General features: G+C 59.9%; 47 protein-coding genes and 1 pseudogene (2 of these 48 cut by a window edge). 28 read left to right on the top strand and 20 right to left on the bottom strand.

The genetic code is table 11. The features are described from left to right. Positions 1–138, bottom strand: partial view of a lysozyme inhibitor LprI family protein gene (locus tag PSH90_RS17965; protein WP_056791550.1) — the 5' end (the start) only. The gene continues 267 nt to the left of window position 1, outside the view; only the first 138 of its 405 coding nucleotides appear in the window; the start codon lies at positions 136–138; its stop codon lies beyond the left edge, outside the window. 40 nt (positions 139–178) lie between these two features. Further along, positions 179–1093, bottom strand: coding sequence for an ADP-ribosylglycohydrolase family protein (locus PSH90_RS17960; RefSeq protein WP_056791548.1), 915 nt, complete (start codon positions 1091–1093; stop codon positions 179–181). Between the two features lie 176 nt (positions 1094–1269). On the opposite strand from PSH90_RS17960, the gene PSH90_RS17955 reads away from it, so the two are divergent. After that, positions 1270–1758: an SRPBCC family protein gene (locus PSH90_RS17955; protein WP_016775506.1), complete on the top strand. Its 489-nt coding sequence runs from the start codon at positions 1270–1272 to the stop codon at positions 1756–1758. 314 nt (positions 1759–2072) lie between these two features. On the opposite strand, the gene acnA is transcribed toward PSH90_RS17955, so the two are convergent. Next, entirely contained in the window at positions 2073–4814 is a 2742-nt protein-coding gene (gene acnA / locus PSH90_RS17950) for an aconitate hydratase AcnA (RefSeq protein WP_305381197.1), read from the bottom strand. Positions 4815–5036: 222 nt separating this feature from the next. On the opposite strand from acnA, the gene rlmM reads away from it, so the two are divergent. Both rlmM and tusA read left to right on the top strand, forming a co-directional pair. Further along, entirely contained in the window at positions 5037–6110 is a 1074-nt protein-coding gene (gene rlmM / locus PSH90_RS17945; protein ID WP_041477361.1) for a 23S rRNA (cytidine(2498)-2'-O)-methyltransferase RlmM, read from the top strand. A 162-nt stretch (positions 6111–6272) separates the two neighbouring features. Next, positions 6273–6521 carry a sulfurtransferase TusA gene (tusA, locus tag PSH90_RS17940; RefSeq protein ID WP_016775503.1) on the top strand — a complete coding sequence of 83 codons (249 nt, stop codon included), beginning with the start codon at positions 6273–6275 and terminating at the stop codon, positions 6519–6521. A 48-nt stretch (positions 6522–6569) separates the two neighbouring features. Here tusA and PSH90_RS17935 read toward each other — a convergent pair whose 3' ends face one another. Then, positions 6570–7979, bottom strand: a complete 1410-nt coding sequence (locus PSH90_RS17935) for an MATE family efflux transporter (RefSeq protein WP_056791566.1) — start codon at positions 7977–7979, stop codon at positions 6570–6572. A gap of 160 nt (positions 7980–8139) precedes the next feature. Between PSH90_RS17935 and pdxB the strand changes: the two genes are divergently transcribed. Further along, a complete protein-coding gene (pdxB, locus tag PSH90_RS17930) occupies positions 8140–9282 on the top strand; it encodes a 4-phosphoerythronate dehydrogenase PdxB (RefSeq protein WP_305381196.1) in 1143 nt (380 codons plus the stop codon). Positions 9283–9449: 167 nt separating this feature from the next. On the opposite strand, the gene PSH90_RS17925 is transcribed toward pdxB, so the two are convergent. Beyond that, positions 9450–9629, bottom strand: a complete 180-nt coding sequence (locus PSH90_RS17925; RefSeq protein ID WP_024013646.1) for a PA1571 family protein — start codon at positions 9627–9629, stop codon at positions 9450–9452. 258 nt (positions 9630–9887) lie between these two features. On the opposite strand from PSH90_RS17925, the gene PSH90_RS17920 reads away from it, so the two are divergent. Beyond that, positions 9888–11669 (top strand): ABC transporter transmembrane domain-containing protein, encoded by a 1782-nt coding sequence (locus PSH90_RS17920; protein ID WP_269085004.1) that lies wholly within the window; start codon positions 9888–9890, stop codon positions 11667–11669. 82 nt (positions 11670–11751) lie between these two features. On the opposite strand, the gene PSH90_RS17915 is transcribed toward PSH90_RS17920, so the two are convergent. Further along, on the bottom strand, positions 11752–13680 hold the full coding sequence (locus PSH90_RS17915; protein ID WP_071173063.1) for a transglycosylase SLT domain-containing protein: 1929 nt from the start codon (positions 13678–13680) through the stop codon (positions 11752–11754). A 214-nt stretch (positions 13681–13894) separates the two neighbouring features. On the opposite strand from PSH90_RS17915, the gene PSH90_RS17910 reads away from it, so the two are divergent. Further along, on the top strand, positions 13895–15817 hold the full coding sequence (locus PSH90_RS17910; protein WP_039760799.1) for an ATP-binding cassette domain-containing protein: 1923 nt from the start codon (positions 13895–13897) through the stop codon (positions 15815–15817). Between the two features lie 192 nt (positions 15818–16009). On the opposite strand, the gene PSH90_RS17905 is transcribed toward PSH90_RS17910, so the two are convergent. After that, on the bottom strand, positions 16010–16447 hold the full coding sequence (locus PSH90_RS17905) for a universal stress protein (protein WP_016775498.1): 438 nt from the start codon (positions 16445–16447) through the stop codon (positions 16010–16012). A gap of 103 nt (positions 16448–16550) precedes the next feature. Between PSH90_RS17905 and PSH90_RS17900 the strand changes: the two genes are divergently transcribed. The 7 genes from PSH90_RS17900 (at position 16551) to PSH90_RS17870 (ending at position 24954) form a co-directional block, all read left to right on the top strand. Next, positions 16551–16988: a hypothetical protein gene (locus PSH90_RS17900; protein WP_305381195.1), complete on the top strand. Its 438-nt coding sequence runs from the start codon at positions 16551–16553 to the stop codon at positions 16986–16988. A gap of 526 nt (positions 16989–17514) precedes the next feature. Beyond that, complete coding sequence (gene fadB / locus PSH90_RS17895; RefSeq protein WP_024013640.1) at positions 17515–19662, top strand: fatty acid oxidation complex subunit alpha FadB; 2148 nt, start codon at positions 17515–17517, stop codon at positions 19660–19662. A 29-nt stretch (positions 19663–19691) separates the two neighbouring features. Further along, positions 19692–20867, top strand: coding sequence for an acetyl-CoA C-acyltransferase FadA (gene fadA / locus PSH90_RS17890; RefSeq protein ID WP_016775495.1), 1176 nt, complete (start codon positions 19692–19694; stop codon positions 20865–20867). A 93-nt stretch (positions 20868–20960) separates the two neighbouring features. Further along, positions 20961–21197 (top strand): DUF1653 domain-containing protein, encoded by a 237-nt coding sequence (locus PSH90_RS17885; protein WP_041477350.1) that lies wholly within the window; start codon positions 20961–20963, stop codon positions 21195–21197. Positions 21198–21311: 114 nt separating this feature from the next. After that, positions 21312–23945, top strand: a complete 2634-nt coding sequence (gene topA / locus PSH90_RS17880) for a type I DNA topoisomerase (protein ID WP_041477349.1) — start codon at positions 21312–21314, stop codon at positions 23943–23945. Positions 23946–24089: 144 nt separating this feature from the next. Then, positions 24090–24614, top strand: coding sequence for a DUF6586 family protein (locus PSH90_RS17875; RefSeq protein ID WP_305381193.1), 525 nt, complete (start codon positions 24090–24092; stop codon positions 24612–24614). A gap of 106 nt (positions 24615–24720) precedes the next feature. Continuing rightward, a complete protein-coding gene (locus tag PSH90_RS17870) occupies positions 24721–24954 on the top strand; it encodes a hypothetical protein (protein ID WP_003226592.1) in 234 nt (77 codons plus the stop codon). Between the two features lie 97 nt (positions 24955–25051). Here PSH90_RS17870 and sulA read toward each other — a convergent pair whose 3' ends face one another. Together sulA and lexA are read right to left on the bottom strand one after the other, a co-directional pair. Continuing rightward, positions 25052–25525, bottom strand: coding sequence for an SOS-induced cell division inhibitor SulA (sulA, locus tag PSH90_RS17865; protein ID WP_041477346.1), 474 nt, complete (start codon positions 25523–25525; stop codon positions 25052–25054). 10 nt (positions 25526–25535) lie between these two features. Next, the gene (gene lexA / locus PSH90_RS17860; RefSeq protein ID WP_016775490.1) at positions 25536–26144 is read right to left on the bottom strand and encodes a transcriptional repressor LexA; all 609 of its coding nucleotides are present in this window, start codon (positions 26142–26144) and stop codon (positions 25536–25538) included. Between the two features lie 229 nt (positions 26145–26373). Between lexA and PSH90_RS17855 the strand changes: the two genes are divergently transcribed. From PSH90_RS17855 to PSH90_RS17840, 4 genes are all read left to right on the top strand, one after another. Further along, on the top strand, positions 26374–27081 hold the full coding sequence (locus PSH90_RS17855; protein WP_056791523.1) for a TetR/AcrR family transcriptional regulator: 708 nt from the start codon (positions 26374–26376) through the stop codon (positions 27079–27081). 158 nt (positions 27082–27239) lie between these two features. Continuing rightward, on the top strand, positions 27240–28250 hold the full coding sequence (nagZ, locus tag PSH90_RS17850) for a beta-N-acetylhexosaminidase (protein ID WP_252878614.1): 1011 nt from the start codon (positions 27240–27242) through the stop codon (positions 28248–28250). A 13-nt stretch (positions 28251–28263) separates the two neighbouring features. Further along, the gene (locus tag PSH90_RS17845; protein ID WP_252886569.1) at positions 28264–29001 is read left to right on the top strand and encodes an S-methyl-5'-thioinosine phosphorylase; all 738 of its coding nucleotides are present in this window, start codon (positions 28264–28266) and stop codon (positions 28999–29001) included. A 9-nt stretch (positions 29002–29010) separates the two neighbouring features. Continuing rightward, positions 29011–32304 (top strand): DEAD/DEAH box helicase, encoded by a 3294-nt coding sequence (locus PSH90_RS17840; RefSeq protein ID WP_305381192.1) that lies wholly within the window; start codon positions 29011–29013, stop codon positions 32302–32304. A 148-nt stretch (positions 32305–32452) separates the two neighbouring features. Here PSH90_RS17840 and PSH90_RS17835 read toward each other — a convergent pair whose 3' ends face one another. Genes PSH90_RS17835 through mfd form a run of 3 tightly spaced genes read right to left on the bottom strand, consistent with a single transcriptional unit; the run spans position 32453 to position 39181 of the window. Next, the gene (locus tag PSH90_RS17835) at positions 32453–35143 is read right to left on the bottom strand and encodes a DEAD/DEAH box helicase (RefSeq protein WP_305381191.1); all 2691 of its coding nucleotides are present in this window, start codon (positions 35141–35143) and stop codon (positions 32453–32455) included. An 11-nt stretch (positions 35144–35154) separates the two neighbouring features. Next, positions 35155–35721, bottom strand: coding sequence for a CsiV family protein (locus tag PSH90_RS17830; protein WP_071173055.1), 567 nt, complete (start codon positions 35719–35721; stop codon positions 35155–35157). Between the two features lie 10 nt (positions 35722–35731). Then, the gene (gene mfd / locus PSH90_RS17825; protein WP_024013632.1) at positions 35732–39181 is read right to left on the bottom strand and encodes a transcription-repair coupling factor; all 3450 of its coding nucleotides are present in this window, start codon (positions 39179–39181) and stop codon (positions 35732–35734) included. A gap of 354 nt (positions 39182–39535) precedes the next feature. Between mfd and PSH90_RS17820 the strand changes: the two genes are divergently transcribed. Then, positions 39536–40999 (top strand): glyceraldehyde-3-phosphate dehydrogenase, encoded by a 1464-nt coding sequence (locus tag PSH90_RS17820; protein WP_016775482.1) that lies wholly within the window; start codon positions 39536–39538, stop codon positions 40997–40999. Between the two features lie 181 nt (positions 41000–41180). Here PSH90_RS17820 and PSH90_RS17815 read toward each other — a convergent pair whose 3' ends face one another. Then, entirely contained in the window at positions 41181–42482 is a 1302-nt protein-coding gene (locus PSH90_RS17815; protein ID WP_305381190.1) for an MFS transporter, read from the bottom strand. A 75-nt stretch (positions 42483–42557) separates the two neighbouring features. On the opposite strand from PSH90_RS17815, the gene PSH90_RS17810 reads away from it, so the two are divergent. Both PSH90_RS17810 and sthA read left to right on the top strand, forming a co-directional pair. Next, entirely contained in the window at positions 42558–43604 is a 1047-nt protein-coding gene (locus PSH90_RS17810; RefSeq protein WP_252884596.1) for an FAD:protein FMN transferase, read from the top strand. A 201-nt stretch (positions 43605–43805) separates the two neighbouring features. After that, the gene (sthA, locus tag PSH90_RS17805) at positions 43806–45200 is read left to right on the top strand and encodes a Si-specific NAD(P)(+) transhydrogenase (RefSeq protein ID WP_039760770.1); all 1395 of its coding nucleotides are present in this window, start codon (positions 43806–43808) and stop codon (positions 45198–45200) included. Positions 45201–45242: 42 nt separating this feature from the next. Here the strand turns inward: sthA and PSH90_RS17800 are convergent, their stop codons facing one another. Further along, positions 45243–45965 (bottom strand): glycerophosphodiester phosphodiesterase family protein, encoded by a 723-nt coding sequence (locus PSH90_RS17800; protein WP_041477331.1) that lies wholly within the window; start codon positions 45963–45965, stop codon positions 45243–45245. 14 nt (positions 45966–45979) lie between these two features. Then, a complete protein-coding gene (locus tag PSH90_RS17795; RefSeq protein ID WP_016775478.1) occupies positions 45980–46561 on the bottom strand; it encodes a PilZ domain-containing protein in 582 nt (193 codons plus the stop codon). Between the two features lie 94 nt (positions 46562–46655). Here PSH90_RS17795 and PSH90_RS17790 point away from each other — a divergent pair, with 94 nt between their 5' ends. From PSH90_RS17790 to PSH90_RS17780, 3 genes are all read left to right on the top strand, one after another. Next, positions 46656–47906 (top strand): lipoprotein-releasing ABC transporter permease subunit, encoded by a 1251-nt coding sequence (locus PSH90_RS17790; protein WP_024013629.1) that lies wholly within the window; start codon positions 46656–46658, stop codon positions 47904–47906. Beyond that, positions 47899–48597 carry a lipoprotein-releasing ABC transporter ATP-binding protein LolD gene (lolD, locus tag PSH90_RS17785; protein ID WP_024013628.1) on the top strand — a complete coding sequence of 233 codons (699 nt, stop codon included), beginning with the start codon at positions 47899–47901 and terminating at the stop codon, positions 48595–48597. The genes PSH90_RS17790 and lolD overlap by 8 nt, the downstream gene beginning before the upstream one ends. Positions 48598–48660: 63 nt before the next feature. Next, complete coding sequence (locus tag PSH90_RS17780) at positions 48661–49905, top strand: lipoprotein-releasing ABC transporter permease subunit (protein ID WP_024013627.1); 1245 nt, start codon at positions 48661–48663, stop codon at positions 49903–49905. A gap of 119 nt (positions 49906–50024) precedes the next feature. Here the strand turns inward: PSH90_RS17780 and PSH90_RS17775 are convergent, their stop codons facing one another. Further along, positions 50025–51371 (bottom strand): heavy metal sensor histidine kinase, encoded by a 1347-nt coding sequence (locus PSH90_RS17775; RefSeq protein WP_305381189.1) that lies wholly within the window; start codon positions 51369–51371, stop codon positions 50025–50027. After that, a complete protein-coding gene (locus PSH90_RS17770) occupies positions 51371–52051 on the bottom strand; it encodes a heavy metal response regulator transcription factor (protein ID WP_130903103.1) in 681 nt (226 codons plus the stop codon). Before PSH90_RS17770 ends, PSH90_RS17775 begins: the two co-directional genes overlap by 1 nt. Before the next feature lie 166 nt (positions 52052–52217). On the opposite strand from PSH90_RS17770, the gene PSH90_RS17765 reads away from it, so the two are divergent. Together PSH90_RS17765 and queF are read left to right on the top strand one after the other, a co-directional pair. Further along, entirely contained in the window at positions 52218–52751 is a 534-nt protein-coding gene (locus PSH90_RS17765) for a cupredoxin family protein (protein WP_305381188.1), read from the top strand. Between the two features lie 61 nt (positions 52752–52812). Beyond that, positions 52813–53643: an NADPH-dependent 7-cyano-7-deazaguanine reductase QueF gene (queF, locus tag PSH90_RS17760; protein ID WP_150741252.1), complete on the top strand. Its 831-nt coding sequence runs from the start codon at positions 52813–52815 to the stop codon at positions 53641–53643. 26 nt (positions 53644–53669) lie between these two features. On the opposite strand, the pseudogene PSH90_RS27575 reads toward queF, so the two are convergent. The 3 genes and pseudogenes from PSH90_RS27575 to PSH90_RS17750 form a co-directional block, all read right to left on the bottom strand. After that, a pseudogene (locus PSH90_RS27575) lies at positions 53670–53774 on the bottom strand (metal ABC transporter ATP-binding protein); the annotation flags it as partial. A 56-nt stretch (positions 53775–53830) separates the two neighbouring features. Further along, positions 53831–54094 carry a DUF4404 family protein gene (locus tag PSH90_RS17755; RefSeq protein ID WP_150741251.1) on the bottom strand — a complete coding sequence of 88 codons (264 nt, stop codon included), beginning with the start codon at positions 54092–54094 and terminating at the stop codon, positions 53831–53833. 108 nt (positions 54095–54202) lie between these two features. Continuing rightward, positions 54203–54823: an HAD family phosphatase gene (locus tag PSH90_RS17750; RefSeq protein ID WP_150741250.1), complete on the bottom strand. Its 621-nt coding sequence runs from the start codon at positions 54821–54823 to the stop codon at positions 54203–54205. A gap of 199 nt (positions 54824–55022) precedes the next feature. Between PSH90_RS17750 and PSH90_RS17745 the strand changes: the two genes are divergently transcribed. The 3 genes from PSH90_RS17745 to rssC all read left to right on the top strand — a co-directional run. Further along, a complete protein-coding gene (locus PSH90_RS17745; protein WP_305381187.1) occupies positions 55023–55712 on the top strand; it encodes a VacJ family lipoprotein in 690 nt (229 codons plus the stop codon). Between the two features lie 345 nt (positions 55713–56057). Further along, the gene (rssB, locus tag PSH90_RS17740) at positions 56058–57239 is read left to right on the top strand and encodes a two-component system response regulator RssB (protein ID WP_252878607.1); all 1182 of its coding nucleotides are present in this window, start codon (positions 56058–56060) and stop codon (positions 57237–57239) included. Further along, a protein-coding gene (gene rssC / locus PSH90_RS17735) for an anti-sigma factor antagonist RssC (RefSeq protein WP_003226553.1) crosses the window boundary here: on the top strand, positions 57239–57671 show its 5' portion. 50 nt of this gene lie beyond the right edge of the window; only the first 433 of its 483 coding nucleotides appear in the window; its start codon is at positions 57239–57241; the stop codon falls past the right edge of the window. Before rssB ends, rssC begins: the two co-directional genes overlap by 1 nt.

The raw sequence follows: 57671 nt of genomic DNA, 5'->3' as shown, positions 1-57671 counted from the left end.
CTTGTCTGCCGCTTTGAAGGCTTGCCCCGCGCATTGATTCATCGTCGCCTGATCGCTGGCGTTGGCGCAATCAACGGCGGCATGGGCGAAAGGGGCAAACAAAAAGGGCGCAGAGGCCAGAAGCAGACGCACTGACATAAGGTTCTCGCTGTATCGAGTGGAAAGAGTGTATCGAGTGTTATGTACGTAGCCGGGAGGCCTCAAGCAAGCGATCCGCAGTGGCCGTAATTTCCTCGCCGTCATGCAGCCGCTCCAGCCAGTGCTCGGGAATTGCCCGAGCGCCGTAGTAAGTACCGGCCAACTGACCCACGATAGCAGCTGTGGTATCCGCATCATCGCCGAGATTGGCTGCTTTCAGTATCGCGTCAGCGTACGTTTGCGTGTGATGGAAGCACCACAAAGCGGCTTCCAATGATTGCACGCTATAGCCGCTGCCCTTGATTTCGTTTTCTTTTTTGCCGAGATACTCACCCCGCGCGATCGCAACCACCTTGGGTTGCGAATACTCTGCAAGTAGCGATTGGCGCAGTTGCGTTTTGTCGGCTCCCTCAAGCGCTCGTGCGATCAGATCAGCCAGCAATTGGCAGCACTCGATTGCCTCCGGCGCCGCATGGGTTGTGCGCGAACTGTCGGCAGCGTGGATCTGGATCTGTCTAGCGTCGGGAAAATAAAACAGTACGACAGGAGCCAATCGCATCAGCGACCCGTTGCCAGCAGTCAATGGATCAGTCGACCCCGCGAAAGGCTTCCCGGTTCGCTGAAACTGTTCCAGCGCCTGGCTAACGGTCATGCCGATGTCGAAACATTCCCCGGTGGAGCTCAGGTATCCCCATTTCCACCAATTGAGATAGCGGCCCATCTGATCAGCCGCGTCGAAACCGTTTTTGCGCAGCAGGCTCTCGGCCAGGCAGAGTGCCATTGAGGTGTCATCGGTCCATTGCCCTGGCTTGAGCTGGAACGGGCCACCGCCGACCATGTCGCTCAGCGGCTGGAATGATCCTCGCGGCTGGAACTCAACTGTTGTGCCGACCGCATCGCCGCAAGCCAGGCCGAGGAGGGCGCCGCGATACCGATCGGCAAGAGAGGGCTGCATGATTCGTCCTTGTTTCTGCGGATTCGCTGGAAAGATAACAGGTCAGGCGGCGCCGATCACAGAGCGCAAACTACCGCAGGATGTGTCCGCTCGAATCGATGCCTGCAGCGCCTGGATACAACTTCGCATTGGACATGTGGTCATACAGGCCTAGTGTTCAGAACAGGAGGTGACGTATGAAACCAGTACCTAACAGTTTCGAACGCAAGATCACGCTCAAGGCGTCGCGTTCCCATGTCTGGCGCGCATTGGTCGATGCAGAGGCGTTCGGTCAGTGGTTTGGCGTGGCACTTGAGGGCCGGCGCTTCATTGCCGGTGAGTGGACGCAGGGCCAGGTCACGTACCCCGGTTATGAACACGTATTGTGGAATGTGCTGATCGAGCGGGTCGAGCCGCAGCAGTTGTTTTCTTTCCGCTGGCACCCGTATGCGGTCAACCCGAAGATCGACTACTCGCAAGAGCCGACCACGCTGGTCAAGTTCGAATTGCAGGACTTCGAGGACGGCACTCTACTCAAGGTCTCGGAGTCCGGCTTCGCGCACATCCCTGATATCCGTCAGAAAGAGGCGTATTACATGGACAGTCGCGGCTGGGAGGAGCAGTTGAGCAGGCTTGAACAGTTTCTCGCCGAAAGCGCCAGGGCTCGTGAAAGCGGCGGTGCCTGACAGGTCTAAGGGTTTTCGGCAGTGTTTGTATGGCGAATGTCTTACACGCATTGGTAGCTTTTACGACTATTGCTGATTGGATCCACTGGGTAATCTACACACATCAACTGAGACACAGGGAGTGTTTCAGGATCATGGACGATCGACCATCGCAAGGATCGCTGCCGACAGGGAGTCGATAATGGTCTTGGGAAAAACCCGCTTCGGCGGGTTTTTTTTCGCCTGAATGTAGGAGCCGCCGAAGGCTGCGATCTTTTGATCCTGCTTTTAAAAGCCAGGTCAAAAAGATCACAGCCTGCGCGAATGTCATCCCGTCACGAAGCAATCAACTGCCGCAACACATAATGCAGGATCCCCCCGGATTTGAAGTACTCGACCTCATTCAGCGTATCAATGCGGCACAAGACTTCGATTCTCTCCTGACGCCCATCCTCCCGAGTGATAACCAGCGGCAGGTTCATCCGCGGCCTCAGCTCGACGCCGGTCAATCCCAGAATCTCGAACGTCTCTTTGCCGGTCAGATTGAGACTCTTGCGATTCTGATCAAGCTTGAACTGCAACGGCAGCACACCCATGCCGACCAGATTAGAGCGGTGAATACGTTCGAAGCTCTCCGCAATCACCGCTTTGACGCCCAGCAGATTGGTGCCTTTCGCCGCCCAGTCACGGCTCGACCCGGTGCCGTACTCCTGACCGGCAATCACCACCAACGGCGTACCCGACGCCTGATATTTCATCGCTGCGTCATAGATCGCCATTTTTTCCCCGGTGGGAATGTAAAGTGTGTTGCCACCTTCCTCGCCACCCAGCATCTCGTTGCGAATACGGATGTTGGCAAACGTACCGCGCATCATCACTTCATGATTGCCGCGACGGGAACCGTAGGAGTTGAAGTCGCGCGGCTCCACGCCTTTTTCCTGCAGGTATCGCCCGGCCGGGCTGTCGATCTTGATGTTGCCGGCGGGGGAGATGTGGTCGGTGGTCACTGAATCGCCGAGCAAGGCCAAGACCCGCGCGCCTTTGACGTCTTTGACTTCCGGCAGAGGGCCGGAAATGTCGTCGAAGAAAGGTGGATGCTGAATGTAGGTCGAATTGTCCTGCCACACGTAAGTCGCCGCTTGCGGCACCTCGATGGCCTGCCATTGCTCATCACCGGCAAACACTTCGGCGTATTCCTTGTGGAACATCGCCGTGTTGACCTGATTCACCGCTTCGGCGATTTCCCGGCTGCTCGGCCAGATATCGCGCAGGTATACCGGATTGCCCTGCTGATCCTCACCCAGCGGTTCGCTGCTGATGTCGGTGCGCACGCTGCCAGCCAGTGCGTAGGCGACGACCAGCGGAGGCGAGGCCAGCCAGTTGGTTTTCACCAGCGGGTGTACGCGACCTTCGAAGTTGCGGTTGCCGGACAAGACCGACGCGACGGTCAGATCGGCTTTCTGAATGGCTTTCTCGATCGGCTCCGGCAGTGGCCCGGAGTTGCCAATGCAGGTGGTGCAACCGTAGCCAACTAACGAAAACCCGAGCTGATCAAGGTATTGAGTCAGCCCGGCAGCCTTGTAATAGTCGGTGACGACTTTCGAACCGGGGGCCAGTGAGCTTTTGACCCAAGGCTTGCGCGTCAGACCTTTCTCGACAGCTTTTTTCGCCAGCAGTCCAGCAGCCATCATCACGCTCGGGTTGGAGGTGTTGGTGCAGGAGGTAATCGCGGCGATGACCACTGCACCGTTTTTCAGGCGATAGGTCTTGCCCTCGTATTCGTAGTCCGCTTCGCCCACCAGATCGGCGTTGCCCACTGCTACGCCGCCGCCACCCTCGCTTTCCAGGCGTCCTTCTTCCTTGCTGGTGGGTTTGAATTGCAGGTCGATGAAATCACTGAAGGCCTGCGCGACGTTCGGCAGCGAGACGCGATCCTGCGGACGTTTCGGTCCGGCCAGGCTGGCCTCGACGCTGCCCATGTCCAAAGCCAGGCTGTCGGTGAACACCGGCTCCTGACCCGGCAGACGCCACAGGCCTTGAGCCTTGGTGTAGGCCTCGACCAGTTTCACCACTTCCGGCGGCCGGCCGGACAGGCGCAGGTATTCCAGCGTGACATCGTCGACCGGGAAGAAGCCGCACGTCGCACCGTATTCCGGGGCCATGTTGGCGATGGTTGCGCGGTCGGCCAGTGGCAGATCGGCGAGACCATCGCCATAGAACTCGACGAATTTGCCGACTACGCCTTTCTTGCGCAGCATCTGCGTTACGGTCAGCACCAGATCGGTGGCGGTGATGCCTTCCTTGAGTTTGCCGGTGAGTTTGAAGCCGATCACTTCCGGAATCAGCATCGATACCGGTTGCCCAAGCATCGCCGCTTCCGCTTCGATCCCGCCCACGCCCCAGCCGAGAACGCCGAGGCCGTTGATCATGGTGGTGTGGGAGTCGGTGCCGACCAGCGTATCGGGAAACGCGTAGGTGCGGCCATCCTCGTTTTTGGTCCAGACGGTGCGGCCGAGGTACTCAAGGTTGACCTGGTGGCAGATGCCGGTACCCGGCGGGACCACGCTGAAGTTATCGAACGCACTCTGGCCCCAGCGCAGAAAGGCATAGCGCTCGCCGTTGCGTTGCATTTCGATGTCGACGTTCTGTTCAAACGCACTGGCGCTGCCAAACTTGTCGACCATCACCGAGTGGTCGATCACCAGATCCACCGGCGACAACGGATTGATCCGCTGCGGATCGCCGCCGGCCTTGGCCATTGCCGCACGCATGGCGGCGAGATCGACCACGGCGGGGACGCCGGTAAAATCCTGCATCAATACACGGGCAGGGCGGTACTGGATTTCCCGATCAGAGCGGCGCTCCTTGAGCCAGGCGGCGATGGCTTTGAGGTCAGTGCCGGTGACGGTTTTTTCGTCTTCCCAGCGCAGCAGATTTTCCAGCAGTACCTTCAACGACATCGGCAGCTTGTCGAGGTCGCCCAGGCTTTTGGCGGCTTCCGGCAGGCTGAAATAATGGTAGGTCGTGGCATCGATTTGTAGGGTTTTCAGTGACTTCAGACTATCGAGGGACGGCATTACGATCACTCCTTTGAGTCCGCACGGCTACGGACTGAGGGGACGGGCAGAGCATTAAACCTAGCCCTGTTTTGAGTAGCTGGCTAATAACTGGACTCTATCGGCGCAACCATGGTTCCGACTTCAGCTATCATGCGCCGGTTTTCGTGACAGGCATTGCGGCAACGCAAGGCTTGAGCATCGCGCAACGGTCGAATGATCGACCGTTGCCCAGGAGTAAGAATGAACACCCTATTCATGCATTGCCGGCCCGGCTTCGAAGGCGAAGTCTGTTCGGAGATTTCCGATCTCGCCGCCCGTCTCAATGTCGCCGGTTACGCCAAAGCCAAAACCGCCACGGCCTGCGCCGAGTTTGTCTGCACTGAAGCCGACGGCGCCGAACGCCTGATGCGCGGTCAGCGTTTCGCCGAATTGATCTTCCCTCGGCAGTGGGCGCGGGGCTTTTTCATTGATCTGCCGGAAAACGATCGCATCAGCGTAATCCTCGCGCACATGGCCGATTTCCCGGTGTTTGGCAGTCTGTGGCTGGAAGTGGTCGATACCAATGACGGCAAGGAACTGTCGAACTTTTGCAAAAAGTTCGAAGGCCCCCTGCGCAAGGCGCTGACCGCCGCTGGCAAACTGGTGGAAGACGCCAGCAAGCCGCGTTTGTTGCTGACCTTCAAAAGCGGACGCGAAGTGTTCCTCGGCATGGCCGATGCCGGCAATTCGGCAATGTGGCCGATGGGCATTCCACGCCTGAAGTTTCCTCGCGAGGCGCCCAGCCGTTCGACCTTGAAGCTGGAGGAGGCGTGGCACCACTTCATTCCACGTGATCAGTGGGAAGATCGCCTGCACAGCGACATGACCGGCGTTGACCTCGGCGCCGCACCGGGCGGCTGGACCTGGCAACTGGTCAACCGGGGCATGCTGGTGACGGCGATCGACAACGGCCCGATGGCTGAAAGCCTGATGGAAACCGGATTGGTCCAGCATCTGATGGCGGACGGTTTTACCTTCAAGCCGAAGCAGCCGGTGGACTGGATGGTTTGCGACATCGTCGAGAAACCGGCGCGCAACGCGGCGATGCTGGAAGAGTGGATCGGCGAGGGGCATTGCCGCGAGGCGGTGGTCAACCTGAAGCTGCCGATGAAACAGCGTTATGCCGAAGTGAAACGTCTGCTCGAGCGCATTGCCGATGGTTTCAAGGCTCGTGGGATCAAGGTTGATATCGGCTGCAAGCAGCTGTATCACGACCGCGAGGAAGTGACTTGCCATCTGCGCCGGCACGACACCAGGAAAACCAAATCGCGCTGACACAACACTGAACCTGTGGGAGCGAGCCTGCTCGCGAAAGCGGTGGGGCAGCCAGCGATGTGTTCACTGACGGATTGCCCTCGCGAGCAGGCTCGCTCCCACATGGGTTGGACGATATCCCAAGCAATGCGCGACAATGCCGGCCAGTTTCTGGAGTGAACCATGAGTGAAATGATCGATACCCCGGTCGACGGCACCCTCGACGCCACCGGCCTCAATTGCCCGGAGCCGGTGATGATGCTGCACCAGCACATCCGCGATCTGGTGCCCGGCGGCTTGCTCAAGGTGATCGCCACCGATCCCTCGACCAAGCGCGATATCCCCAAGTTCTGCGTGTTTCTTGACCATGAGCTGGTCAGCCAGCACGAAGAGGCCGGCACCTATCTGTACTGGATTCGCAAGAAGTCCTGACTCAGGGCAAAAAAAGACCTGCAAATGCAGGTCTTTTTTTATGGGTGATCAACCCATCGAACGACTGATCCGAATGCGTTTGCGCGCACTGCGTGTCAGACGAATCGACAGCATCAACGCTGCGCAGCTCAAGCCGACAATCAAACCCTGCCACAAACCGCTCGGACCGCGTGGCTCGCCGAGCCAATCGGTCAGGCCCAGCGCATAACCGACCGGCAAACCAATCCCCCAGTAGGCGAAGAGAGTCAGGATCATCGTCACCCGAGTGTCCTGATAGCCACGCAGTGCGCCGGCGGCAGTCACCTGGATTGCATCGGAAAACTGGAACAGCGCCGAATAGACAATCAGCATCGCCGCAATGTGAATCACCGTTGGATCAGCGGTATAGATCGCCGCAATCGGCTCGCGCAGCGCCAGCATCAGGCTCGCCGACAGGCAGGCGTAGGCCAGCGCCGTGCCCATGCCGACTCCGGCGGCAAAGCGCGCTTCACGCGGTTCTTCGCGCCCAAGCGCCTGACCGACACGCACGGTGACCGCCATGCCCAGCGAATAGGGAATCATGAATACCAGCGAGCTGACGTTCAGCGCGATCTGATGCCCGGCCACCACCGTCGCGCCGAGGCTGCCGATCAGCAGGGCGATCACGGCAAAAATGCTCGACTCGGCAAACACCGCGATGCCGATCGGCAAACCAATCGACAGCAGACGTTTGATCACCGCCCACTGCGGCCAGTCGAAACGGCTGAACAATTCGCTTGAGCGATAGGCCGGTGCCCAGCGTTCGTACCCGGCCAGGCCCAGCGCCATTACCCACATCACGATCGCCGTGGCCCAGCCGCAGCCGACGCCGCCCATGGCCGGCACGCCAAAGTGACCGTAGATGAAGATGTAGTTCAGCGGGATGTTCAGCGCCAGACCACAGAGGCCCAGCACCATGGCCGGGCGGGTGCGGCCGATGCCGTCGCTGGTGCAGCGCAGCACGTGATAGAGGGCCACCGCCGGCAAGCCGCTGGCGATGCCGTGCAGATATTGCATGCACGGGCCGATCAGCTCGGGATCGACCTTCATCAGGTGCAGCACCGGCTCGGCAGCGATCAGCATCGAGGTGGCGATCAATCCGACTACCAATGCCAGCCACAACGCCTGACGCACAATCGGGCCAATTTCGCTGTGCTTGCCGGCGCCGAAACGCTGGGCGACTTTTGGTGTGGTGGCCAGCAGGGTGCCGGTCATCAATAGAAACACCGGAACCCAGATCGAGTTGCCCAGCGCCACTGCCGCCAGGTCCTTGGGGCCGACGCGCCCGGCCATCACCGCATCGACGAAGCCCATGGCCGTGGTCGCCAGTTGCGCGATGATGATCGGCAGGGCCAGGGCGAGCAGGTTTTTCAACTCCAGGCGAATCCGCGCAGGGCGGCTCAGCGAGACGGCGACAGGTTGGTCAGTTACAGGGTTCACAGGCAAAGCGTCCAGAAAGTATTGATGCGCAGAGCGGCGCATTCTACGCCGCTGACGCCTCGGTCAGGAAATATCCTCTGTTGCGTATTTGTAAGTGCAAACCCTGCTGGCTGATCGACGCGTCAGCACCTAAACTGCCGATCCGCCCAAGGAGCCCGCCATGCTGATTGTTGCCGACGAAAATATCCCGCTGCTCGATGCTTTTTTTGCCGGTTTCGGCGACATCCGCCGAGTGCCGGGCCGCTCCATTGACCGCGCGACGGTTGAGCAGGCCGATGTGTTGCTGGTGCGTTCGGTGACCAACGTCAATCGCGCGCTGCTTGAAGGCAGCAAAGTGCGCTTTGTCGGCACCTGCACCATCGGCACCGATCATCTGGATCTCGATTACTTCAACGAGGCCGGGATCTGCTGGTCGAGCGCGCCGGGTTGCAATGCTCGTGGTGTTGTCGACTACGTGCTGGGCAGTCTGATGACACTGGCCGAAATCGAAGGGGTTGATCTGACGCAGCGTACTTACGGCGTCGTCGGCGCCGGTGAAGTGGGGGGGCGCTTGATCAAGGTTCTCAAGGGCTTGGGCTGGAACGTCAAGGTTTGCGATCCGCCGCGTCAGGCTGCCGAGGGCGGCGATTATGTCAGCCTTGAGCAGATCATCGAGCAGTGCGACGTGATCAGTCTGCATACGCCATTGACCCGTAGCGGCAACAACGCGACCTGGCATCTGTTCGATCAACAGCGTCTGCAACAACTCAAGCAAGGTGCATGGTTGATCAACGCGGCGCGCGGCCCTGTAGTGGACAATGCAGCGCTGCGTGAGGTGCTGCTGGAGCGCGAGGACCTGCAAGCGGTGCTCGACGTCTGGGAAAAAGAGCCGGAAGTCGACCCTGCGTTGGCCGAACTCTGCGTATTGGCCACGCCACATATTGCCGGTTACAGCCTCGATGGCAAGCAACGCGGGACCGCGCAGATTTATCAGGCCTACTGCGCTTTCAGCGGCCAACCTGCAGCTATCCAGCTCAGCGATCTGCTGCCAGCAACCTGGTTGTCGGAAGTTTCCCTGCACGGTGACTGCGATCCGGCGTGGGCACTGGCGATGTTGTGCCGGGGCGTGTACGACCCGCGCCGCGATGATGCGGATTTCCGCCGCAGTCTCGTGGGAAATGTCGCTGAGCAGCGCGCGGCGTTTGACGCGTTGCGCAAGCAATATCCGGTGCGACGCGAGATCGAAGGGCTGAAGGTGCGAATTGAAGGAGATGCGCCTGTGCTGCGGCAGATTGTTGAGGCGCTGGGGGCGGTGGCTGTCTGAATCAGCGCTGGCCTTTTCGCGAGCAGGCTCGCTCCCACAGGGGATCTACAGTGCAGCAAAGTTAAAGGTGGGAGCGAGCTTGCTCGCGAAAGCCACACCACCAATCCCGAATTGCAGATATAAAAAACCCGGCCAATCAGGGCCGGGTCAGGAAGACGGTGGCTACATCACTCTTGTTCGGCAGGCTTGACCAATCGCTTCTCCAGTTCGCGGCACGCGTCCTGGATCATGTCTTCAGTGATCGGTACTTCGCGGCCCTGCTCATCGATAATCGAGCAACCCAGAGACTGGTCGGGTTTGGTGCGGATCACTTCAATCTTGTCTTCGCTGCTGTGTTGCAAGGACATGGCCTGTCTCCTCATCAGGTTGTGTGCCTAAGTTAAAACCGCCACGTGACCAGGCTGTGACAACTCCCTGCGGTCTGTCGGCGGGCGGCATCTCTACTCAAACAGAAATGACCGCTCGTCTCAACCGCAACCTTAGACCAATCGTTTCTAGCATCCGGACATCCCGGGCATATTTAACCTGACTCATTGTGATTTACAGAGTTCCACCCCATCTGAGTCTGTAGGCTGGCCCGATCCATCTGCGCAGACGTGAACTCCATGATCTCCATGTTTTCTTCCCGACACCGGCGTGCCCTGCGCCTGACCAGTCATTTTCTCCTGCCGTACCGCTGGCATGCCTTCGGCGCACTGCTCGCGCTGATCGTCACCGCCGGCATCACCTTGTCGATGGGGCAGGGCATCAAGTTGTTGGTAGACCAGGGTTTCATGACCCGTTCGCCGCATCTGCTCAATCAGTCGATCGGGATTTTCATGTTGCTGGTGCTCGGACTGGCGCTGGGCACCTTTGCCCGTTTCTATCTGGTGTCGTGGATAGGCGAGCGCGTGGTCGCCGACATTCGCCGCCAAGTGTTCAATCACTTGGTGTATCTGCATCCGGGCTTTTATGAGGATAACCGCAGCTCGGAAATCCAGTCGCGCCTGACCGCTGATACCACGCTGCTGCAATCGGTGATCGGCTCGTCGCTCTCGCTGTTCCTGCGCAATCTGCTGATGGTCATCGGTGGTGTGGTGTTGCTGTTCATCACCAATCCGAAGTTGACCAGCATTGTCGTGATTGCACTGCCGCTGGTGATCGCGCCGATCCTGATTTTCGGCCGCCGTGTGCGCAATCTGTCGCGCCAGAGCCAAGACCGTATCGCCGACATTGGCAGCTATGTGTCGGAAACCCTTGGTCAGATCAAAACCGTACAAGCCTACAACCACCAGGTTCAGGACGAGCAGCGTTTCGCTTCGACCGTCGAGCAGGCGTTCGAAACTGCGCGTAAACGGATCTTCCAGCGAGCGTGGTTGATCACTTTGGTGATCGTGCTGGTGCTTGGCGCGGTGGCGGTGATGTTGTGGGTCGGCGGCATGGATGTGATGGCGGGACGGATTTCGGCTGGGGAACTGGCGGCGTTCGTTTTCTACAGCCTGATTGTCGGCAGTGCGTTCGGCACGCTGAGCGAAGTGATCGGCGAACTGCAACGCGCTGCGGGTGCCGCTGAACGCATCGCAGAATTGCTGCGTTCGGAAAACATCATCCAGCCACCGTTGACCGGACTGGTCACTCTGCCAGCGCGAGTCAAAGGTGAACTTGAACTGCGCGACGTGCGTTTTTCCTACCCGTCGCGTCCGCAAAGCTACGCCGTCGATGGCTTGAATCTGACGGTGAGGGCAGGCGAAACCCTGGCATTGGTGGGGCCGTCCGGCGCGGGCAAGTCCACGGTTTACGACTTGTTGCTGCGCTTCTACGATCCACGCGAGGGGCAGATTTTCCTCGATGGCGTGCCGCTGACCAGCCTTGACCCGCTGGATCTGCGCCGCTGTTTCGCCCTGGTCTCGCAAACCCCCGCGTTGTTTTTCGGCAGCGTGGAGGACAACATTCGCTACGGCTGCCCGACGGCCACGCTTGAACAGGTCAAGGAAGCTGCGCGAATTGCCCACGCCCACGACTTCATCGAACAAATGCCGGACGGCTATCAAACTCATCTCGGCGATGGCGGCCTCGGGTTGTCCGGCGGTCAGCGCCAACGTCTGGCCATTGCCCGCGCCTTGCTAGTGGACGCGCCGATCCTGCTCCTTGACGAAGCCACCAGCGCCCTCGACGCACAGAGCGAACATCTGATCCAGCAGGCCCTGCCAACGCTGATGGAAAACCGCACCACGCTGGTGATCGCTCACAGGCTGGCCACGGTGAAGAACGCTGACCGGATTGCGGTGATGGATCAAGGCAAGCTAGTAGCGGTGGGGACACATCAGGAGTTGATCGCCAGCAATCCGCTGTACGCACGGCTGGCGGCGTTGCAGTTCAATGATGGTCGATCTGTCACAGCAGACTGAGCAATCGACCAAGTAACCGACCAAAAAAATGCCCGCATCTCACGATACGGGCATTTTTCATGATCCGGCGTCAGCCTGGTGATTACTGATCGTCAAAATACCGCTCATGCCAATCCACCAGCGGTTGCGGCGAGTTGAGCTTTTGCCCGTAGATCACCGAGTAGGACAACACGTTCTGCACGTATTGACGGGTTTCGTCGAACGGGATGCTTTCCACCCAGACGTCGAAACTCAGGTGATCAGCGCCGCGCAGCCACTGACGCACGCGGCCTGGCCCGGCGTTATAAGCGGCGGAGGCGAGCACGCGGTTGCCGTTGAACTGGCTGTGCACCTGGCTGAGGTAAGCGGCGCCGAGCTGAATGTTCTTGTCTGGATCGAGCACTTGCTGGGGCGAGGCCAATGGAATGCTGAACTTGCGCGCGGTTTCCTTGGCGGTGCCGGGCATCAATTGCATCAGACCGCTGGCGCCGACGCCGGAGCGCGCGTCGTCCATGAAGGCGCTTTCCTGCCGGGTTATGGCGAACACCCAGCTCGAATGCAGGCCGCGAACCTTGGCTTCACGCACGAGGGTATCGCGGTGCGCCATCGGGAAGCGGATGTCCAGGTCGTCCCAGTACTGCGCCTGACTGATGGTGCGAATCGCCGGGAAGTACCATTTCAGGTCGTAGGCCAGTTTGGCCTGGGCGACCATTTCATCGCGGTTGAAATGACGGCTGACGTGATACCACTCGCGACGCCCGTCGACGATCTGCCCGCGTGCATGAAACTCCAGCGCGCGCCGCACTCCGGGGGTGTTACGAACCTTGTTGATCAACGCCTGGCTGAGCACCAGCGGCTTGTTGTTCAGCGAGTAAGGCGACTGTGAACGGTCTGCGGCGAGGAAGCCGTAGAAGTCTCGTTCCCGCGCCAGATTCTTGTACAGGGTCAGCGCTTGCGGGTTTTGTGGCTCGGCCAGCTCCAGACTGCGCGCCTGCCAATAGCGCCAACGGTTGGTGGTGGCCAGGTCTTGCGGCAGACGTTTGGTCAATTCGTAGGCATCGTTCCAGCGTGCCAGACGCAGCAGCAGGCGCAGGCGCCATTCCGAGACGGTGTTGTCGCGCAGCTCCGGATCGTATTTGGTCATCACGTCCAGCGCGCGGCTGTCGAAGCGGCGCGCGAGGGTCAGGCCGATCTCGCGAGCGATCGCGACCTTCTCATCGCGAGAGAAATGCATGCTGCTGGCGTAACCGTCGAGCAAAGCCATGGCCTTGTCCGGATCCTGCCGAGCGAGGCGGCGCAAGCCGAGGCTGACGACGTCTGACATCGGCTCGTCGGCCGGGGTAAAGCGCGACGGCTGGTTGAGCAGTTCGGGTTTCTGCGCCACGTCGACCAGCAAGCGACCGCGCGGGGCGAGGGTGGTCAGGCCGTTGATCAGGCTGTTGGCCAGCGGATAGTTGCGCGCCTGCGCGGCAAGTTTGGTGCGCTCCCAGCGTTTCTGCTCGGTGAGCTGGCCATCGGCGGCCCAGATGCCGAACAATGCGTCACACGCAGCCGGTTGCGATTTGCCGGTCAGCCAGAGTTTTTCCGCACTGGCATACCCTTCGGCTTTCTTGTCGTGGCTGATCTGGTACTGCGCGTTGAGGCAGTCCAGTTCGGTGAAATTCAGCTTCGGATCGTAATACTTGACGAAGGTTGCCCAGTCGCCACGGTCGGCAAGCCAGCGCAACCAGCGCAGCTTCATCCAGTTGGCCTGCGGCAGGTCACCGTGTTCGGCGAGGAATTTCTCGATTTCCGCGTTGCTTGCCGTCTTCAGACGCGCGGTCAGTTCGTCGTAGGCCAGATACGGTTCCAGCGGATAATCGGCCAGCGCCTGGCTGTAACGGAAATACGGGCCGGTATCACCCTTGGCCAAGGCGCGCTTGGCTTCATCGTAATACTGGCGTTGGGTGGACAAGTCCACCGCCTGGACGGATTGAGCGGCAGCGGCGGTAAGAAACAAGCAGGACAAAACACTGAAAAGGCGACTGCGCATGAGACATCCGGGCAGAGAAATCATGACAAGTGCCGATCGGAATCCGCACTGAATTGACTGTAGCTTAGCCTTTTGCCAGCAAGCGGCGAAAGCTTTGCGAGCCTCGCTGCACAAGTTCGCAACAAATGTTGTGCAGAGTGCTTCGACAGACAAATTGCCGGCCTGCTGAAGCCTCAAGTCAGGTAGAATGCGCGCCCGGTTTTTGGAGAAGCTCATGACCCTGCTCAAATTCAGCGATGTGTCCCTTGCGTTCGGCGCTATGCCGTTGTTGGACAAGGTGTCCTGGCAGATCGCCCGTGGTGAGCGGGTGTGCATCATCGGCCGCAACGGCACTGGCAAGTCCAGCATGATGAAACTGGTCAAGGGCGACCAGAAGCCCGATGACGGCTCGGTGTGGCGTGCCCCCGGTCTGAAAATCGGCGAATTGCCGCAAGAATTGCCAGTTGCCGACGACCGGACGGTATTCGACGTGGTGGCTGAAGGCCTCGATGGTGTTGGCGCCTTGCTCGCCGAATATCATCACCTGAGCCAAAACATCGTCACCGACGCCGATCTGGACAAGCTGATGCACGTTCAGCACGACCTCGAAGCCCGTGATGGCTGGCGCCTTCAAACGCTGGTCGACAGCACCCTGAGCCGCCTGCAACTGCCGGCCGACAAGACCCTCGCCGAGTTGTCCGGCGGCTGGCGTCGTCGCGTGCTGCTGGCGCAGGCGCTGGTGTCCGAACCGGACCTGCTGCTGCTCGACGAACCAACCAACCACCTGGACATCGGTGCGATTGCCTGGCTCGAAGAAGCGTTGAAAGATTTCCAGGGCGCCGTGCTGTTCATCACGCACGACCGTTCCTTCCTGCAAAACCTCGCCACGCGCATCCTCGAACTGGATCGCGGTGGGCTGATTGACTGGAACGGCGACTACGCCAGTTTCCTCGTGCACAAAGAAGCTGCGCTGGCCGCTGAAGAAACTGCCAACGCGCTGTTCGACAAGCGTCTGGCTCAGGAAGAAGTGTGGATCCGTCAGGGCATCAAGGCCCGCCGCACTCGTAACGAAGGTCGCGTGCGCGCCCTGAAAGCCCTGCGCGTTGAGCGCAGTGAGCGTCGCGAGCGTACCGGCAAGGCCAACATCCAGCTGGAAACCGCGGACAAATCCGGCAAGCAGGTGATGGTGCTCGAGAACGTGAGCTTCGCGCATCCGGGCGGGCCGTTCCTGATCAAGGATTTCTCCATGGTCCTGCAGCGCGGCGACCGTATCGGTCTGCTCGGCGCCAACGGTACCGGCAAGACCACCCTGTTGAAACTGATGCTCAGCGGTCTGCAACCGACCAGCGGTAAAGTGGAAGAGGGCACGCGCATCGACGTGGCGTACTTCGACCAGTTGCGCCATCAGCTGGATCTGGAAAAAACCGTGATCGACAACGTCGCCGAAGGTCGCGACTTCATCGACATCGACGGGCAGAGCCGTCACGTGCTGAGCTATCTCGGCGACTTCCTGTTCAGCCCGCAGCGTGCACGCACGCCGGTCAAGGCGTTGTCGGGTGGTGAACGTGCGCGTCTGTTGCTGGCGAAGCTGTTCAGCAAACCGGCGAACCTGCTGGTGCTCGACGAACCGACCAACGACCTCGATGTGGAAACTCTCGAGCTGCTCGAAGAAGTGCTGCTGACTTTCAACGGCACCGTGCTGATGGTCAGCCACGACCGGGCATTCCTCGATAACGTGGTGACCAGCACCCTGGTCTTCGAAGGTGAAGGCAAGGTTCGTGAATACGTCGGCGGCTATCAGGACTGGATCCGTCAGGGCGGTTCGCCGCGTTTGCTGGGCGTGACTGAAAGCAAGTCGGGCAAGGCTGACCTGAACTCGGCGGTGGTTACCGCTGAGCCGGCTCCGGTGGCTGCGCCTGCGGCGGCTGCTCCGGTTGCCAAGAAGAAACTCAGCTACAAGCTGCAGCGCGAGCTGGAAGCCTTGCCGGGCGACATCGACGCCAAGGAGCAGCAGATCGCCGCGGTTGAAGCGGAAATGGCTGAAGCCGGTTTCTATCAGCGTCCGCCGGCGGAAACGGCCAAGGTGATTGCTTCGCTGGAGCAATTGCAGGCCGAGCTGGATGCGTTGGTGGAGCGTTGGGCCGAGCTGGATGCCTGATTGCTCCTGATGTGAAAAAGCCCGGCGCTCAGTGATGAGCGCCGGGCTTTTCATATGTAGCGCGATCTACAGGCTGGAGCAGGTCAACTGTGAGAGCGAGCCTGCTCGCGAAAGCGGTGTGTCAGGCGGCACTCATATTGAATGTGCCGACGTATTCGCGAGCAGGCCCGCTCCCACAAACTGCAAGACAGATCAGCGTTTGACCAGGTGCACCGCGAGTACATCGCATGGCGCACCGTGCAGCACGTCATTCGCGGTCGAGCCGAGCAGCAGTGCCAGGCCATGGCGGCCATGACTGCCGACCACAATCAGATCGCACGCTTGTTCCTTGGCGAAATGATGGATTTCCTGGCGTGGCTGGCCGTAGGTCAGATGGCAATTGGCGCCTTCGAGCTCGGGGTATTTCGATTTGAGTTTTTCAAGACGCTCCTTGGCCTGATCAAACTGCTGTTGTTGCAGTTGTGACAGGTCCATTGGCACGTCGCCACCGAAGGCCATGGCCATAGGTTCAACGATATGCACCAGCGACAACTTGGCAGCGTTGCTCACCGACAGCTCGCGGGCGCGGTGGATCACAGGGTCGCACTCTTCGGTCAGATCTACAGCGACCAGTATGTGGTGGTAGGGCATGAGGTGCTCCTCCTGAGGGTTCGATATTGGTAAGTATGGCTGGTTTCAAGCGCATTGGTTCGCAAGTGACACAATGGGCTCATCAAAAATCGGGAGTACAGATATGACGGTCTGGCTGGTGGTGTCAATCCTGCTGGTAGTTTTAAGTCCGCTGGCATGGTTGCGCCCGTCTCGCACGCAGAGCGGGCGCATGGCCCTGCGCATGGAGGCGCGACGCATCGGCCTGGCCATGCAGCTGGCGCCGCAGGAGTGGCCGCACTGGCTGCTGCCGGAGCCGCCGAATCCCTGCGCCCAGTACCACCGACCCCGGCGTGGCAGTCAACCGGCGTGCTGGATCTATTGGCAGAAAACCCCGGGCGTGTGGGTCAATCAATGGCAAGAAGTCTGCGATGACCGGATCCTGCTCGATTATTTCGAAAAATTGCCGGGCAATGTTTTCAAGATCGAAGCGGACAAGCAGATGATCGCCTTGTACTGGGGCGAGAAGGGCGAGGCGACGGTTCTGCAGGATATCGACGCGACCCTGAAAGCACTGGCGTGATGCGCGGACTTTTCTCACTGCAACGGTGGGGGACGTCCGGCAGACGCCCAATAAAAAGCCCGACATGATTCGTCGGGCGGGTTGGCCAGGCAGGCCGGTAATCTTTTTTGCGGCAGGCGCTTTGATCGCTTCGGCAAATTTCCTCGCAGTCCACCCAGCGTAGCCTTCTGAACAGGGCTCGGCGGAAATTAGGGCGACTTTTCTAACTATTGATTCTATGAATGGCTCAACATCGAGACGGGTGTTGCTGCTCATCATGGTGCAGAAATGACCGCAAAGTCGCATTTCAGCCCGAATTTAGGGCGATTGACAATTGTCTGAAATTCCGTGAAGGTGACGTACCCGAATCAAACGGGCGTATGAATTGAGCGTTTGTCTTACAGACTGCTCCTACAGAATCCCGACTATCGCGTTGGCGGGTGTGCCAGGCGGACAGGTGTCAGCATCGACGAACAAAGCGTCCTTCTGAGCCATAAGCCTGCGTCCGACGTGTACTGTTCAGCTTCCATATCGTGGAGATCAGTTGATGATTTACGAAGGTAAAGCCATCACGGTTAAAGCTCTTGAAAGTGGCATCGTCGAATTGAAATTCGACCTCAAGGGTGAGTCCGTCAACAAGTTCAACCGTCTAACCCTGAACGAACTGCGTCAGGCCGTAGACACCATCAAGGCAGATGCTTCGATCAAGGGCGTGATCGTCAGCAGCGGCAAGGACGTGTTCATCGTCGGCGCCGACATCACCGAATTTGTCGACAACTTCAAGCTGCCGGATGCCGAGCTGGTTGCAGGCAATCTCGAAGCCAACAAGATCTTCAGCGATTTCGAAGACCTCAACGTGCCGACCGTCGCGGCCATCAACGGCATCGCCCTCGGTGGCGGTCTGGAAATGTGCCTGGCGGCCGACTATCGCGTCATGTCCACCAAGGCCAAGATCGGTCTGCCGGAAGTCAAACTGGGCATCTACCCAGGCTTCGGCGGTACTGTGCGTCTGCCACGCCTGATCGGTGTCGACAACGCCATCGAGTGGATTGCCGCCGGCAAGGAAAACCGTCCTGAAGACGCCCTGAAAGTCAGCGCCGTCGACGCCGTGGTTGCTCCAGAGAAGCTGCAGGAAGCTGCCCTTGAACTGATCAAGCGCGCCATCTCCGGTGAGTTCGATTACAAAGCCAAGCGTCAGCCGAAACTTGAAAAACTCAAGTTGAACGCCATTGAGCAAATGATGGCTTTCGAAACCGCCAAAGGTTTCGTGGCTGGCCAGGCCGGCCCGAACTACCCGGCGCCGGTTGAAGCGATCAAGACCATCCAGAAAGCCGCGAACTTCGGTCGCGACAAAGCACTGGAAGTTGAAGCTGCAGGCTTCGTCAAACTGGCCAAGACCTCTGCTGCGCAGAGCCTGATCGGCCTGTTCCTGAACGATCAGGAACTGAAGAAAAAGGCCAAGGCCTACGACGAAATCGCCAAGGACGTGAAGCAGGCTGCCGTACTCGGCGCCGGCATCATGGGGGGCGGTATCGCCTATCAGTCGGCTTCCAAAGGCACGCCGATCCTGATGAAGGACATCAACGAGCACGGTATCGAGCAGGGTCTGGCCGAAGCCGCCAAGCTGCTGGTCGGCCGCGTTGACAAGGGTCGCATGACCGCTGCGAAGATGGCTGAAGTGCTCAACGGCATTCGTCCGACCCTGTCCTACGGCGACTTCGGTCACGTCGATCTGGTCGTCGAAGCTGTGGTCGAAAACCCGAAGGTCAAGCAAGCGGTACTGGCTGAAGTCGAAGACAAGGTCAAAGAGGACACCATCCTCGCGTCCAACACCTCGACCATTTCCATCAGCCTGCTGGCCAAGGCCCTCAAGCGTCCGGAAAACTTCGTCGGCATGCACTTCTTCAACCCGGTGCACATGATGCCGCTGGTGGAAGTGATCCGTGGCGAGAAGTCCAGCGAACTGGCGATCGCCACTACCGTTGCCTACGCGAAGAAAATGGGCAAGAACCCGATCGTCGTCAATGACTGCCCGGGCTTTTTGGTCAACCGCGTGCTGTTCCCGTACTTCGGCGGTTTCGCCAAGCTGGTCAGCGCCGGTGTCGACTTTGTGCGTATCGACAAGGTCATGGAAAAATTCGGCTGGCCGATGGGCCCTGCGTACCTGATGGACGTGGTCGGCATTGACACCGGTCACCACGGTCGCGACGTCATGGCTGAAGGTTTCCCGGATCGCATGAAGGATGACCGTCGTTCGGCCATCGACGTGCTGTACGAAGCCAAACGCCTGGGCCAGAAGAACGGCAAGGGCTTCTACGCCTACGAGGCCGACAAGAAAGGCAAGCAGAAGAAAGTCGCCGATCCGTCGGTACTCGAAGTGCTCAAGCCGATCGTTTACGAGCAGCGCGAAGTCACTGACGAAGACATCATCAACTGGATGATGATCCCGCTGTGCCTGGAAACCGTGCGCTGCCTGGAAGACGGCATCGTTGAAACCGCCGCCGAAGCCGACATGGGTCTGGTCTACGGTATCGGTTTCCCTCCATTCCGTGGCGGTGCGCTGCGCTACATCGATTCGATCGGTGTTGCCGAGTTCGTTGCCCTGGCTGACCAGTACGCTGATTTGGGCGCGCTGTACCACCCGACCGCGAAGCTGCGCGAAATGGCCAAAAACGGCCAGAGCTTCTTCGGTTAAGCGCCCCCAACTAGAGTGAGAGTGAACTTATGAGCTTGAATCCTAGAGACGTCGTGATTGTCGACTTCGGTCGTACTCCGATGGGCCGCTCCAAGGGCGGCATGCACCGCAACACCCGCGCTGAAGACATGTCGGCGCACCTGATCAGCAAACTGCTGGAACGCAACAGCAAGGTCGACCCGGCGGAAGTCGAGGACGTGATCTGGGGCTGCGTCAACCAGACCCTGGAGCAGGGCTGGAACATCGCGCGCATGGCGTCGCTGATGACCCAGATTCCGCACACTTCGGCCGGCCAGACCGTCAGCCGTCTGTGCGGTTCGTCGATGAGCGCGCTGCACACTGCTGCGCAAGCGATCATGACCGGCAACGGTGACGTGTTCGTGGTCGGCGGCGTCGAGCACATGGGCCACGTGAGCATGATGCACGGTGTCGATCCGAACCCGCACATGTCGCTGTATGCGGCAAAAGCCTCGGGCATGATGGGCCTGACCGCTGAAATGCTCGGCAAGATGCACGGCATCACCCGTGAGCAGCAGGATGCCTTTGGCGTGCGTTCCCACCAGTTGGCCCACAAGGCAACCGTGGAAGGCAAGTTCAAGGACGAAATCATCCCGATGCAGGGTTACGACGAGAACGGTTTCCTGAAACTGTACGACTACGACGAAACCATTCGTCCGGAAACCACCCTGGAAAGTCTGGCGGCGCTCAAGCCGGCATTCAATCCGAAGGGCGGCACCGTGACTGCCGGTACTTCGTCGCAGATCACTGACGGTGCTTCGTGCATGATCGTGATGTCGGCGCAGCGTGCGCAGGACCTCGGCATCCAGCCTATGGCGGTTATCCGTTCGATGGCAGTGGCGGGTGTGGACCCGGCGATCATGGGCTATGGTCCAGTGCCGGCAACACAAAAAGCCCTGAAGCGCGCAGGCCTTGGCATCAACGATATCGACTTCTTCGAGCTCAACGAAGCTTTCGCCGCACAGGCTCTGCCAGTGCTGAAAGATCTGAAAGTGCTCGACAAGATGAACGAGAAGGTTAACCTGCACGGCGGCGCGATCGCCCTGGGTCACCCGTTCGGTTGCTCCGGTGCACGTATTTCCGGCACCCTGTTGAACGTGATGAAGCAGAATAGCGGCACCTTCGGGGTGGCCACTATGTGCATTGGTCTCGGCCAAGGCATCTCCACCGTCTTCGAACGCGTTTAAGCGTCTCGTCGATGGAAGCCGGGGCCCAGTGCCCCGGTTTTTGTTTTTGGGTTTTTTATTTATTTTTGAAAAGATTTCAGTGAGGGCCGAAGCATGCCGATACAACCTGGGCTCTACCAACATTACAAAGGTCCGCAATACCGTGTATTCAGTGTTGCGCGGCATTCCGAAACCGAAGAAGAAGTGGTCTTTTACCAAGCCCTGTATGGCGATTACGGCTTTTGGGTGCGCCCGCTGAGCATGTTCGTCGAGTCGGTCGAGGTTGACGGCGAGCAGGTGCCGCGCTTTGCTTTGGTGCAGGCCGAACCGAGCGTCTTTGACAAGGCATGAGGCGACTGCGCAGACAACCCTGCGCTTGACCTCACCTTGTATCAACTATATATAGCGGTGCCGCGTCAGGCGCCAACCGCCTTTCACTTCTAGAATTCAGGAATTTTCTGATCCATGGGCAAATCGCTGGTCATTGTGGAATCCCCGGCTAAGGCCAAGACCATCAACAAGTATCTGGGTAACCAATACGTGGTGAAGTCGAGTATCGGCCATATCCGAGACCTGCCCACCAGCGGTTCGGCTAGCGCCAGCAAAGAGCCAGCCGCCAAGCGCGGCAAGGCTGCTGCGGGCGAAGGTCCGGTGCTCTCGCCGAAAGAGAAAGCGCGCAAGCAGCTGGTCTCGCGCATGGGCGTCGATCCCGAACACGGCTGGAAAGCCCAGTACGAGATCCTCCCGGGCAAAGAAAAGGTCATCGAAGAGCTGCGCCGGCTCGCCAAGGATGCTGACACCATCTATCTCGCAACCGACTTGGATCGCGAGGGGGAAGCCATTGCCTGGCACCTGCGCGAAGCCATCGGTGGTGACGACAGCCGTTACAAGCGCGTGGTGTTCAACGAAATCACCAAGAAGGCGATCCAGGAAGCCTTCTCCGAGCCGGGCGAGCTGGACATTGATCGTGTCAACGCCCAGCAGGCGCGTCGCTTCCTTGACCGCGTCGTCGGCTACATGGTCTCGCCGCTGCTGTGGGCCAAGATCGCCCGTGGTCTGTCCGCCGGTCGCGTGCAATCGGTTGCGGTGAAGCTGGTAGTCGAGCGTGAGCGTGAAATCCGTGCTTTCAATCCCGAAGAATACTGGGAAGTGCACGCTGATCTCGGCACCACCAAAGGCTCGACCGTGCGTTTCGAAGTGGCTCGCGAAAAAGGCGAAGCCTTCAAGCCGCTGAACGAAGCCCAGGCCATGGCTGCGCTGGAGAAGCTCAAGTCCTCCAGCTACAGCATCGTCAAGCGCGAAGACAAACCGACCAGCAGCAAGCCGTCGGCGCCGTTCATCACGTCGACCTTGCAGCAGGCCGCAAGCAACCGCCTCGGTTTCGGCGTGAAGAAAACCATGATGATGGCCCAGCGTCTTTACGAAGCCGGCTACATCACTTACATGCGTACCGACTCGACCAATCTCTCGGCCGACGCCGTGGCGATGGCGCGCACATACATTGAGGACGAATTCGGCAAGAAATACCTGCCGGAAACGCCGAACGTTTACAGCAGCAAGGAAGGCGCGCAAGAGGCTCACGAAGCGATTCGTCCGTCCGACGCCAATACCACGCCGAGCAAGCTGGCGGGTATGGAGCGCGATGCCGAGCGTCTGTACGAGCTGATCTGGCGCCAGTTCCTAGCCTGCCAGATGCTGCCGGCGCAATACCTGTCGACCACCGTCAGCGTCGGCGCTGGCGACTTCGAGCTGCGTGCCAAGGGCCGTATCCTCAAGTTCGACGGTTACACCCGGGTGATGCCGCAGATTGCCAAGCCTGGCGATGACGACGTGCTGCCTGACATGGCCCAGGGCGATGTGATGAAGCTGATCAAGCTTGACCCGTCGCAGCATTTCACCAAGCCACCGGCGCGTTATTCCGAAGCCAGTCTGGTCAAGGAGATGGAAAAACGCGGCATCGGTCGTCCTTCGACTTACGCTGCGATCATTTCGACCATTCAGGATCGCGGTTATGTGACCCTGCACAACCGTCGTTTCTACTCGGAAAAGATGGGCGACATCGTCACCGAGCGTCTGTCCGAGAGCTTCTCCAATCTCATGGACTACGGCTTCACCGCCGGCATGGAAGAGAACCTCGATGACGTGGCGCAGGGCGAGCGCGACTGGAAAAACGTGCTGGACGAGTTCTACGGCGACTTCAAGAAGAAACTTGAAGTAGCGGAAAACCCGGACAGCGGCATGCGCGCCAACCAGCCGGTCATGACTGACATTCCGTGCACCACCTGCGGTCGTCCGATGCAGATTCGTACCGCATCGACTGGCGTGTTCCTCGGCTGTTCGGGCTACAGCCTGCCGCCGAAAGAGCGCTGCAAGGCCACCGTCAACCTGGTGCCGGGCGATGAAATCGCAGCGGACGACGAGGGCGAATCGGAATCGCTGGTACTGCGTGGCAAGCATCGCTGCCCGATCTGCAGCACGGCGATGGACGCCTACCTGCTGGACGAGAAGCGCAAGTTGCATATCTGCGGCAACAACCCGGATTGCGCCGGTTACGAAATTGAAGAAGGCAGCTATCGCATCAAGGGCTATGAAGGTCCGAGCCTGGAATGCGACAAGTGCGGCAGCGAAATGCAGCTCAAGACCGGCCGTTTCGGCAAGTTCTTCGGTTGCACCAACCCTGAGTGCAAGAACACCCGCAAGTTGCTGAAGAGCGGTGACGCGGCACCGCCGAAGATGGACCCGGTGAAGATGCCTGAGCTGAAATGCGAAAAGGTCAACGACACCTACATCCTGCGCGACGGTGCGTCCGGTCTGTTCCTGGCCGCCAGTCAGTTCCCGAAAAACCGCGAGACCCGCGCTCCGTTGGTGATCGAGATTCTGCCGCATAAGGACGAGATTGATCCGAAGTACCACTTCCTGTGCGAGGCTCCGCAAAAGGATCCTGACGGTCTGCCAGCGGTCATCCGCTACAGCCGCAAGACCAAGGAGCAATACGTACAGACCGAAGTCGACGGCAAGCCGACAGGCTGGAAAGCGTATTACGACGGTGGCAAGTGGACTGTTGAAGACAAGCGCAGCGCAAAGGCCAAGGCTGAGTAAGCGCTAGTCTGAACAGCAAAAAGGCCGCATGAACCCTTCGGGTTTTCATGCGGCCTTTTTGTTTTTTGCTTGCGCTGGCATCGGCTGATCCATGACACTGCCGGGCCTGTGTGAAGCAATTATTTCGTTGTGGAGGCTGCCGTCATGGCCCACGAACTCTATACCCGCACCAACCAGAAGATCTATTTCGCCGGCCTGTCACTCGAAGCTCTGGCTCGTGCTGAAGAAGGGCGGGCGATGAATTCTCTGGCGCTGATCCAGGCCGGGCGTGAGTCGGCGTTGTTCCACCTCTACGGCGCACTGCTGGGCTTGTGTCATGAGATCGCCGGTTTTTATCGTCTGCCGCAGGCCAATTCGCCGAGGGCAGAGGAGTTGTTGAAGCGCGAAGTGCTGGAGTCGATCGCCATTCCGGAGTTGGCCGAAATGGTCGAGCTGGCCGGTAATCCGGAAACCTGGCTGGCGAAACTGCTGGCGGCGCACGCAGCACTGTTTCAGCCACCGAGGGCGCCACGCAAGCCGAAAGGCGACGTGACACAACCGCTGATTCAAGCGATTAATCTTGATGAAGAAGAGACGCCGGAAGAGCTCAATCGAGATGAGCTGGAGAGCTGGCGGCAGAACCTTAAAGGTCTGGCCCTGCGTTTCCGTGAAGGTTTGAATGAGTGCTGATTGGATTTGGCGCAGTGGCAATCTGAAACATGCTGCTGGTCAAGATCCCGAGCGAAGCTCGAATGATGTCTATATAATCGCTGCCTTTCGTGGAGAACAGACTTATATGCCAACGTCCTTTCTAGAAATTGTCGAGTTACCAGACGGCCGAATCGAACTGCGCAGGGCCGAGGACGAAGGTTCTCTGGTGACGCTGGATTTCTCCGAGGATGCCAAGGCGTTCCTGCAAGGCCAGCACGTTGAAATTGCCAAAGCGATGTTGAGCGTCGGCGTGCAGATGGCAGGTCGTATGGTTGAAGGCGAGTTTGATAAGGAAGAGGGGCCGCGGGTTCTTCATTGATCCACGCTTTGGCCTTTTCTCGGTCGCTTGCGCTTCAGATCGGCTTCTCTGTCCCTGGAGAAGCCCTGCGCTTCACACAGCGCGCATTACTCAACAATCAACCCAAACGAATGTTCAGGCTCTGAGCTTCGCCCGTGCGCGCGGCGCTGATCAGTTGTTGCCGTGAATTGGCATTCAACGGGTTTAGCCAGGTCACCACGGTGTGGCTGCGACCCAGTCGCAACGCTTCGCACGCCAGTTGCTGAGCACTCTGCGTGCCACGCGGTTGCAGCAGCAGGATGCGTTCGCGGTTCAGGCCGGCATCGCGCAGCCAGGTTTGCGTCAGGCTGGCGGGTGGGGCGATCAGCGTCAGCCAGCGCGCATCCTGATCCTCGCTCAATTCACGGAGGATCGGCGCTAGCAGGTTCAGGCAGTTCCCGGCCGCACCACGCAGTGATAGCTCACTGAAGGCGTCAGGTTTGGCATTCCAGTCACGCTCGACCACGTCTTTGAGGATCGGCGCAATCGGTTGCGCCAGAAACGCTTCAAATAAAGGCAGTTGTGTTTGCTGAGGTGTGTGTGGGAACTGCATGGAGCCTCCTTTAGCGGCGAATGACGCCGACACTCAAGCCTTCGATCACCAGTTCCTGATCTTTCAGGTCGACTTCGATAGGGGCAAACTCGGGGTTCTCGGCAATCAGCCAGACTTTGCTGCCTTCACGCTTGAAGCGTTTGACCGTCACTTCGTCGCCGATACGCGCAACCACAACCTGGCCGTTACGCGCTTCGCGGGTGGTATGCACCGCCAGCAGGTCACCATCGAAAATACCGATGTCCTTCATGCTCATGCCGTGCACCCGCAACAGGTAATCGGCGCGAGGATGGAAGAAGGTCGGGTTGATGTTGCAGGATTCTTCGATGTGCTGTTGAGCGAGGATCGGCGCGCCGGCAGCCACTCGGCCGATGATTGGCAGGGTGGAGTCATCGGCCTTGGCTTCGAAGCCGGGAATACGAATGCCGCGGGAAGCGCCCGGGGTCATCTCGATCGCGCCTTTGCGGGCCAGGGCCTTGAGATGTTCTTCCGCCGCGTTGGGCGATTTGAAACCCAATTCCTGAGCGATTTCCGCACGGGTGGGCGGATAGCCGTTGTCTTCGAGGCAACGTTTGATGAAGGCCAGAATCTCGGCTTGGCGTGGCGTCAGCTTTAGCATATTGATCGCTCTGTCTTTTTATACAGTGACTGGGATTATATACAGTGAAGCAGTCTTGGCAATGGGCGTTTTTTTGCCGCCCGCCGAGCGGTCGCGAAGGGCGCTTATTAATGCTGGCGCCTTGTGTGGTTAAATAGCTGACCGACCATTCCCAAAACGAACCGGCAGGCTTGACAAGGCTTAGGCTGAAACGTATGTTTCAAACAAGTGTTTGTCAGGCGGAGTAGCCATGGCCCAGTCGGAAACCGTTGAACGCATTCTTGATGCTGCCGAGCAGTTGTTCGCGGAGAAAGGATTCGCTGAAACCTCATTGCGTTTGATCACCAGCAAGGCTGGCGTCAATCTGGCTGCGGTGAATTATCACTTCGGCTCAAAAAAGGCGCTGATCCAGGCCGTGTTCTCGCGCTTCCTCGGTCCGTTCTGCGTCAGCCTCGATAAAGAGCTGGAGCGCCGTCAGGCCAAGCCTGAGAACAAGCCGACCCTCGAAGAGCTGCTGGAAATCCTCGTCGAGCAAGCGCTCGTCGTGCAGCCTCGCAGCGGTAACGATCTGTCGATCTTCATGCGTTTGCTCGGCCTCGCGTTCAGCCAGAGCCAGGGCCATTTGCGACGTTATCTGGAAGACATGTATGGCAAAGTGTTCCGCCGCTACATGCTGCTGGTCAATGAAGCGGCGCCACGCATTCCACCGATCGAGCTCTTCTGGCGCGTGCACTTCATGCTCGGCGCCGCAGCGTTCAGCATGTCCGGGATCAAGGCCTTGCGCGCGATTGCCGAGACCGATTTCGGCGTGAATACCTCCATCGAACAAGTGATGCGCCTGATGGTGCCGTTCCTCGCTGCCGGCATGCGCGCCGAAACCGGCGTCACCGATACAGCCATGGCCAGCGCGCAATTGCGTCCGCGCAGCAAATCCATACCGGTCGCCGCCAAGGTTTGACCGCGCACGGGTGGGCGCGGCAGCTGGTATCCGCTAAGCTAGCCGGCCATGCCGACTCTCGTACTGAACCCGATCTGCATGAATTCTGCTGACCGTCCGGGCATTGCCCACGGTAGCGAATGCAAGCAGATCGGGTTTTTCGTTTTCAAGGAATCTCTATGACTGCTGGCCTGCAAGGCTCGTTGATGGTGGACGTCGCCGGTACCTGGCTGACGGCCGAAGATCGCCAATTGTTGCGTCAGCCCGAAGTGGGCGGCCTGATCATTTTCGCCCGCAATATCGAGCATCCACGCCAGGTGCGCGAACTGAGCGCCGCGATCCGCGCGATTCGTCCGGATCTGCTGCTGGCGGTGGATCAAGAGGGCGGGCGTGTGCAGCGCTTGCGTCAGGGTTTCGTCCGTCTGCCAGCGATGCGCGCCATCGCCGATAACCCGAATGCAGAGTATCTCGCCGAGCAATGCGGCTGGATCATGGCCACCGAAGTGCTGGCGGTCGGGCTCGATCTGAGTTTCGCCCCGGTGCTGGATCTGGACTATCAGCGCAGCGCTGTGGTCGGTACCCGTTCATTCGAAGGCGATCCCGAGCGCGCAGCCTTGCTCGCCGGTGCATTCATTCGCGGCATGAACAGCGCCGGCATGGCCGCCACCGGCAAACATTTCCCGGGACACGGCTGGGCCGAAGCCGACTCCCATGTGGCGATTCCGAACGACGAGCGCAGTCTCGACGAAATCCGCGCCAATGATCTGGTGCCCTTCGCCAAACTCAGCAAACAACTGGCCGCCGTCATGCCGGCCCACGTCATCTATCCGCAAGTCGACTCGCAGCCTGCCGGTTTCTCCCGACGCTGGCTGCAGGACATCCTGCGCGGCGAGTTGCAGTTCGATGGAGTGATCTTCAGCGATGATCTGTCGATGGCCGGCGCCCACGTGGTCGGCGACGCTGCCAGCCGCATCGAAGCCGCGCTGAGTGCCGGTTGCGATATGGGCCTGGTATGCAACGACCGCGCGGCAGCCGAGCTGGCGTTGAGTGCCGCCCAGCGTATGAAGGTCAAGCCTTCCGCGCGCATCGCGAAGATGCGCGGTCAAGCCTTCGCCAGTACCGATTATCGTCAGGACCCGCGTTGGCTCACCGCCCTCGGCGCGCTCAAAGACGCTCAACTGATCGATTAAGGATTTTTTCGTTATGACCGTTTACGCAATCATCGGTGGCACTGGCCTGACTCAGCTCGAAGGCCTGAGCATTCGCCAGTCGCTGGCAGTCGACACCCCTTACGGCGCGCCTTCGGCCGAGGTGCAGATTGGTGAATACGCCGGCAAGGAAGTGCTGTTCCTCGCCCGTCACGGTCACCCGCATCGTTTCCCGCCGCACAAGGTCAACTACCGCGCCAACCTGTGGGCGTTGAAGCAGGCGGGTGCCGAAGCGATCATCGCCGTAAATGCCGTTGGCGGGATCCATCCGGCCATGGGCACCGGGCATTTCTGCGTGCCGCACCAGATCGTCGACTACACCAGTGGGCGCGAGCACACCTATTTCGCCGATGATCTGGAGCACGTCACCCACATCGATTTCAGCTTTCCCTACAGCGAGCCGTTGCGTCAGCAACTGATTGCCGCGATCGCCGCCGAAGGCTGCGAATACAGCGATCAAGGCGTGTATGCCTGCACCCAGGGTCCGCGTCTGGAAACGGTCGCCGAGATCGTGCGACTGGAGCGTGACGGCTGCGACATCGTCGGCATGACCGGCATGCCGGAAGCCGCGCTGGCGCGTGAGCTGGATCTGGATTACGCCTGTCTGGCGCTGGTGGTGAATCCTGCAGCCGGCAAGACCACCGAAGTCATCACCATGGCCGAAATCGAACAGGCCCTGCACGATGGCATGGGCAAGGTGAAATCAACGTTGGCGCGAGTGCTGGCCAGCTAAGGACTGTCCATGAGCATTTTCATCGAACGGCTTAAAGGGCTGACATGGACCCACGCATTCAGTAGCAAGGCGTTGGCCAAGGCCCGCGCTTATGCCGCCGATGACCGGGTCGAGATCCTCGAAATCGATGACAGGAAGATAGAGGCGTTCTGCGTCGGATCGCAACTTCAGGCGTATGAGCAAACCATTTACCTGTCAGAAGATCGGTTGGGATCGGTTAGCTTGCGATGCCTGTGCAGCTGTCCGGTTGCACTGGACTGCAAGCACAGCGCGGCGGTGATCTATCACCTGCTGGGCACGGGTGAGGATGCGTCTGACAATGATGCACAGATTCCGTTGGGGCGAGCGCTCGAGCATTGGCTTTCGACAATTCCCGTGCCGGCCAAGCCTGCTGACGAAAGTGCGCAAACCGCAGGCACGCGTCTGTTTTACAAGCTCAAACCGACGTCTGCGAACGGCAAGTGGCTGCTCGATATCTTCAAGGTCTACCAGCTCAAGAGCGGCGAGTTACGCGAGGTCAAACCGATGTACTCGCTCGCGGAAATGCTCATGCGCCAGCCGGGCTACCTGTCCGAACTGGATCTGCGCATCGCCCGGCTGTTGGTCGCCATGCATTCCCATCACGCCTATTACAGCGGCTATCCGCTGGAAGGCAGCAGTGGCGCCGAACTGCTGGAAATGCTCCTGCGCACCTCGCGGCTGTTCCTCGATTTCGAAGACCTGCGAGCGCTGACACCGGGGGCGAAACGCGTGGGTCAGTTCTCTTGGGCTGAGCAGGCCGATGGCGGATTCCGCGCGCAATGGAGCAGTGCCGAAGCCGCGCAGGAAACCGTGCTGGCGCTGGAGCCGCTTTATTACCTTGATCGCGAGCAGCGCCAGGTTGGCCCGCTGTTCACTGAGCTGGAGGAAAAACTCGCCTGCCATTTGACCCTGGCGCCAGACATTCCGGCGCGTCAGGCCATGCAGTTCAGCCATCGCATGAGCGCGGCGACCCAAATTGCGCCACCGCACAAACTCACCGAACGGATCATCGATGACGTGCTGCCGCAGCCGCAACTGACCCTGGTCAGCGGCCGGGAACGTTCGCGCTGGGAATACGTGCTGGAGCACCGCGCCGCTCTGCTGTTTACCTACAACGGTCATCCGGCGGTGGATCGCAACCCGGAAGTGATGATCCTCAATGGCAGCGAAACCCAGCGCATTCAGCGTCAACCGGCGCTGGAAAAGAAGCTGCGCCAGAACCTGCAAAAACATGGCTTCAAGAAAGCCACGCGCAAGAGTGCAATGGATCGTCCCGGCGAGATGTTTACCTTGCCGGATGATTCCGCCTGGCTCGGGTTCATGCACGAAGGGCTGGCCACACTGCGCGCCGCAGATTGGAAAATCGAGATCAGTCCCGGTTTCCATTTCGATGTACAACCGGTTGAACAGTGGTACGCCGAGGTCGAAGAAGAGGCCACGCATCAGTGGTTTGATCTGCAGTTGGGTATCGTCGTCAACGGCGAGCGCTACAGCTTGCTGCCGATCCTTCTGCACCTGTTGCGGACCCAGCCGCGCTTGCTCGACCCGGTCAATCTGGCGCAGCGCAACGATGATGAAAAACTCCTGATCGAGCTCAAGCCCAGCGGTTTTGGCGACCCGGCCGGCGCCAAGGTCGCGTTGCCGCTGAGTCGGGTCAAACCGTTGATGGCGACGCTGGGCGAGCTGTATCTGGGCGGACACCAGGGCGATGCGCTGCGCTTGACCGCTCCAGACGCCGCACGCCTGAGTATGCTCGATGGCGTACCGCTGGACTGGCAGGGCGGCGAACGCCTGCGCACTTTTGCCAAGCGTCTGCAGAATTCCAGTCACGCCCAGGTTGCTGCGCCTGCCGGCCTCAACGCGCAACTGCGCCCGTATCAGCTCGAAGGCTTGAACTGGATGCAGACCCTGCGCGAGCTGGAGGTCGGCGGCATTCTGGGCGATGACATGGGCTTGGGCAAAACCTTGCAGACCCTGGCGCATCTGCTCACGGAAAAACACGCCGGGCGCCTGGACTGTCCGGCACTGGCGGTGATGCCCACCAGCCTGATTCCTAACTGGCTCGACGAAGCCGAGCGCTTCACGCCGCAGTTGAAAGTCCTGGCGCTGCACGGCACCGGGCGGCAAAAGGACTTTGCCAATCTGGGCGAATACGACTTGGTGCTGACCACTTACGCATTGCTGCCCAGGGACCTGGAAATCTTGCAGCCGCAGCTGTGGAGCGTGCTGATTCTCGACGAAGCGCAGAACATCAAGAACCCGCTGAGCAAAGCCGCCCAGGCCGCCCGTGACTTACAGGCCCGTCAGCGCTTGTGTTTGAGCGGTACGCCGCTGGAAAACCACCTCGGTGAGCTGTGGTCGCAGTTCCATTTCCTCATGCCCGGCTGGCTCGGCGACAGTAAATCCTTCAATCGCGATTACCGCACGCCGATCGAAAAGCACGGCAATGTGCAGCGCATGCAGCACCTGACCGCACGCATCAAGCCGTTTTTGCTGCGGCGCAAGAAGGATCAGGTCGCCACCGAGTTGCCGCCGAAAACCGAGATCATCCACTGGGTCGAACTCAGTGATGGTCAGCGCGACGTCTATGAGACGGTGCGCGTGGCGATGGACAAAAAGGTCCGCGACGAAATCGCCCGCAGCGGCGTGGCGCGCAGTCAGATCATCATCCTTGATGCGCTGCTCAAGCTGCGTCAGGTCTGCTGCGATCTGCGCCTGGTCAATATGCCGCTCACGGCAAAGGCGTTGCGCTCGGGCAGCGGCAAGCTGATCAGCCTGATGGAGATGCTCGAAGAATTGCTCGGCGAAGGGCGGCGCATTCTGCTGTTTTCCCAATTCACCTCGATGCTGGCGCTGATTGAGCAGGAGTTGCAACAGCGCGGTCTTGCCTACTCATTGCTGACCGGCGACACCATCGACCGGCGCACGCCAGTCAAGGATTTCCAGGGCGGCAAGGTGCCGTTGTTTCTGATCAGCCTCAAGGCCGGCGGTACCGGTCTGAACCTGACGGCGGCGGACACGGTGATTCACTTCGACCCGTGGTGGAACCCGGCAGTGGAGAACCAAGCGACCGATCGGGCGTATCGCATCGGCCAGAACAATCCGGTGTTCGTCTACAAGTTGATTGCCAAAGGCACCGTCGAAGAGAAGATCCAGGCGTTGCAGCAGGAGAAAGCGGCGCTGGCCGGGGCGGTGCTTGAGGGTGGCACGACGGGCGGATTCAAACTGGAACAGAGTGATATCGAGGCGTTGTTTGCGCCGTTGCCGGTTTCCAAGGGTTGAGCCCTGAGTGATTGCGCAATATTGGATGACCCCATCGCTGGCAAGCCAGCTCCCACAGGTATCGAGTTGAAACACAATCTTCGGTACAGGTCATAACCCTGTGGGAGCTGGCTTGCCAGCGATAGCTATCTAACCAGCGACGCCGCTTTCAGCGCTTGTCGATCTTGTCCGGCAACGGCGCAAACAGCGCTTCAATATCATCGCTCTGCAACTTCCAGTCCCCGGCCTTGCGCCCATCGAGCACGCCCGCTGCCAGGTCAGACTTTTCCTTCTGCAGGTGCTGAATTTTCTCTTCCACTGTGCCCCGGGCAATCATCTTGTAGACGAACACCGGTTTCTCCTGGCCGATTCGATACGCGCGGTCAGTCGCCTGATTCTCGGTTGCCGGGTTCCACCACGGGTCGTAGTGAATCACCGTATCGGCTTCGGTCAGGTTCAAACCGACACCACCGGCCTTCAGGCTGATCAGGAAGATCTGCCGCGTGCCGCTCTGGAATTCCTTCACCGGTGTGCGCCGGTCACGGGTCTGGCCGGTGAGAAGGGCGTAAGCGATCTTGCGTTTTTTCAACTCATCTTCGATCAATGTCAGCATCGAAGTGAATTGCGAGAACAGCAGAATCCGCCGGCCTTCCTCGAACAACTCCTCAAGCATTTCCATCAGGCTGTCGAGCTTGCCCGAGGTGCTGCCGCGCGCGGGCAGGGTGGCGTCGTTGACCAGGCGCAGATCGCAGCAGACCTGGCGCAGCTTGAGCAGGGCTTCGAGAATGATGATCTGGCTGCGTGCCACGCCTTTGCGAGTGATCTCGTCGCGGACCTTTTTGTCCATCGCCAAGCGCATGGTTTCGTACACATCGCGCTGCGCTTCGTTGAGTTCGACCCAGTGGATGATCTCGGTTTTCGGCGGCAGCTCGGTGGCGACCTGCTCTTTGGTGCGGCGCAGCAGAAACGGTTTTATCCGACCGTTGAGGTGTTGCAGTCTGACTTCACTGCCGCGCTTTTCGATCGGCACACGGTAATCGGCATTGAAGCTTTTCACGTCGCCAAGCCAGCCCGGTAACAGGAAGTGGAACAGCGACCACAGCTCGCCCAAGTGGTTTTCCAGCGGCGTGCCGCTGAGGCACAGGCGCTGGCGTGCGTTCAGCTCGCGGGCGGCCTGGGCGGCTTTGCTGTTGGGGTTCTTGATGTATTGCGCTTCGTCCAGCACCAGAACATGCAGCGGCTGTTTGGCGAGACGTTCGAGATCCTTGGGCAACAGGGCGTAAGTGGTGAGGATCAGGTCGAAGTCGGCCAGATTGTCGAAGTGCTTTTTGCGCGTGGCGCCGTACAGCGCGAGGACTTTCAGCTGCGGGGTGAAGTGCGCCGCCTCGTCTAGCCAGTTCGGAATCAGGCTGGTCGGCATCACCACCATGCACGGACGATCGAGGCGTCCGGCGTTCTTTTCGCTGAGAATATGCGCCAGGGTCTGTAGGGTTTTGCCCAGGCCCATGTCATCCGCAAGAATCCCGCCGACCTCCAGTTGCCGCAGCGATTGCATCCAGCTCAAACCTTCGAGCTGATACGGGCGCAGCGTTGCATTCAGACCTTGCGGCGCTTCGGCCGTGAAATCGCGGATGTCGCGCAGGCGCTGGGCGAAGGTGCGGATCTGCTCGCCGCCTTCCCACAACAGCGGCAGGCCTTCCAGCGAATTGAGTCGGGTGGCGTCAGCCTTGCTCAGGCGCAGCGTTGTTTCGCCCGGCTCCTGCAAATAGAACTCGCCCAGCGTCATCAATACCGGCTTCAAGCGACCGAGCGGCAGCGCCACTTGCAACGGCCCATGCTCGCTGGTGCGTTGCGGAATGTTGACCAGAATCAGCTCGTCATCGCGACGGCGGGCGAGGCGTTCCGGGTTGAGGATTTCGGTGTGCGAGCGCATCAGGTTCAGCAGAATCGGCAGCAGGCTCAGGCGCTCGCCGTTGACGATGATGCCCAGTTCCAGATCGAACCAGTCGCGCTCCGGCGCCTGTTCGACGGTGGCGTACCAGTCGTCGACGGCGGTCAGGTCGAAACCGAATTCCTCATCGATCTGCAACTCCCAGCCCTGGCTGCGCAACTTTGGCAAGTCATTGAGGGTGAAGGTCAGCCAGGCGCTGTCGTTGACCATCTCGTAGAGTTCGCCGGCGCTTTCCGGCAGGGCTTTGCTCTGCCTTGTGGCGATGCGGAAACCGAGAATGCGCAACTGTTCGCGGTAGGACTGTTCGACATCCGGGTGGCGTTTTATCCGCAGGGTCTGCGCTTCCTGACGGATCAGGATATCGCTGTGTTTTTGCCCGCTGACGTATTCGTCCAGATAGCTGAACGATAGCGCCGCACGATGCTGAATGTAGCGCTGCATCTTGCCGTTGCGCGGCTCGAAGGCGCTGAACTCGACGCTCGCCAGCCATAGGCGCGGCACCGGTTGCACGTTATCCACCAGCACTTGCGGCGGCGCTTTCGGGCTGCGGTTTTCCAGCACGGCCTGGAGTTTTTCCAGCAGTTCGGCATCTTTCGCGGCGGCGGGGTAGTCGAGGGTTTCCTGGATTTTCAGCAGCACCGCCGCGCAGTGTTTGCAGTTGCTGCGCACCGGGCAGGTGCAGGTGGCGTCGACCAGCAGCAGCGTCGCTTTGGCTGACTCGCGCAGATGGATGGTTTGTCGGTAAACGCTACCGCCAGAACCTTCGCAACTGGCGGTGATGGTCGCATCGCCGACCTGGGCGATGCGCACTCGATTCTCCAAAGCGTAGCGGCGGCCGCGCTCCAGACTCTGTTCTTTGAATCGGCTGACCCACGACGGGGCCAGCGGTTTGCTCAGGGGCGGCGGCATAAGGACGTCGATCAGTCCGGCACGACTTCAGGCGCTTCGCGAGGCGCTGGCGCGGTCAGGGAAGTGATCTTGATCAGCAGGGCCAGATGACCGTTGTCGAGGTAATTGAGCTGGCCGTTCTTGGTGTGGCTGTCCTGGCGCAGGCGCTCACTGGCGGTGACCAGGCCATTGGCGTCGATCTGATTGACCCAGAAATCGGCGGTCACGTCGGTGAAGCGGCCGAGTTTCATTTCCAGCGTGCCCTCGATGGGGAACTGGCCGAACTGTTCCTGACCTTCGCTCACTGCGACTTTCGCCGGCGCTTCGCCGAGGCTCTGCTGCCAGGCTTTGTGCATCAACACGGTGTACTCGCCGCTGGCGGTGAGTTTGCTCACTACATCATTCAGCGCTGGGGTGCGCTGGCTGTCGCTGCCCAGACGCTGGGCGCCAGCGGCCCAGTCTTCCGGGGCGGCGCGGCTGACGATTGCGGGTACGGCATTCTGGCGCACCAGGATCATTTCGACCTGATACGTGTCATCGGCAAACGCCGTCGGTGCTGCAAGTGCAAGCAACAAAGTCAGGGAGCGGAACAGGCGCATCGGGCGTCCTTCAAGCGGATTTCGGGATGAGACGCTCAAACAGCGCCTCGACAGTATTGAAACGTTCTTCCGGGCGCTCCATCGGCACCTGGAATTTAAACATCGTCGCGCCTTCGAACTTGTAGCGCTTGGGCTGCGTCTGGATCAGCTTGATCAGGGTCATCGGGTCAACCGGCGTCTGCGCTTCGAACTCGATGCGCCCGCCTTGCGGCCCGCCGTCGACTTTCTTGATGCCGAGCTTTTCCGCCTGCAATTTCAACGCGGTGATCCGCACCAGGTTCTTGGTCGGCTCCGGCAACAGGCCGAAGCGGTCGATCATCTCCACCTGCAGGTCCTTGAGGCCTTCCTCATCGGTGGCCGAGGCGATGCGTTTATACAGAATCAGCCGCGCATGCACATCCGGCAGATAATCTTCCGGAATCAGCGCCGGCACCCGCAGATTGACTTCCGGACCGCCGCCAAGCGGTTGATCGAGGTTCGGCTGCTCGCCCTTGCGGATCGACTTCACCGCGCGCTCGAGCATTTCCATGTACAGGGTGAAACCGACGGCCTGAATCTGCCCGCTCTGACCGTCGCCGAGCAGTTCGCCTGCGCCACGGATTTCCAGATCGTTGGTGGCCAGCACGAAACCGGCGCCGAGGTCCTGGGTATTGGCGATCGCTTCCAGACGTTTTTCCGCGTCCGAAGTGATTTGCTGGCGTGGCGGTGTCAGCAGGTAGGCGTAAGCCTGGTGGTGACTGCGACCGACACGACCACGCAACTGGTGCAGCTGGGCCAGACCGAACTTGTCGGCGCGCTCGATGATGATGGTGTTGGCGCTCGGCACGTCGATGCCGGTCTCGATGATGGTCGAGGCGATCAGCACGTTGAAGCGCTTGTGGTAGAAGTCGCTCATCACCTGTTCGAGTTCACGTTCGCGCATCTGCCCGTGGCCGATACCGATGCGCGCTTCCGGCACCAGTTCGGCGAGGTCGGCGGCGCACTTCTCGATGGTCTTCACATCGTTGTGCAGGTAGTAAACCTGACCGCCACGCAGCAGTTCACGCAGCAGGGCCTCTTTGACCGTGCTCTTGTTCTGCTCCATGACAAAGGTGCGCACCGACAGGCGCCGCGCTGGCGGCGTGGCGATGATCGACAGATCGCGCATGCCCGACACCGCCATGTTCAGCGTGCGCGGAATCGGCGTCGCGGTCAGGGTAAGGATGTCGACTTCGCTGCGCAGGGCCTTGAGCTGTTCTTTCTGGCGCACGCCAAAGCGGTGCTCTTCGTCGATGATCACCAGCCCGAGGTTTTTGATCTTCACATCATCGGACAGCAGTTTGTGCGTGCCGATGACGATGTCGATCTTGCCTTCCGCCAGATCGGCGATCGCCGCGTTGACTTCCTTGGCCGATTTGAAGCGACTCATCACTTCCACGGTCACCGGCCAGTCGGCGAAGCGGTCGCGGAAACTGTTGTAGTGCTGCTGGGCGAGCAGGGTGGTCGGTACCAGAATCGCCACCTGACGCCCGCCGTGCACGGCGATGAACGCGGCGCGCATGGCCACTTCGGTCTTGCCGAAGCCAACGTCGCCGCAGACGAGGCGATCCATCGGTTTCGGCGCGAGCATGTCTTCGCGCACGGCCTCGATGGTGGCTTGCTGATCGGGTGTTTCCTCGAACGGGAAACCGGCGCTGAAGGTGGCGTAGTCGGCCTTCGGGTCGGCGAAGGCGTAACCTTCACGGGCGGCGCGACGGGCGTAAATGTCGAGCAATTCGGCGGCGACGTCACGCACCTGCTCGGCGGCCTTGCGCTTGGCTTTCTGCCAGGTTTCCGAGCCGAGGCGGTGTAGCGGCGCGAGCGAATCGTCGCTGCCGGTGTAGCGCGCGATCAGGTGCAGGTTGGCCACTGGCACGTAGAGCTTGGCGTTCTCGGCGTATTCGAGGGTGAGGAACTCGGCGGCCTGATTGTCGATTTCCAGAATCGTCAGGCCCAGGTAGCGCCCGACGCCGTGGTCGATATGCACCACCGGCGCGCCTTCACGCAGTTCGGTGAGGTTCTTGATCACCGCATCGTTGCTGACGTCGCTGCGCTTCTCGCGGCGACGACGTTGCATGACCCGTTGGCCGAACAGCGGACTTTCCGCCACCAGCGCCAGCGCCGGGTCGTCGAGCAGCAGACCTTCGTCGAGCGGGGCGATGGTGATCGCCAGACGATCCTTGCTGGCGACGAAGTCCGGCCAGCTGTCGACGGTTTTCGGCCGCAGCTTCAGGCGTTCCAACAGTTCCAGCAGGACTTCGCGACGACCCGCCGATTCGGCGGTGAACAGCACACGCCCAGGGAATTCTTCGAGGAAACCGGCCAGCGCCGCCAGCGGTTGCGTGGCCTTGGCTTCGATGGCCAGATCGGGCAGCGCATGTGCCGGGAAGCGCTCACGGCCGACGCCGCTTTCAACGTCCTGTTGACTGGCAACGACGCGTGGCCAGTTCTTCAGGCGCGCGAAGCAGTCTTCCACCGGCAGGAACAATTCGGCCGGTGGCAATAAAGGACGCGATGGATCGACGCGGCGTTCTTCGTAACGATTGCGCACGTCGTTCCAGAAGTTTTCCGCCGCCTGCTCGATGCCCGGCAGCGAGAACACTTGTGTGTCCTGAGGTAAGTAATCGAACAGCGTCGAAGTTTCGTCGAAGAACAGCGGCAGGTAGTACTCGATACCGGCCGGGGTGATACCGCTGCTCAGGTCCTGAAAGATCGGGCAGCGGCGGAAGTCGACGTCGAAGCGCTCGCGAAAGCGCGCCTTGAAGCGGGTGACTGCGTCTTTCTGCAACGGGAATTCGCGGGCCGGCAGCAGCTTGACCGACTCGACCTTGTCGATTGAACGCTGGGTTTCCGGATCGAAGGTGCGCAGGGTTTCGATTTCGTCGTCGAACAGGTCGATGCGATACGGCAGTTTGCTGCCCATCGGGAACAGGTCGATCAGCGCGCCGCGTACGGTGAACTCGCCGTGCTCGTACACCGTGTCGACATAGCGATAGCCGCTGGCTTCGAGCCGCGCGCGCATCTGTTCGACGTCGAGCTTCTGGCCGATATCGAGCACCAGGCTGCTGCCGAGGAGGAATTTGGTCGGCGCCAAGCGATGCAAAGCGGTGGTGATCGGAACCACCAGCACGCCGTGGGCCAGTTCCGGCAGGCGATACAGGCTGGCGATGCGCTGGGAGATGATGTCCTGGTGCGGCGAGAACAGGTCGTAGGGCAGGGTTTCCCAGTCGGGGAAATGCAGTACGGGCAAATCCGGGGCGAAGAAACTCAGCTCCTGTTCCAGCCGTTCGGCGCTTTGGCTGTCGGCGGTCAGCAGCAGGGTAAAGCGCTTGGCAGCGCTGGCAGCCTCGGCAATCGCCAGGCTGAGGGCGGCACCGGGCAGATTGCCCCAGTGCTGTTTACCTGCTTCGGCAGGGAGTAACGGTAGACGCAGAACAGGCACGGAAGGTTGAGCTCCAGGCGTTGCGACAAAGTCGGTAATTGTAGCGGCCTCCGGTGCCGCCTGTCAGTTGCAGACTGCGTCTATCTTCACGGTTTGGACGAAATGTAGTGGTAACCATAAAAACGAGCACTTTTTTCATGGTTATGTAGTGCCGAAACCGGGTGGTGTTACGGAGGGTTACAGACATCGTCTAACAGTCGTCGAAAAATTGACTGCGCTGAAAGCCCCGGTTTTACTGGGCTGGAGAAAGGCGTAAATTTTTTGAACGGGATTTTGTTACCGATTGCGCGACAAGCGCGCATTGCTGAAAGGGCTTGTCGGCGGCATAATGTAGCCCCTTTTTTCTGCCCCTACATGTGGAAGGTTACCGTGACTCAGAAGCCCGACCAGTGTCTTGGTGAATGGATCGACCGTGAAGCACTCGCAGAAGCGATGATTCCGCTTATCGGTCAGCTCTACCGCAATAACAACGTGGTTAGCTCGATCTATGGCCGCAGCCTGATCAACCAGTCTGTCATCGCGATTCTCAAAGCTCACCGCTTTGCTCGCCACCGTTCTTCCGACGACAGCGAACTCTCCGTCCACGAAACATTCCCACTGCTCAAGGCCATGAGCGAGCTCAAGCTCGGCGCGGCGTCGGTGGATCTGGGCAAGCTGGCGTTCAAATTCCGCAATGAAGGCAACGGCCGCAGCGCCGAGCAGTTCGTGCGTGAAGAGATGGCTGACGTGGTTGGCCAGCAGAACGCCTCGGCCCGCAAAGGCACCGACGTTGTTCTTTACGGCTTCGGTCGTATCGGCCGTCTGCTGGCGCGCATCCTGATCGAGAAAACCGGTGGCGGCGACGGCCTGCGTCTGCGCGCCATCGTCGTGCGCAAAGGCGCCGAGAACGACCTGACCAAACGCGCCAGCCTGCTGCGTCGCGATTCGGTACACGGTTCGTTCAACGGCACCATTACCATCGACGAAGAAAACAACACCATCACCGCCAACGGTAACCTGATCCAGGTGATCTACGCGAAGAACCCGACCGAGGTGGATTACACCCAGTACGGCATCAAAGACGCGCTGCTGGTGGACAACACCGGTGTATGGCGTGACGCCGATGGCCTGGGTCAGCACCTGGCCTGCCCGGGTATCGATCGCGTTGTTCTGACCGCGCCTGGCAAGGGCAAGCTGAAGAACATCGTTCACGGCATCAACCATGGTGAAATCACCGCTGACGACAAGATTGTCTCGGCTGCTTCCTGCACCACCAACGCTATCGTGCCGGTGCTCAAAGCGGTCAACGACAAGTTCGGCATCATCAACGGTCACGTCGAAACCGTTCACTCGTACACCAACGACCAGAACCTGATCGACAACTTCCACAAGGGCGATCGCCGTGGCCGCAGCGCCGCGCTGAACATGGTGATCACCGAGACCGGCGCCGCTACCGCTGCTGCCAAGGCTCTGCCTGAGCTGGCCGGCAAGCTGACCGGTAACGCGATCCGCGTTCCGACGCCAAACGTGTCGATGGCCATTCTCAACCTCAACCTTGAGAAAGCCGCCACCCGCGAAGAGATGAACGAGTACCTGCGCTACATGGCTCTGCACTCCGAGCTGCACAAGCAGATCGACTTCGTCAATTCGCAGGAAGTGGTGTCGACTGACTTCGTTGGCTCGCGTCACGCTGGTGTAGTCGACGCTGAAGCGACCATCGTGCAGGACAACCGTGTCGTTCTGTACGTCTGGTACGACAACGAGTTCGGCTACAGCTGCCAGGTGGTTCGCGTGATGGAAGACATGGCTGATGTGAATCCGCCAGCGTTCCCGCGCTAAGCCTCAGGCTTGAATGAAAACGCCCCGGCATTTTGTCGGGGCGTTTTTGTTTGTGAAGTGATCGTTCCCACGCTCTGCGTGGGAATGCAGCCCGGGCCGCTCTGCGTCCCATTGGAACGCGGAGCGTCCCTTGAAGCATTCCTTTGCTGCGCGTGGGAACGATCGCGCTGGCGGGTGCGATCTAACTGGCGCCGCCAACCACAGCAGCTTGCGCGGTGCGCAACTCATGCCGGTTGCCACGGAATAGCACCAGTGTCGCAATCAAGCCCAACACCGCCGCGCCACTTAGCCAGATGCCCGGTGCTGCCTTGTTGTCCAGCACATGAATCAGATAGGTGCACGCTGCCGGAGTAAATCCGCCGAACGTCGCCGTTGCCAAACTGTAGGCCAGGGAAAACCCGGTCGTGCGCACTTCCACCGGCATGATCTCGGTCAGCGCCACCACCATCGCGCCGTTGTACGAGCCGTACAGGAACGACAGCCACAATTCGACAATCAGCAAATGGCTGAAGCTCGGATTCGCCACCAGCCACGACAGTGCCGGGTACGCCGTGAGGATCGCCAGAATCGTCGCCGCCAGCAGTAAGGGTTTTCGGCCGATCTTGTCGGATACCGCGCCCATCACCGGTAGCCAGAAGAAGTTCGACAAGCCGATGCACACCGTCACCAACAGCGCATCGAGATCAGACAGGTGCAGTTCGGCCTTGCCGAACGTCGGGGTGTAAGCGGTGATCAGGTAGAACGACACCGTGGTCATTACCACCAGCGCCATGCCGGCAATGACGATGCCGAAGTTCTGCCCGATCGAACGGACGATCTCGCCGAGGGTAGGGCGGTGGGTGCGCGCCTGGAATTCCGGAGTTTCTTCCAGCGAGCGACGGATGAAAAAAATCACCGGCACGATCATGCAGCCAATCAGAAACGGTACGCGCCAGCCCCATTCGCCCATTTGCTCCGGACTCAGCCAGTGATTCAGAGCAACGCCGAGCAAGCCGGCGAACACCACGGCTGCCTGTTGGCTGGCGGACTGCCAACTGACGAAAAAGCCTTTACGCGCCGGCGTCGAAATTTCCGCCAGATACACCGACACGCCGCCCAGTTCCACGCCCGCCGAGAAGCCTTGCAGCAAACGGCCGAACAACACCAGCAGCGGCGCGGCGACACCGAGCGTCGCGTAGCCGGGTACGCAGGCAATCAGCACTGTACCGGCGGCCATCATCGCCAAAGTGATGATCAGCCCTTTGCGCCGTCCGTGACGGTCGATATAGGCACCGAGGAAAATCGCCCCCAGCGGGCGCATCAGGAAGCCGGCGCCGAAGGTCGCCAGCGACAGCATCAGCGAAGCGAAGGCGCTGTCGGTGGGGAAGAAGGTTTTGGCGATGGCCGTTGCATAGAAGCCGTAGACCATGAAGTCGAACATTTCGAGGAAGTTGCCGCTGACAACGCGAAAGATCGCTTTGCCTTTGCCCGTGGTGGAGGACATGGGAGGTACTCACTGTTCAATTTTGTATAAAGGCGTTGCAGCCATGGGGAAGCGAGCGGGCGCTTGTAGTTCATAATGGCCGCCGTGGTTTTGCGGGGAGATGAAGAATTGTTAACTGGACGCTGGTTGGGGCTTGTGGTGTTGGCGGTGGCAATCGGCGGCTGCGGCAACGGCGATTCCCTGGAACAGGTCGGTGGCTCGACCATGGGCAGCACCTGGTCGGTCAAGTACGTGCGCCACCCCGGGGTCGCCGATCCTGCGCAGGTGCGCAGCAAAGTGCAGGCCATCCTCGGTGAAGTCGATCAACAGCTGTCGACTTACCGCAGTGACTCCGTCATCGAGCGTTTCAACGCCTTGCCCGCCGATAGCTGCCAAGGCATGCCGACAGCGGTGCTCGAATTGGTCCGCATCGGCGAACAGCTTTCAATGCAAAGCGAAGGCTCCTACGACCTGACCGTGGAACCGCTGCTGGACCTCTGGGGATTCGGCCCGCAAGGACGCGAAGAAAAGATCCCTGATGCGGCCGCGCTGGCCGAGGTCATGCAGCGGGTCGGCCATCAGCATCTGCGCATCGACGGCGAGCGGTTGTGCAAGGACACCGCCGTCGAAGTCGACTTCAACAGCATTGCCGCCGGTTACGCCGTGGATACCATCGCCGCCAGATTGCAGGGCATGGGCATCGACAATTACCTGGTCGAAGCCACGGGCGAACTCAAGGCCCGGGGCAAGAAGCCGGATGGTTCAGCGTGGCGCATCGCTCTCGAAGAGCCTCGCGATGACCAGCAAGTGGCCGAGCGGATTATCGATGTCGATGGCTACGGCGTGTCCACCTCCGGTGACTACCGCCATTATTTTCTGCAGGACGGTCGGCGTTATTCCCACACCTTCGATGCGCGCAGCGGAAGGCCGGTCCTACATGATCTGGCGTCAGTCACGGTTATTCATCCTTCAGCGTTGATGGCCGATGGACTATCGACGCTGTTGCTGATTCTCGGGCCGGAAAGGGCGCGGGACTATGCCCAAAAACATGACATTGCTGCATTCTTTGTCTTGCGTGCCGATACAGGTTTCGTCACCCGCAGCAGTCAGGCATTTGCGCAGCTTGTCGGTGAAAAAAACTGACTGAAGACAAGACGAAAGCTGGCGTTGTAGTGCAGGCAAAAGTAGCCTACGACGCGACCAAGGGTTAATGTGCGCGGCGTTGACGCTTCTATAGACTGTGTCCGGGTTCTCTACTGGCCCCCAATTGTTCCTTCGCGCCGCCGTTCGGCGTGATTTAGCCGCCGGTGCTGCTGGCACCGCGGCCTGTTCTGAGGAGTACGCATGGCTGTCTACAACTACGACGTGGTGGTACTGGGTTCCGGCCCGGCGGGAGAAGGCGCGGCAATGAACGCCGCCAAAGCGGGGCGCAAGGTCGCGATGGTCGACAGCCGTCGTCAGGTCGGCGGCAACTGCACCCACCTCGGCACCATCCCGTCCAAGGCACTGCGTCACTCGGTGCGGCAGATCATGCAGTTCAACACCAACCCGATGTTCCGCGCGATCGGCGAGCCACGCTGGTTTTCCTTCCCGGACGTGTTGAAAAGCGCCGAAAAAGTCATTTCCAAACAAGTCGCATCGCGCACCGGCTACTACGCCCGTAACCGCGTCGACGTGTTCTTCGGTACCGGCAGCTTCGCCGACGAGCAAACCATCGAAGTGGTCTGCGGCAACGGCGTGGTCGAGAAGCTGGTGGCCAAGCACATCATCATCGCCACCGGTTCGCGCCCGTATCGCCCGGCGGACATCGATTTCCACCACCCGCGCATCTACGATAGCGACACCATCCTCAGCCTCGGTCACACCCCGCGCAAACTGATCGTTTACGGCGCTGGTGTGATCGGTTGCGAATACGCATCGATCTTCAGTGGTCTGGGTGTGCTGGTCGAACTGGTCGACAACCGTGGCCAGTTGCTGAGCTTCCTTGACTCGGAAATTTCCCAGGCGCTCAGCTACCACTTCAGCAACAACAACATCACCGTGCGTCACAACGAAGAGTACGACCGCGTCGAAGGCGTGGACAACGGCGTGATCCTGCACCTGAAATCCGGCAAGAAGATCAAGGCCGACGCCTTGCTCTGGTGCAATGGCCGTACCGGCAACACCGACACGCTGGGTCTGGAAAACATCGGCGTCAAGGTCAACAGCCGTGGCCAGATCGAAGTCGACCAGAACTACCGCACCTGCATAGAGAACATCTACGGCGCCGGTGACGTGATCGGCTGGCCAAGCCTGGCCAGTGCCGCCCACGACCAGGGTCGTTCGGCCGCCGGCAGCATCGTCGACAATGGCAGCTGGCGCTTCGTCAATGACGTGCCGACCGGCATCTACACCATTCCGGAGATCAGCTCGATCGGCAAGAACGAGCAGGAGCTGACCCAGGCCAAAGTGCCGTACGAAGTCGGCAAGGCCTTCTTCAAGAGCATGGCGCGGGCGCAGATTGCCGGTGAGCCGCAGGGCATGCTGAAGATCCTTTTCCACCGCGAAACGCTGGAAGTGCTCGGCGTGCATTGCTTCGGTTATCAGGCGTCGGAGATCGTTCACATCGGTCAGGCGATCATGAACCAGCCGGGCGAGCTGAACACCCTGAAGTATTTCGTCAACACCACGTTCAATTACCCGACCATGGCCGAAGCCTATCGGGTAGCGGCGTACGACGGCCTCAACCGGCTTTTTTGACGGGCTCCGGCCGGTGGCCTGAGCCGGCCGGGGAGACCGATTTCAGCAATTCTCAAGGGTGGCAGTGGCCAAACCGGGAAAGTCTGTAATCAGGCTGTCAACGCCGAAGTCGGCGAGTCTGCGCATCAGTGCAGGCTCGTTGACGGTCCACACCGACACATGCAGGCCCTGACGCTGCGCCTTTTGCAGGCGTTCCGGCGTACACAGCGTCCAGTTCAACGCGAGAATTTCGCAACCGTAGCTGGCCGCCACCTTCAACGGATCGAGCCAGGCGTATTCGGCCACCAGGCCACGGGATACGTCCGGTACCAGGTCCAGCGCTGCCTTCAAGACTTCCCGTGAACTCGAGGTGATCGTCACCTTGTCGAGCAGGCCATGCCGTTGAGCCATTTCCCGAATCGCCAGCACGGTAGTCGCCGCGCGGGTGCGTGAAGCGCTTTTGACTTCCAGCTGCCAGTGCTCGAAATCACATTTCTCGAACAACTCTTCCAGCGTCGGAATCGGGCACGGCTGGATCCAGCCCGGGCCACCCTTGCGCGCGTCGTAGGTCACCAGTTCGGCGGCGGTGTGCTCGACGACTTTGCCGCGACGGTCGGTGGTGCGCTTGAGCGTCGGGTCATGGATGACCATCAGCTCGCCGTCCTTGGACAGGTGCAGATCCAGTTCGCAGCGGCGCACGCCGTGCTTGAGGCATTCCTGAAAGCTGCTCAGGGTGTTTTCCGGTGCTTCGCCCTTGGCGCCGCGGTGGCCGTAGATGAGGGTCACGGTGCTTCCTTAAGTTAAATGCCAGATTCGTTCTGTTCGCGGGCCAGACGGCGTTCCTGAGCCTGCTTCTGCAAAATGTAGCGAGCGAGCAACTGGCGCTGGGCATCGGTCGGGCGCTCGAACTCGGTGCCGACGTCATAGCCATCGCCCTTGGGATCGCAATGGGTGACGCGGGCGCGCAGCAGCAGGCCAAGCGCCTGCGGCATCAGCACCAGTTTCACCGACAGGTGCGCGCCGGTGGCAATCGGGGTCGGGTACTGAAAGTCGATCCCGCCCTCGGAGATGATCACCGGCTGCGGCTCGCCGATGTGTCCGAGCACCGTCAGGGCGATTACCTGGCTGAGCAGGTCGATGCGTTTGTTCTGCGATTTGAGGAACGCCGCGATGGCGCGGTCGCGCTCGCTGATCTGTCGCAACAGGTGCTGCGACTCGAATTCGCTCAGGTGCAGTTCGCTGAGCAGGTTGAACAGTGGGGAAGCATCCTGCAACACTTCCTGGCCTGCGGCTTCGGGAGCGGACAGGGGCCGAATTTCCAGTGCGATCGTGTCCTCGATACGGTAGTATTCGCGGCGATCTTCTTCATCTAATGTCGACATGGCGAACCCATGGTAGCGGCGGTGGTCTGAGTGTAAAGCTGGTTTTCGACCCCCGCCACAAGGACGTTCCTTTTCCCTCCGAACAAGCCCCGACATGTTCAGACCTCTCTTCGTATTTATCGGCACGCGTTATACCCGTGCAAAGCGTCGCAATCATTTTGTGTCATTCATTTCCCTGACTTCGATGATCGGGCTCGCCCTTGGCGTGGTCGTGATGATCGTCGTGCTGTCGGTGATGAACGGCTTCGACCATGAGATGCGCACCCGCGTGCTGGGCATGGTGCCCCACGCCACTCTCGAGACCGGCGAGCCGATCAATGACTGGCAGAGCCTGGCCGACAAGGTCAAGCAGAACCGGCAGGTGACGGCGGTGGCGCCGTTCACCCAGATGCAGGGCCTGCTGACCAATAACGGTCAGGTTTCCAAAGTGTTGCTCAATGCCATTGATCCTGCGCTCGAGCGCAATGTGTCGATCATCGACAACTTCATGAAGCAGGGCAAACTCGACGACCTGACACCGGGCAGCTTCGGCATCGTCATCGGCGACAAGGCCGCGACCAAGCTTGGCGTTGGCATCGGCGACAAGGTCACTTTCGTTGCACCTGAGGTCAGCGTGACCCCGGCCGGGATGTTCCCGCGCATGAAGCGCTTCACCGTGGTCGGGATTTTCCATGTCGGCGCCGGTGAGCTCGACGGCTACCTCGGCGTGACCAATCTGCAGGATCTGGCGAAAATGCACCGCTGGAAAGCCGATCAGGTGCAGGGCCTGCGGCTGAAGTTCGACGACCTGTTCCAGGCACCGCGTGAGGCGTGGAACATCGCCCAGCAGCTCGGCGAAGATCGTTACTACGCCCGCGACTGGACCCGCACCCACGGCAACCTGTATCAGGCGATCCGCATGGAAAAAGCCATGATCGGGCTGCTGTTGCTGCTGATCGTCGCCGTCGCCGCGTTCAACATCATTTCCACGCTGGTGATGGTGGTGAACGACAAGAAGGGCGACATCGCCATTCTGCGTACCCTCGGCGCGACACCGGGCACGATCATGCGCACGTTCATGGTTCAGGGCACGGTAATCGGCGTGGTCGGCACGGCGATCGGCGCGGTGGTCGGGATCCTCGCGGCGCTGAATGTCAGTGCGGCCATTTCGGCGCTTGAAGGGCTGATCGGCCACAAGTTCCTTAATGCTGACGTGTATTTCATTGATTATCTTCCTTCGCAGGTACAGAGCCAGGACGTCGTCATGGTCTGCGCCGCTGCGTTGGTCCTGAGTTTCCTCGCCACCCTGTATCCCGCCTGGCGTGCCGCGCGCACCCAGCCGGCGGAGGCGTTACGTTATGAGTGAGTCGGGCATGAGTGAACAAGCAATTCTGAGCTGCCGTAACCTGGGCAAGTCCTACGAGGAGGGGCCTGAGTCGGTACAAGTGCTGGCCGGCCTGCAACTGGAGTTGCACCCGGGCGAGCGTGTGGCGATCGTGGGTAAATCCGGTTCCGGCAAAAGTACCTTGCTCAACCTGCTCGGCGGCCTCGATACGCCAAGCAAGGGCAGCGTCTGGCTCGACGGTGAAGAACTGTCGGCGTTGAGCGAGAAAAAGCGTGGCCTGCTGCGCAATCGCGCGCTTGGTTTCGTTTATCAGTTTCACCATTTGCTGCCGGAATTCACCGCGCTGGAAAACGTCTGCATGCCGCTGTTGATCGGCAAGACCGCCATCCCGGAGGCGCGTCAGCGTGCCACGGCATTGCTGGAGCGCGTCGGTCTCGGCCATCGTCTGGAACACAAACCGGCGGAACTCTCCGGCGGCGAACGTCAGCGCGTGGCCATTGCCCGTGCACTGGTGAACAACCCGGGGCTGGTGATGCTCGATGAGCCAACCGGCAACCTTGACCTGCATACCGCCGAAGGCATTCAGGATCTGATGCTGGAGCTGAGCACTTCGATGCGCACAGCGTTCCTGGTGGTGACGCACGACATGAACCTGGCTCGCCAGATGGACCGCGTCCTGCAGTTGCAGGAAGGTTGCCTGACCCCCATCTGACTGGCTGAAACCCGGCGCCCGTAACGGTGCCGGGTCTTTTATTTCTATACGGTGCCCCAGCGAATGTTCAGACCGTTATCGATCTTTATCGGCACGCGCTATACCCGCGCCAAGCGCCGCAATCGCTTTGTTTCGTTCATTTCGATGACCTCGATGATCGGCCTCGCCCTCGGCGTGCTGGCGATGATCGTAGTGCTGTCGGTGATGAACGGCTTTCAGCGCGAAATGAGCTCGCGCATCCTTGGCATGGTGCCCCATGCGACCATCGTTGGCGTCAAGCCGATCGATGACTGGCAGCCAGTCGCTGCCGCTGCGATGAAAAATCCCGAAGTGACTGCCGCCGTGCCGTTCACCGAGATGGAAGGCATGCTGTCCTACAAGGGTTCGATGCAGCCGATTCAGATCAGCGGCGTTGATCCGGCCCAGGAAGGCAAGGTGTCGATCGTTGCCCAGCACATCGTCCAGGGTCGCCTCGATGCCTTGAAGCCGGGCGAATTCGGTGTGGTGATCGGTGAAATCACCGCGCGGCGTTTCCGCCTCAATGTCGGCGACAAGATCACTCTGATCGTCCCGGAAGTCAGCACCGCGCCGGGCGGTATCACCCCGCGCATGCAGCGCCTGAATGTGGTTGGCGTGTTCAAGGTCGGCGCCGAGCTGGACGGCTCGATGGGCCTGATTCACGTCGCCGACGCCGCGACCATGCAGCACTGGCAGCCGAATCAGGTGCAGAGCGTGCGTCTGGCGGTCAAGGATCTGTACGCCGCGCCGAAGGTGTCTGCGGACATTGCCGGTGGCCTCGGCGCCGACTTCAAGGCTGACGACTGGACTCACACCCAGGGCAGCCTGTTCAGCGCGATGAAGATGGAAAAAACCATGATCGGCCTGCTGTTGCTGATGATCGTCGCGGTGGCGGCATTCAACATCATTGCGACGCTGATCATGGTGGTGAACGACAAGGGCGCGGACATCGCGATCCTGCGCACGATCGGCGCCACACCACGGCAGATCATGGCGATCTTCATGGTGCAGGGCACGGTGATCGGTATTGTCGGCACCATCATTGGCGGCGTGCTGGGCGTGATTGCGGCGCTCAATGTCAGTGAGCTGGTCGGCTGGGTCGAGCGCGTGACCGGGCAGCATATCTTCAGTTCGGACGTATATTTCGTCAGCAACCTGCCCTCGGAACTGCAGGGTGGAGATGTGCTGTTGATCTGCTCGGCGGGTTTCATCCTGAGCTTCCTGGCAACGGTGTATCCGGCGTGGCGGGCGGCGAAGATCGAACCGGCGCATGCCTTGAGATATTCGTAAGCGACTCCATGCTCGTTCCCACGCTCTGCGTGGGAATGCCTCAACGGACGCTCTGCGTTCGGCTCTTGAAAGGACGCGAAGCTTCCCGGGCTGCATTCCCACGCAGAGCGTGGGAACGATCAGGTCCGAGGCAACTCGATCACAAACCGCGTCCAACCCGCTTCAGATTCACAACGAATCTGCCCGCCATGTGCACGCACGATCGACTGGGTAATTGCCAAGCCCAACCCCGCATGTTCACTGCTGCCTTCCTGCCGTGCAGGGTCCGCCCGATAGAACCGGTCAAACAAACGTGGCAGCGCGTGCGCTGAAATCCCTTGGCCACTATTCTCGACGCAAACGCGCACAGCTTTCGCCTCGTCGACGATGCTCAAGCGAACGTACCCCTCGGCCGAGGTAAACCGCAGCGCGTTATCCAGCAGATTCGACAAGGCCCGGCGCAACATGCCGCGATCACCTTCGATTTGCGCCTCACCTTCACGGCTCAAACTCACGCCGGCGTCTTCCGCCAATGGTGCAAAAAACTCCAGCAGCATGTCGGCCTCATCCGCCAGCTCCAGTGGTTCGCGCTTGGGCATCAGCAAGCCGTGGTCTGCCTTGGCCAGGTAGAGCATGTCGTTGACCAGTTGCGCCATCCATTGCAGTTCTTCGAGGTTGCTGTGCAGCGCTTCGCGGTAATCCTCCAGTGCCCGAGGGCGGGTGAGGGTGACCTGGGTGTGGGTCAGCAGATTCGACAACGGTGTGCGCAGCTCATGGGCAATGTCGGCGGAGAACGCCGAGAGGCGCTGAAACGAGTCGTCGAGGCGTGCGAGCATGGCGTTGAAGCTGTAGGCCATTTCTGCAAGCTCTGGTGGCATCTTCTCTTCAGGCAGTCGGGCATTCAGCGATTGCGCAGAAATCCCACGGGCCACCGCGCTCATCCGCCGCAACGGGCGCAGACCGCTGCGCGCGGCCCAGGCGCCGAGCAGGGCAGTGGCCAGCGCCGACAGGCCGACGGTCAGCCAGATCAGATGCTGCATGCGCTCAAGAAAATGCTGGTGATGGGTGATGTCCAACAGCAGCGTCAGTTGCGGCGAATCCGCTGTGTCCGGGTAGAGCGGGGCGCGCAGCACGCGGTAATCGGTGCCGTCATGGCTGATGGTCGACAGGCCAGTTTGCAGCGGCAGATTCTTCGGAATCTGCACCGAGCTGTCATACCAGTGCTGGCCATCGCCGCTGGTGATGCGCAACGACAGATCCGCCTGACGGCTGAGTTCATCGGCCAGCCGCGCTTCGCGTTGAGCAGGCTGCAGATCCTGCAAGGCGCGGCGCAGGCCGATCAGCTTCGTCTCCAGTTGTTGCTGGTCAAGTTCGATGAAGTGCGCCTCGCTGGCCCGGTCGAACAGCACCCCGGCGAACAGCGAGACCACCGCAGTGCAGGCGGCAAACAACAGTGCCAGGCGCGTGCTCAAGGACCAACGACGCATCACAGCGAACGCTCTTCGAGCACATAACCCATGCCGCGCACGGTATGGATCAACTTGTTGGGGAAGTCATCGTCGATCTTCAGGCGCAAGCGGCGGATCGCCACTTCGATGACGTTGGTGTCGCTGTCGAAATTCATGTCCCAAACCTGCGAGGCGATCAGCGATTTGGGCAGGACTTCACCCTGACGGCGCAGGAGCATTTCCAGCAGGGCGAATTCCTTGGCGGTCAGGTCGATGCGCTGGCCGCTGCGTTCGACCCGGCGGCGGATCAGATCCAGGCGCAGATCGGCCAGTTGCAGGCTGGTTTCCTGGGCGATTGCGCTGCCGCGCCGCAACAGGCTGCGCACCCGCGCGAGCAGCTCGGAAAAGGCGAATGGCTTGACCAGATAATCGTCGGCGCCCAGTTCGAGGCCGTGAACCCTGTCCTCCACGGCGTCTTTGGCGGTGAGAAAAAGTACCGGCGTTTCGAGGCCAGCGCTGCGCACCGCTTGCAGAATCTGCCAGCCACTGCGCCCGGGCAGCATCACATCGAGGATCAACAGCGCGTAGTCGCCGCTCAAGGCCAATTGCTGGCCGCTGATGCCATCGGCCACCAGCTCGGTATTGAATCCGGCCTCGGTCAGGCCCTGACGCAGGTATTGGCCGGTTTTCGCTTGGTCTTCGACGATCAACAGTTTCATGGGCGACTCGGGCGGGGTTGGTATTTGGAAGGGCGAGGGCGTTATACCGTGAGATCCGGCGATAAGCGCCAAGCTGACAAAGTTGTAATCTGCCTGTCAGGTCGATGCCAGCCCTGGGTGGTTAGAGTTTCCCACAGGCTGAACCTTCTCTTGTTGGAGTACGACCATGTTTTTGCGCACCTCGCTGAAAATAGCCACCTGTCTGCTGGCATTGAGTTCGCCAGCCTGGGCGACACCGGCGCACACCTTCGCCTTCGGCCAGCCGGCAGCGGCGAGCCAGGCCACGCGCAGTATCGAAATCGTCATGGGCGACATGAACTTCGACCCGAAAGCCATACAGGTCAAGGCCGGTGAGACGGTTCGCTTTGTACTGGTGAATAAAGGCCAGTTGCTGCATGAATTCAACCTCGGTGATGCGGCGATGCATGCCAGTCACCAGCAGGAAATGTTGCAGATGCAGCAAAGCGGCATGCTAACGCCGACAGGCATGAAAGAAATGTCCCACGACATGGCGGGCATGAATCACGCGGCGATGGGCCACGGCATGCAGCATGACGACCCCAACAGCGTGCTGGTCGAGCCCGGTAAAACCGCCGAGTTGACCTGGACCTTCAGCAAGGCCACGGTGCTCGAGTTTGCCTGCAATATCCCCGGGCATTATCAGGCGGGCATGGTCGGCAAACTGACAGTCAGTCAGTAAGCACTCAAAGGCGCGGGCAAAGGCTGGTAGAATCCGCTGATTCTTCAGTCAGGTTTCCGCCATGCATCCCGCAGCCGAACATTCGCCGCTGGGCAAATCCAGCGAATACATCGCCACGTACACGCCGTCCCTGCTGTTCCCGATTCCGCGCACCGCGAAATGGGCCGAGCTGGGCCTGACCGCCGAAACCCTGCCGTATAAAGGCGTGGATTTCTGGAACTGCTTCGAGCTGTCGTGGCTGCTGCCCTCGGGCAAACCGGTGGTGGCGATCGCTGAATTCAGCATCCCGGCGGACTCGCCGAACATCATCGAATCGAAGTCGTTCAAGCTCTACCTCAACTCGCTGAACCAGACGCCGTTCGCCGACGTTGCCATATTGCAAGCGACGCTGGTCAAGGATCTGTCCGCCGCTGCCGGTAAACCTGTGGGCGTTCGGGTTCGCAGTCTGAAGGACGTCGAAGCCGAAGGCGTGGTGGCGTTGCCGGGCGTGTGCATCGACGATCTGGATATCAGCGTGAGCAATTATGAACACCCGCGTCCGGAGCTGCTGCGTTGCGATGATTCGCGGATCGTTGAAGAGAGCGTGCACAGCCACCTGCTCAAATCCAACTGCCCGGTGACCAGTCAGCCGGACTGGGGCAGCGTGGTAGTGGAATATCGCGGCGCGGCGCTGGATCACGCCAGCCTGCTGGAGTACATCGTCAGCTTCCGCCAGCATTCGGACTTCCATGAGCAATGCGTTGAGCGGATTTTCCTCGATCTGCAGCGGTTGTTGAAGCCGGAGAAACTGACGGTATTTGCGCGCTATGTACGCCGGGGTGGGCTGGATATCAATCCGTATCGCAGCACTGAAGAGGTGCAGTTGCCAAATCATCGGCTCGTACGTCAATAAAGATCCTGAATGTGCGATATCCAATGTGGGAGCGAGCCTGCTCGCGAATGCGGTGTGTCATTCAACGATGATGTCGACTGATACGACGCCTTCGCGAGCAGGCTCGCTCCCACAAGGGCTTGCATGCACATTTTGCAAATGAAAAAGCCCTGCCATCGCTGGCAGGGCTTTTTTGTGCGGCGGGGCGTCAGATGCCCATGCTGCCCAGCGCGTTGACGATGTTGCGCAGGGTGCCGGCGATCGCCGGGTGTTCGACTTCGAAGCGCTCCACTGCCAGGTTCACGCCATCGGCGATGCTTGCGTTCTGGGTGGCAGTTTCCAGCTGGATCTCCGATTCGATCTGCGCCATCAGCGCATGCAGATCTTCACGCTCTGCTTCCGACAGCGGTGGATTGTGTTTCAGCTGCTCGCGCAGTGTATCGAGCTGTTTTTGCAGTTCTTGGGCGGGCATGGTGGTTTCCTTTTATCAATAGGCACTGGCATTGACCGCAGCCGCGCGCCAAAGGTCTATGGCTGACCTTTAGATTAATCCACTCTCGGTAAACCTGCATGACGCCGGTCAGGGCTTTTCGCCTTTGGCGCGGCGCAAGCTGATGTCGGCGAGGCAGGCGTCCAGTTCGCCGAGATGATCGATTACCGAATGCACGCCCAGGCCGAACAACTGCACAGTTGCCTTGCCGCGCAACTGTTCGCGCTCCTTTTGCGAGAGCGCCTGCCATTCGCTTGGGTTAAGGCCGCACAGCGAGCCACAGGACGCCAGGCCAATCGTCCATAACCCGGCATTCAGACCGGCCTGTAACAGGCGCGGCTCACCACTGACCAGCACGCAACCGTCGAGGCGGTCGATGTTCAAACTCATCAACGCCTGCCAGCACGCGTTGGGCGCTGGCCACGGATTCATTGTTGCTGAATGTTGCGTCGGTTTGATCCAGTCCGGCAGCGACGCGGCCAGTGGCTGAGCGAGGGCAGGGGGCAATTCGTCGAGCCACGCGCAGGGAATTCCCTGGCGCTGCAAACTTTTCAGGCTATCGAGTGCGCCCGGTGTAGTTTTGGCATGTTCCGGCTGGGAGTTGAGCTCTTGCGCGGCGCGGGCACCGAAATCCACCAGGCAACCGCTCAGGCCGAACAGCACGGCAGTCAGGCCGGGCGCGGCGACGGGCAAGGTTTCGGCGTGAGTCATGGCAACGTCCCTGAAATAACGCTCAAGACTAAGGCGCTGGGGTGACAGTTGCATGACAGGCGGGTAAAAGCCTGCGTAGGAAACTTCCTGCATATCCTTGCAGCGGCGCACTGCCCAAATCGCCGTTTACGCTTATACTAGCGGCCTTAATGCCCGGGCCGAGAGGACCGCGCCAGTATCGAATCCAAGGAGTTTTTCTATGCGCTGGAGCCCTTCGCTCATTCAGCTAAGTGTATGTGCCAGCCTGTTGCTGGCGCCGTTCGCCACCCAGGCGGCCACCGAAGAAGACCCTTGGGAAAGCGTCAACCGGCCGATTTTCCAGTTCAACGACTTCGTTGACACCTACGCGCTGAAGCCACTGGCCCAGGGTTATGAGTTCATCACCCCGCAGTTCGTTGAAGACGGCATTCACAATATGTTCCGCAACGTCGGTGACGTGACCAACCTGGCGAACAACATTCTCCAGGCCAAACCGGCTGCGGCGGGCGTTGATACCGCCCGACTGATCTTCAACACCACCTTCGGTCTGCTCGGCTTCTTTGATGTCGGCACCAAGATGGGCTTGAACCGCAGCGACGAAGACTTCGGTCAGACCCTCGGCTATTGGGGCGTGGGCAGCGGCCCATACGTGATGCTGCCGCTGATGGGGCCGAGCACCCTGCGTGACGCACCGTCGAAATACGTCGACAGCTTCACCGGCGCGTACCGCTACATCGACCACGTGCCGACGCGTAACTCGATCTTCGGCCTGAATATCGTTGACACCCGCGCCAGCCTGCTGTCGAGCGAGAAGCTGATCAGCGGCGACAAATACACCTTCATCCGCAACGCTTACCTGCAGAACCGTGAGTTCAAGGTGAAGGACGGTCAGGTTGAAGACGATTTCTGATTTTGACCGGTGATGAAAAAGGCGGCCCTCGGGTCGCCTTTTTTGTCCGCGCCAGAGCGTCGCCTGCGACTGCCACTACCTTCCATCGGGTTACCTTTGGAGCGGTTCTTATAACTCCCGGTGATTTGACAAACAAAGTCGTCAAGCGACAATCGGCGCATGCTTGAAACGCTCTGCGGATGGGAGTACCGTCTGCGCCTTAGAAGGGCACCTCTGTCTAAAACCGCGCGCCAGGCGAATGCTTGAAAGCGCTGCAACAGAGAGGCTAGAAAGCGAATCCAGTAGTCTGCGCAGGGCCGTTGCCCCGCTCACTACGCCAACCTAATTCTGGCGCCGTTTGCCCACATGCCAAAAACCAGTGCCACGCTGCTGATAATCGATGATGACGAGGTAGTGCGCGCGAGCCTCGCGGCCTATCTGGAAGACAGTGGTTTCAGCGTCCTGCAGGCCGGCAACGGTCAACAGGGTCTTCAGGTATTCGAGCAAGACGAGCCCGATCTGGTCATCTGCGATCTGCGCATGCCGCAGATGGGCGGTCTCGAATTGATCCGTCAGGTCACCGAGCGCTCACCGGAGACGCCGGTGATCGTGGTCTCGGGTGCCGGGGTGATGAACGACGCGGTCGAGGCCCTGCGCCTGGGCGCGGCGGATTACCTGATCAAGCCTCTCGAAGATCTGGCTGTGCTCGAGCACTCCGTGCGCCGGGCCCTGGATCGTGCGCGGCTGCTGCTGGAAAACCAGCGCTACAGCGAGAAGCTGGAAAAGGCCAACCGCGAGCTCGAAGCCAGCCTGAACCTGCTCCAGGAAGACCAGAACGCCGGTCGCCAGGTGCAGATGAACATGCTGCCGGAAAGCCCGTGGAGCATTGACGAATTCAATTTTGCCCACCAGATCATCCCGTCGCTGTACCTGTCGGGTGATTTTGTCGACTATTTCCGCGTTGACGAGCGCCGGGTCGCGTTTTATCTGGCGGATGTTTCCGGGCATGGCGCGTCATCAGCCTTCGTCACCGTGCTGCTGAAGTTCATGACCACGCGTTTGCTCTTCGAATCGAAACGCAGCGGTACCTTGCCGGAGTTCAAGCCTTCGGAAGTGCTCGGTCATATCAACCGGGGGCTGATCAGTTGTAAGCTGGGTAAACACGTCACAATGGTCGGTGGAGTCATCGACGAGGAGACCGGTTTGTTGACCTATAGCATCGGCGGCCATCTGCCTTTGCCTGTGTTGTACACGCCTGACAGTGTTCGTTATCTCGACGGCCGTGGTCTGCCGGTGGGGCTTTTCAACGAAGCCACCTACGAAGACCACGTGCTTGAGCTGCCGCCGACGTTCAGCCTGACGCTGATGTCTGATGGCATTCTGGACCTTTTGCCGGAAGCAACGCTCAAAGAAAAAGAGGCTGCTTTGCCCGAACGGGTGAAGTCAGCGGGCGGCAGCCTGGATGGTCTGCGGCAAGTGTTTGGTTTGGCCACGCTAGGGGAGATGCCGGATGATATCGCCCTGTTGGTGTTGAGCAGGAATCTTTAATGAGTACCGGTAGAATCCAGTTCGCCGAGCAGGACGGCACCTTCGTCCTGAAGTTCGTCGGTGAAGTTCGCCTGACCCTGTGTTCGGCGTTGGATGCGACTATTGAGAAAATCTTCACCGCGCTGAATTTCAACGCGATCGTGATCGATTTGACCGAAACCCGCAGCATCGACAGCACCACCCTGGGCCTGCTGGCCAAACTGTCGATCCTGTCGCGGCAGAAGGTCGGCCTGTTGCCGACGGTTGTCACCACCCACGAAGACATCACTCGGCTTTTGCAGTCGATGGGCTTCGAGCAGGTGTTCAACATCGTCAACCACCCGGTGCCGTGCCCGGAGTGCCTGGACGACCTGCCGGATCAGGACCAGTCCGAAGAAGTGGTGCGAATCAAGGTGCTGGAAGCGCACAAGATTCTCATGGGCCTGAACGATT

It is taken from the genome of Pseudomonas sp. FP1762 (assembly GCF_030687105.1).
In the GTDB taxonomy this organism is placed as follows: Bacteria; Pseudomonadota; Gammaproteobacteria; order Pseudomonadales; family Pseudomonadaceae; genus Aquipseudomonas; species Aquipseudomonas siliginis.
This window is presented reverse-complemented; position numbering and strand designations above follow the sequence as displayed.

Coding starts and splice junctions, on each gene's coding strand:
- PSH90_RS17960 (WP_056791548.1), bottom strand. CDS start 1,093: ATGCAGCCCTCTCTTGCCGATCGGTATCGCGGCGCCCTCCTCGGCCTG.
- PSH90_RS17955 (WP_016775506.1), top strand. CDS start 1,270: ATGAAACCAGTACCTAACAGTTTCGAACGCAAGATCACGCTCAAGGCG.
- acnA (WP_305381197.1), bottom strand. CDS start 4,814: ATGCCGTCCCTCGATAGTCTGAAGTCACTGAAAACCCTACAAATCGAT.
- rlmM (WP_041477361.1), top strand. CDS start 5,037: ATGAACACCCTATTCATGCATTGCCGGCCCGGCTTCGAAGGCGAAGTC.
- tusA (WP_016775503.1), top strand. CDS start 6,273: ATGAGTGAAATGATCGATACCCCGGTCGACGGCACCCTCGACGCCACC.
- pdxB (WP_305381196.1), top strand. CDS start 8,140: ATGCTGATTGTTGCCGACGAAAATATCCCGCTGCTCGATGCTTTTTTT.
- PSH90_RS17925 (WP_024013646.1), bottom strand. CDS start 9,629: ATGTCCTTGCAACACAGCAGCGAAGACAAGATTGAAGTGATCCGCACC.
- PSH90_RS17920 (WP_269085004.1), top strand. CDS start 9,888: ATGATCTCCATGTTTTCTTCCCGACACCGGCGTGCCCTGCGCCTGACC.
- PSH90_RS17915 (WP_071173063.1), bottom strand. CDS start 13,680: ATGCGCAGTCGCCTTTTCAGTGTTTTGTCCTGCTTGTTTCTTACCGCC.
- PSH90_RS17910 (WP_039760799.1), top strand. CDS start 13,895: ATGACCCTGCTCAAATTCAGCGATGTGTCCCTTGCGTTCGGCGCTATG.
- PSH90_RS17905 (WP_016775498.1), bottom strand. CDS start 16,447: ATGCCCTACCACCACATACTGGTCGCTGTAGATCTGACCGAAGAGTGC.
- PSH90_RS17900 (WP_305381195.1), top strand. CDS start 16,551: ATGACGGTCTGGCTGGTGGTGTCAATCCTGCTGGTAGTTTTAAGTCCG.
- fadB (WP_024013640.1), top strand. CDS start 17,515: ATGATTTACGAAGGTAAAGCCATCACGGTTAAAGCTCTTGAAAGTGGC.
- fadA (WP_016775495.1), top strand. CDS start 19,692: ATGAGCTTGAATCCTAGAGACGTCGTGATTGTCGACTTCGGTCGTACT.
- PSH90_RS17885 (WP_041477350.1), top strand. CDS start 20,961: ATGCCGATACAACCTGGGCTCTACCAACATTACAAAGGTCCGCAATAC.
- topA (WP_041477349.1), top strand. CDS start 21,312: ATGGGCAAATCGCTGGTCATTGTGGAATCCCCGGCTAAGGCCAAGACC.
- PSH90_RS17875 (WP_305381193.1), top strand. CDS start 24,090: ATGGCCCACGAACTCTATACCCGCACCAACCAGAAGATCTATTTCGCC.
- PSH90_RS17870 (WP_003226592.1), top strand. CDS start 24,721: ATGCCAACGTCCTTTCTAGAAATTGTCGAGTTACCAGACGGCCGAATC.
- sulA (WP_041477346.1), bottom strand. CDS start 25,525: ATGCAGTTCCCACACACACCTCAGCAAACACAACTGCCTTTATTTGAA.
- lexA (WP_016775490.1), bottom strand. CDS start 26,144: ATGCTAAAGCTGACGCCACGCCAAGCCGAGATTCTGGCCTTCATCAAA.
- PSH90_RS17855 (WP_056791523.1), top strand. CDS start 26,374: ATGGCCCAGTCGGAAACCGTTGAACGCATTCTTGATGCTGCCGAGCAG.
- nagZ (WP_252878614.1), top strand. CDS start 27,240: ATGACTGCTGGCCTGCAAGGCTCGTTGATGGTGGACGTCGCCGGTACC.
- PSH90_RS17845 (WP_252886569.1), top strand. CDS start 28,264: ATGACCGTTTACGCAATCATCGGTGGCACTGGCCTGACTCAGCTCGAA.
- PSH90_RS17840 (WP_305381192.1), top strand. CDS start 29,011: ATGAGCATTTTCATCGAACGGCTTAAAGGGCTGACATGGACCCACGCA.
- PSH90_RS17835 (WP_305381191.1), bottom strand. CDS start 35,143: ATGCCGCCGCCCCTGAGCAAACCGCTGGCCCCGTCGTGGGTCAGCCGA.
- PSH90_RS17830 (WP_071173055.1), bottom strand. CDS start 35,721: ATGCGCCTGTTCCGCTCCCTGACTTTGTTGCTTGCACTTGCAGCACCG.
- PSH90_RS17820 (WP_016775482.1), top strand. CDS start 39,536: ATGTGGAAGGTTACCGTGACTCAGAAGCCCGACCAGTGTCTTGGTGAA.
- PSH90_RS17815 (WP_305381190.1), bottom strand. CDS start 42,482: ATGTCCTCCACCACGGGCAAAGGCAAAGCGATCTTTCGCGTTGTCAGC.
- PSH90_RS17810 (WP_252884596.1), top strand. CDS start 42,558: ATGGCCGCCGTGGTTTTGCGGGGAGATGAAGAATTGTTAACTGGACGC.
- sthA (WP_039760770.1), top strand. CDS start 43,806: ATGGCTGTCTACAACTACGACGTGGTGGTACTGGGTTCCGGCCCGGCG.
- PSH90_RS17795 (WP_016775478.1), bottom strand. CDS start 46,561: ATGTCGACATTAGATGAAGAAGATCGCCGCGAATACTACCGTATCGAG.
- PSH90_RS17790 (WP_024013629.1), top strand. CDS start 46,656: ATGTTCAGACCTCTCTTCGTATTTATCGGCACGCGTTATACCCGTGCA.
- lolD (WP_024013628.1), top strand. CDS start 47,899: ATGAGTGAGTCGGGCATGAGTGAACAAGCAATTCTGAGCTGCCGTAAC.
- PSH90_RS17780 (WP_024013627.1), top strand. CDS start 48,661: ATGTTCAGACCGTTATCGATCTTTATCGGCACGCGCTATACCCGCGCC.
- PSH90_RS17775 (WP_305381189.1), bottom strand. CDS start 51,371: ATGCGTCGTTGGTCCTTGAGCACGCGCCTGGCACTGTTGTTTGCCGCC.
- PSH90_RS17770 (WP_130903103.1), bottom strand. CDS start 52,051: ATGAAACTGTTGATCGTCGAAGACCAAGCGAAAACCGGCCAATACCTG.
- PSH90_RS17765 (WP_305381188.1), top strand. CDS start 52,218: ATGTTTTTGCGCACCTCGCTGAAAATAGCCACCTGTCTGCTGGCATTG.
- queF (WP_150741252.1), top strand. CDS start 52,813: ATGCATCCCGCAGCCGAACATTCGCCGCTGGGCAAATCCAGCGAATAC.
- PSH90_RS17755 (WP_150741251.1), bottom strand. CDS start 54,094: ATGCCCGCCCAAGAACTGCAAAAACAGCTCGATACACTGCGCGAGCAG.
- PSH90_RS17750 (WP_150741250.1), bottom strand. CDS start 54,823: ATGACTCACGCCGAAACCTTGCCCGTCGCCGCGCCCGGCCTGACTGCC.
- PSH90_RS17745 (WP_305381187.1), top strand. CDS start 55,023: ATGCGCTGGAGCCCTTCGCTCATTCAGCTAAGTGTATGTGCCAGCCTG.
- rssB (WP_252878607.1), top strand. CDS start 56,058: ATGCCAAAAACCAGTGCCACGCTGCTGATAATCGATGATGACGAGGTA.